The organism is Myxococcus sp. CA023, from assembly GCF_010998615.1.
In the GTDB taxonomy this organism is placed as follows: domain Bacteria; phylum Myxococcota; class Myxococcia; order Myxococcales; family Myxococcaceae; genus Myxococcus.
This window is the reverse complement of sequence record NZ_JAAEAH010000048.1, coordinates 1-57,671: the sequence shown is the minus strand read 5'-3', so window position 1 is coordinate 57,671 and position 57,671 is coordinate 1. Positions and strand designations below refer to the sequence as shown.

The window sequence follows — 57,671 nt, the reverse complement described above, 5'->3', positions numbered from 1 at the left end:
CCGCCGCCGCATCCAGGCGGGCCAGCCGCGCGTCGTCCACCTTCAGCAGCGTCAACGAGCAGCCGGGCATCTCCAGCGCGGAGAGGAACGTCCCGCTCCACGCGCGCTCCACGCGGATGCCGCCCTGACGCAGAACAGCCAATGCGTGCCGGGCGACGATGGCCAGCTCCATGGGCGGCGTGCCGCCCAGTCCGTTGACGAGCAGCACCACCCGGTCTCCCGAGCTGATGCGCCGGTCCTCGACGATGGTGGTGAGCAGCGTGTCCACCAGGTTGTCCGCCGTCTGCATCGGCACGCGCCGCACGCCCTGCTCGCCGTGGATGCCCAGGCCCAGCTCGATTTCGTCCTCCCCCAGCGTGAAGCCCGGCTTGCCCGCCGCGGGCACGGTGCAGGGCCCCAGGGCCACGCCCATGGTGCCCAGCGCCTCCGCCGTCGCGGTGACCTCGCGGAGGACGTCCTGGAGCGCCGCGCCCGCCGCGGCCGCCGCGCCCGCGACCTTGTGGACCAGCACCGTGCCAGCGATGCCCCGGCGCCGCGCGGGCTCCACCGTATCGTGCAGGGACACGTCGTCCGCAACCACCACCATCTCCACGGGGATGCCCTCGGTGCGCGCCAGCTCGGCGGCGAGCCCGAAGTTGAGCCGGTCCCCGGTGTAGTTCTTCACGACGAGCAGCGCGCCCGCGGGCCCCGCGACGGCGCGGATGGCGGCCAGCACGGCATCGGTGCTGGGTGAGGTGAAGACGTCACCGGCCACCGCCGCGTCCAGCATGCCCGCGCCCACGTAGCCCGCGTGCGCCGGCTCATGGCCGCTGCCGCCACCGGAGATGACAGCCACCTTGCGCGCGCGGACGTCGGAAGGCGTGTCGGCGCGGAGCACCACCGACTCCCCTTCCAGCAGCACCTGTCCGGGGGCGAGCGAGACCAACCCCTCCAGCATCTCCCGCACCACCGCGCGAGGGGCGTTGACCAGCTTCTTCATGAACGTGTCCTCTCTCAGACGCCGTCGAAGAAGTCGACCGCGCCCGTCTCCAGCGAATACTCGGCGCCGACGATGAGCATGCCTTCCTCGCGGCGCAGACGCTCCAGCAAGCGGCTGCCATGGCGGAGACTGTCGCAGGAGTTGCGGATGTTGGCGCGGACGGCTTCCTTCATCAGGAACTCCGGGTCCGCATTCGGCCCGGCGGCGCTCACCACCGTCATCACCGGCGCGCGGCAGCGCTCCACGATGTCGTGGATGTTGTCGGACACCGTGCCCTTGCCGTCACGCACGTAGTCCAGCGTGGCCTGGATGGCGCCGCAGTGCGAATGCCCCATCACCACCGCCAGGCGCGTGCCGAACTTCGCCGCCGCGAACTCCACGCTGCCCACCAGCGACGGCGCGACGACGTTGCCCGCCACGCGGATGACGAACAGGTCCCCCAACCCCTGGTCGAAGATGTACTCCGACGGCGCGCGCGAGTCCGAGCACGAGAGGATGATGGCGATGGGACTCTGCCCCGCCACCAGTGCCTGCCGGGCGGAACGGCCGAGCAGGTTGTCCATGCTGCGCGCGTTCAGGACGAACCGCTGATTGCCTTCCCGAAGGCGCGCGAGGGCATCCTGGGCGGAGATGGGTGGCGTCGAAGCGGTGGGCATGGTGCGGGTCCTTGAGGGTGGATGAAGCGGAAAGTTGGCAACCCAACGGAGCGCTATACATCAGCCGGGCGGCCAAGGGGCGAGCCGTCCTCCTGCTTCGACGCGAGAGTTCAGCCGTCAGACTCCCAGCTCGTCACGAATGTGCTTCACGATGTCCGCCGGCGGCGGCGTCACGTCCACGCTGAGCGCGCGCGAGGGCAGCTCCATGGCGGCCATCTGACTCTCCAGCAGGGACGCGGGCATGAAGTGCCCCTGGCGCTGCGACATCCGGCGGGCGAGCACCTCATGCGGCGCGTGCAGGAACACCCACCTCACGTGCGCGGGGTCCAGCTCCTCCAGCAGCGTGCGGTAGGCCTGCTTGAGGCCGGAAAACGCCATCACCACGTCCTCGCCCTGCGCCAGCGCCCGCGCCACTTCGTCGCGCAGCTTGCTCAGCCAGGGCGCGCGGTCCTCGTCCGTCAGCGGCGCGCCCGCGGCCATCTTCATCACGTTGGAGCGCGGGTGCAGGTCATCCGCGTCGATGAAGCGCCAGCCCAGCTCGGCTGCCAGGGTGCGGCCCACCGTCGTCTTCCCCGCTCCGGATACCCCCATGACGATGACGACCATTGACGCGACTCCTCCTGGTTCCAGGGCCCACTCCACATCGTGGGGTGCCCCACGGCCTCGCGCCACCCCTTCCGAGGCGGGATGCCCACCGCATCACGTCCTGAAACGTCGGCCCCAGGGGGTATGCTTCATCCCATCGCCGCTCCGGATGCGGCACGAAGGGTTGGTCATGGCGGACATCGCGGACGGGGAGCAGGTCTCGGTTCAGGGCTCGGGTTCCAAGCCCTACATCCTCAAGAACACCGGCGGTGTGTATTCGTGTTCATGCCCCGCCTGGCGCAACCAGTCGGTGGCCATCGAGCGGCGCACCTGCAAGCACCTGCGCCGCGTGCGCGGAGACGCCGCGGAGGACGCGCGCATCGGCGGTGACGCGTCCGGCGCTCCCGCGGTCCCCGCTCGTCCGACGAGGAGCACGTCGGCCAGCGACGACACCAAGGCCCCGCCCCTGCTGCTGGCCCAGTCGTGGGAGAACGACGTGGACCTCACCGGCTGGTGGATGAGCGAGAAGCTGGACGGCGTGCGCGCGTACTGGGACGGGAAGCAGTTCTGGTCGCGGCTGGGCAACGCGTTCCTCGCGCCGGAGTGGTTCACCGCGGGGCTGCCGGACTTCCCGCTCGACGGTGAGCTGTTCGGCGGGCGCAAGCGCTTCCAGCGCACGGTGAGCATCGTCCGCCGGCAGGACCGCAGCGACGATTGGAAGGAGCTGGCCTTCGTCGCCTTCGACGCGCCCGGCGTGGAAGGCACCTTCGAGGCGCGGCTGGAGCGCTGCCGGCAGTGGATGGAGGAGGCGAAGCCCGCGTATGCGCAGTGGCACGCCCACGCGCGCTGTGACGGCACGCCGCACCTGCGCGCGGAGCTGGCGCGCGTGGAGGCACTGGGTGGAGAAGGCCTCATGCTGCGCCAGCCCGGGTCGCGCTACGAGGCGGGCCGCTCCCACACGCTGCTCAAGGTGAAGAGCTTCAAGGACGACGAAGCGCGCGTGGTGGGACACGTGGCTGGCGCGGGCCGCCACAAGGGCCGCCTGGGCGCGTTGGAGGTGGAGCTGCGTAACGGCACGCGCTTCAGCGTGGGCACGGGCCTGTCGGACGCGGAGCGCGCAGCGCCGCCACCCGTGGGTGCCATCATCACCTTCCGCTACCAGGAGCTGTCCAACGACGGCGTGCCACGCTTCCCGTCGTACGTGGGTGTGCGCGTCGACGCCGCCCCCTTCACCGCGAGCTGAGGCCAGCCGTCCCACGGCAGGAGTCACCGGTCCGCTGGTCGACGGAGCGGCGCCACATTGCCACCTGACAGACGGTGCGTGCCCGGGGTGATGCGCGCCCGGGCGCCGCCCTGGTGTCTGCTTCAGGGAACCATGCACTGCGAGCTCTGTCTGACCGAGCATCCCTACGATGTGGCGTGTGGCGGCGAGCCCTGGACGCAGGTGTACCTGTCCACGGGTGACGCGGAAGCCCCTCCCGCGGACCTCACGGGCCAGACGTTGGGAAGTTACCGGCTGGTCCGCCGGCTGGGCGCGGGAGGGATGGGCACCGTCTACCTGGGCGAGCAGACGCGCATTGGCGCACGGGTGGCGGTGAAGGTGCTGCACCCCCACCTGGGCCGGGACGAAAGCCTGCGCGCGCGCTTCTACGCGGAGGCACGCACGGTCAACGTGGTGGGCCATCCGAACATCGTCCACATCTTCGACATCAACGAGGCGCCCGGCGGCATCCACTACTTCGTCATGGAGTACCTGGAAGGCGTTCCCATGTCGCACCTGCCCCGGCCCATGGTGCCCGCGGCGTTGGTGTCGCTGCTGGCGCAGGCGTGTGACGCGCTGGACGCGGCGCACCGGTGCGGCGTGGTGCACCGGGACTTGAAGCCGGACAACCTCTTCGTGGTGCGGCACGCGGGCGAGCCGCCGTCGCTGCGCGTGCTGGACTTCGGCGTGGCCAAGGCGCGCCGTCCCCACCCGGGTGAGGATGAAACAGCGGCGGGCATCGTCCTGGGCACGCCGGCGTACATGGCGCCCGAGCAGTCCGCGGGACAGCCGGTGGACGGACGCGCGGACATCTACGCGCTGGCGGTGACGGCCTATTACCTGTCCACGGGGCAGCTTCCCTTCGAGCGGGGGCAGATGGTGGAGCTGGCGCTGGGCACGGGCCCGGTGGGCGCGCCGCCGCCGCACCTGCTGGTGCCCGGGGTGCCGCCCGCATTGTCGGAGGTGCTGCTGCGCGCGCTGTCGCGCCGGTGCGAGGACCGCTACGCCACCGCGCTGGAGTTCAAGGAGGCCCTGCTGCTGGCCGCCGCCCAGCCGCTGGCGGACGCCCTGTCACCGCAGACGCCGCCGCCACGCAGCCACACGCCGGTGCCGTCCCTGGCGTGGCTGGACACGGAGGGCCCGGCGACGGAGCCCAACGCGCTCACCCCACCCCTGACGTGGGTAGCGCGGGTGCGGCGCCGCTCCGGCGCGGGCGACGTGGAGGTGCTGTGCACGGAGCTGAGCCGGGGCGGGCTCTTCATGTGCTGCGCGGACCCCTTCCCGCGCCTGTTCAACCGGCTGGAGTTCACCCTGCTGCTGGCCGGCGAACTGGTGGAGTGCGCGGGCGAGGTGGTGCGCCACGTGGACGCCGCCCAGGCGCAAACATGGGGCATGTTGTCCACGGGCGTGGGCGTGCAGTTCATCAACCCATCCGCCCGGCTGTGCGAGCTCATCCGCCGCGTGCAGCCCCACCGGCTGACCACGCCCACGTCCACGTTGATGCGCGCGGAGGTGGTGCTCTGACGCTGGCCGCGCGTCACTTCACCGTGAAGGTCCGTGAGGCACCGGAGTAGGGCCGCACGTTGCCGTCCCAGCCTGACTTCCAGTTGCCTTCGTGGACGAGTCGGTACGTGCCCGGCACCGTGTCGTCGGGGATGCCCCACGACACGGTGACGTGGGAGCACGCCAACGTGGGCACGCAGTTCTCGCGCCGCCACTGGTAGCGCGTGGCCGGGTCCGCGTCGGTGGCCACGTCCGTCCAGGTGCCGTCCGGCTCGCGCCGCTGCACGCGCAGGAAGGTACCCTCCAGGCGCAGGTCATTCTTGGGATGCCCCCCCCAGAAGATGGCGCTCGCCGTGTCGCCGCGCGAGTACGTGGGCCGCGCGTCGGTGACGACCTCGCCGAAGTCCACCCACAAGAGCTTGTCGTCGAACACCACGCCGGGTTGCAGGCTGAGCTGCTCCTTGCGCAAGTCCCTGGGCGTGGGCCCGGGAGGCACACCGGCGCCGTCCCGCAGCGATGTGGCCAGCAGGTGGAAGTTCTGCTGGAGGGCCGCGAGCGTCCACGGGCCGAAGTGCGTGGAAGCACCTTCGTAGTCCTGGCGCGCGTACTCTTCGCGGGTGGCCACGTAGCCCGAATAGGCATTGGACAGGCCCGCGATGACGACGTCCGTCACACCCGCGGGCGCCAGCGCTGTCTCCACGGTGTCGCGCAGGCGGCGTCCGGCCATGGTCGTCAGCTCGAAGGGCACCGCCACCAGCGCCAGGTTGCCGATGGTGACCAGTTGCAGGGGCAGCACCTCCGGCGTCCACGGGAAGGGCCGCATGCTGCCCATCTCCAGGACGATGGGCTTCTCCGCCTGACACGGCGTGGTGGCGAGCGAGCAACTGAACTGCCCCCAGGCATCCTGGCCGGCGCCGCAGGTGACGCCCTCCACGCCGACGCCCGGCCCATCCTCCGCCCCTGCCAGCATGGACACGCCGATGGCGGCCGGGCAGGTGGTTTGCGGCGCGCCATCCGCGAAGGCTGGCGCCACGTCCACCGCATCCATCTTCACGTAGACGTGTCGGTAGTCCACGCCGCCCGTGAGCGGTGTTTTCGCCTTCGCCCACAGCTTCGCGGCGAAGTCGTACTGCTTGCGGCCGGAGAGGTCCGTGTCCTCGAAGTCATTGGCACCGCCGCCGTGGGCGCCTCCCAGGATGTTGGGCGTCACGTCGCCCTCGTTCGCGTTGGCGAAGGCGGCGACGAACGTGTCCCCAGCCCCCTGCGCCTGCTCGGCGAGGTACGAGGCCAGGCCCTTGTTGTCGCCACTGATGAGCGTGTTGCCGTTGCCCATGGACGTGGCGTGCACCGCGAACCAGTTGATGAGCCCCATGTCGGTGCCATCCGCGCGGGTGAAGCGCAGCAGCGTCATCCGCGTGTCCACGTCGTGCGCGTAGCGGGCGCGCTCCTCGGCCGGGTTGAGCAGGTAGGCGTTGGGGGAGCGGTTGCGGCTGGCGCCGAACAACTCCCCCGACGACAGGCGCAGCGTGCCCTCGGCGAGCCGCTCATGCGCCCGGACGATGGAGGAGACGATGCCGGAGACGATGGCCTCGAAGTTCTGCGGCGAGAAGCCCAGCGTGGTGAGGTTGTAGAGGGTGTAGTGCGAATAGCCCCCGGGCCCGGAGTGGGTGTGGGTGGCGCTCAGCAGCACGTTGTCGTCGGTGTACAGGTCGCCATAACGCGCGCGCAGCCGCTCCACGACCTGCTGCTTCACCGCCTGGAACACCATGCCCAGGTCCGCGCTGACGAAGGCCACCCGCTTGCCGTTGCAGGGCGAGGCGATGACGAACGCGCGCGAGCGCAGCCGCTGGTGGATGCCGGTGGTCTGCTGCTCCAGCATGCCGTAGCCCATCATCCCCACCTCGGCGGCGGGGCCGGTGATGTCGGCGCTGCCCGCGCCCAGCAGGAAGTCCCGCGCGTCCTCGCACGCACCCGTCAGGCCGGACGCGGAGGACTCCGGATGAGGGGAGGTCCGCCAGGGCTGGCTGGCCGCCTGGGCGCCCGTCGCGAGCACGAGCGAAAGCGCCAGCAGATGCCGGACGAAGTGGGTGCGCATGGCCTGCCTCCAAGGCGCCAGGGGACATCCCCTGGGGTGGAAGTGGATAACGCTTCAGGGCGGGCGCGCAGTACCGGAAGAACGAGCCGTCGAGAGGGCTACAGTCCGCGCGAGGGCCGGAGGTGACACCGGCCGTCTCAGCGCTCACGCGCCCGGCCGGTTCGCCGGGGCCTTGGGCGGCGCGGCGCTGAGCGCCACGCGGAAGGTGGTGCCGGCCCCCACCGACGACTCCACGGAGATGTGGCCGCCCAGCGCCGTCACAATCGTGTCACAGATGGACAGCCCCAGGCCGGTGCCCAGACCGGAGGACTTGGTGGTGAAGAAGGGGTCGAAGATGCGGCGCAGGTGCTCCGGGGGGATGCCCTGGCCCGTGTCGCTCACCACCACCATCACCCGGCCGCCCACCTCCGCGCGGGTGGTGAGGCGGATTTCGTTCGCCTCCGAATCGCCCTCTTCGATGGCGTGCGCGGCGTTGATGAGGAGGTTGAGGAACACCTGGAACAGCTTGCCCTCGTTGCCACGGACGAGCGGCACCTCTCCGTAGTCCTTCACCAGCCGGGCGCGGGCGCGCACCACGCTGGCGGCCATCTGCGTCACGGATTCGAGCACCGCGTGGACGTCCACCGACTCTTCCTTGCCGTCCTCCACGCGGGAGAAGACGCGCAACTGGCGGACAATCTGGCGCATGCGCTCGGCGCCCTCGCGGGCGTCGTCGAGCACCTGCCGCAGCTCCACCATGTCCTCCGGGGAGAGCATCCGTGGACGCACGCCGCCCACGGCGCTGTGGAGGAAGTCCAGGTTGGACAGCACGTAGGCCAGGGGGTTGTTCAGCTCGTGGGCGATGCCGGCGGCCAGAAGGCCCATGGAGGCCATGCGGTCGGTCAGCATGAGCTGCGCCTGGGTGCGCTTGCGCTCGGTGAAGTCGCGCGCCACGGTGATGCGCGCGGGCGAGCCGTCCAGCACCACGGCCAGCGTCACCAGGTCCGCCACCACCACCTCGCCGTCGCTGCGCACCAGCGGCATCTCCACCACGCGCGCCGCGCTCTTGCCCTCCAGCGCCTGGCTCAAGTGGAGCTGCGCGGCCCCCCGGTCCTCGGGGCGGACCAGGTCCAGCATGTGGCGGCCCACCAACTCCGAGGCGTCGCGGAAGCCCAGGTACTGCACCAGCGCCGGATTGACGGAGAGCAGCACGCCGTCGCCCACGTGCACCAGCACCGGGTCCGGGAAGGCCTCGATGAGCAGGTGGACGCCGGCCTCGGTGCGCCGCAGCGTCGTCTCCGTGCGCATGCGCAGCGCGTTGGCCGTGCGCTGCTCCAGCGCCAGGGACAGCGCGCCCGCCGCACCCGACAGCAGGTTCACCTCGATGGGGCCCCAGGACTCGGGTTCGCGGCAGTTGTCGAAGCCGATGACGCCGAAGAGCTGCCCGTGGACGTGCATGGGCAGCAGCAGCACGGAGCGGACGCCCTGCGCCTCCAGCATGGGCGCCAGCAGCTCCGAGAAGTCGCGCGGCTGGCCCTGCACCGGCTCGCCGCGCTGCAGCTGTTCGGACTGGTGGGGCCGCAGGGCCTCATCGAAGGGCAGGCCGTGCATGTTGGGGTCCTCCAGGTTGGGAGGAACCCCGGGCTCGCACCACTCCGCGCGCTGCGACGCCAGCAGCGAGCCGTTCTCCGCGAAGTGCATCTCGAAGACGTAGACGCGGCTGGCGGCGGACACGTGGCCCAGCGGCTCGACCACTGCGCTGTACAGGTCGTCCGGCAGCTCGTGCCCCATCATCCGCCGCTGCACCTGCACCATGGCGTCCAGGTAGCGCTCGCGGGTGGTGACGGCCTCCTCCGCGGTGCGCCGCGACGTCACGTCCAGGAGCGTCCCCATCACCTCGCCCGGCACGGTGGCCAGGGCCCGGGCGGACAGCTCCACCCAGCGGACGCCATGGCCGCCGCCCGTGTCCACGCGCACTTCCTGGCGCGAAACGGGGGTGCCTGGCGTGTACGCCAGCAACGCCTGGGCACGCTCGCGGTCCTCCGGGTGGATGGCCTCCAGGAGCGCGCGGCCCCGCCACGCGGACACGGGCGTCCCGGTGAGCCGCTCCCAGGCACCACCCAGCACCGTGAGCCGCCCCTGCGCGTCGAGCTGGAACACCACCTCGTGCAGCAGCTCGGCCAGATGCTGGAAGCGCTCGGACTCCACCTGGCTCCCGGCGTGTGCCGCCTGCGACTTCATGGGAGGGAGCAGCTCACACGCCATGTCGGCGGGAACCGTCCCTGAAGCCTTCCCGGGAGCGTCCATGACCGCCGCGTCCCGTTGCTCGTCTGCCACGTGCTGGCCTCCCTAGCGCCTCATCGGAGAGGGGCCGGAGCCCTGACAGCACCTACGGCTGCCGGGAGCGAATCCAGACCCTGCGGTTCCCCTCCCGTGGCGACGTCGACCCGAAGCATATTGGGTCTCAATAACTGGAAGTCAATGAAGGCGGGAGAAGTTCACGCTCCGTCTTCGGGCTCCCATCCACCCGGAGCACCTGAGCGGGGCCGCTGCCGCCGGTCCCCTACGACGCGGGCCGGCACGCCCGCGACAATGGCCCACTCCGGCACATCCCGGGTGACAACGGCCCCCATGGCCACCACGGCGTGGTCCCCCACGGAGACGCCGTCCGTGATGCCGGCATTGGCCCCCACCCACACGTCCGCGCCGATGACGAGCCCCCGCGAGGTGACGGGTTGCTCGCGCACGGGCCGGTCCGGGGCAATGCCGTGGTCGAAGGCGTAGAGGGTCGCTCCGGTGGCGATGCGGGTGCCCTCGCCGATGCGGATGCCCGCGGCGCCGCCGTCCAGGCTCGCCCGGGCGTTGATGCTCACCCGGGGTCCGAGTGTCACGGGACCGTGGAGGAAGACATCCGCGGCGATGCTGCACCCGGGGCCGATGGAGACGGTGCGTCCGGGCTCGGCGAAGATGCGCGCCTCCGGGGCGATGAAGCACCCCTCCGCGATTTCCACCGTCTCCAGTTCGCGCAGCAGCGCCTGCACCTCGCGCTGCCAGGCATCCGCCCATTCACGGTGGCGGGGCTTGAGGACGAAGTAGAGCCACGGCATCCAGGAGAGCCGGCGCTTGTGCTGCTCACGGCGAAGCGCGTCCAGGTCCACGCCCCTTCCCTATCATGCTCCGGTGGCCAGCCGGGTGGGTTCCCAGGTGAAGCGGCAGCGCTCGCGCTCCCGGGCAATGGCCTCCCCGTCTCCGGCCGCGGGCTCCAAGCGCGACACCATGTCGCTCGCCTCCCATGCGTAGGGCTGACCGTTGAGCAAGACGTGGCCGTCCACCACCGACTGGGAGACCTCCAGGAGGGGCAGCTGCCCCAGGTCGCGCAGCAGCGCCTCGAAGCGCCCCTGCCGCGCCGGGTCGAGGAAACGGAAGCGCGAGCGCGCCAGCACCGCCAGGTGGAACCACATGGGACGGAAGGCCACGCCCGCCAGAACGAGGCGCCGGGCCATCACGAGCAGCATCTCCGCCGCCTCGCGCGCCAGGCCCAGGCCCGGTACGTCCTGGCCGGGGAGCCGCGAGCGCCCCTCTCTGAAGCGGGCGCGCGGGTGGCGCAGGCTGAGCCAGTTGACGAAGAGGAAGGGTTCCCCCGCCAGCACGCGGCGCTCCACGACGCAGTCCACCAGCAGGTGCTCCTGGCCCGCAGCGCAGCCGTGCACCTCCATCCGGTCCCCCTCTCCCACGGAGCCCACCTCCACGCGCAGCCGGCTGTAGCCGAGCCGCTCCACGTAGGAGAGGATTCCGTAGCGGAAGAAGGCGTACTCGAGCGCCTGCGCCGTGTAGTAGCCGAGGATGCGCGGCTGGCGCTGGCCGCCGCTCAGGCCGAGGGAGCCCTCCAGGTCCTCCTGGGTGATGGGCTCGTCCAGCGGCGTCGCGCCCTCGCGCGTCAGTGAGCGGGCGATGCGCTGATACCGCGCGCTCAGCGGGTCGTAGCGCGCCCTGATGCGGCGACGGCCCTGCCCCGCGAGGACGAGCACGGTGCCCGCGAACACCTTCCACGCGTCGCGGTGATAGCCCCCGCCTGGAAGCCAGACGCTGGGGATGCCACGCAGGGCGCGCGCCAGGGCCCGGTCCCTGCGACGGGCGCCGTCCAGGGACAGGCCCACGCGGCCGAAGCGGTCTCCCGCGAGCACGTCGCTGCCCGCGATGACGAAGGCCACGTCCGGCCGGGGCATGCGCTCCAGGAGTCCGTCGAGCAGGGCCAGGTACGTCCTGTCGTCCGTGTCCTCGGGGACGCGCGTCTCATCCACTTCGGGCGACAACGCGCCCCAGTCGCTGCCGGACAGCGAGCCAATCCAGGCCCGCTTCTGTCCCGCCAGACACTCCGCCGTGCCATCCGGCGGGTGGGCATCCAGGTCGAGCACCACGGCCTGTCCGTCGAAGCCATCCGCGTGGAGGGCGGCGAGCGCTATCGCGATATCATTCACCGCGCAGAAACCGCCGCCGCGCGCCGGACCAGCGTGGTGGAAGCCGCCCGCCATGTTCACCACCGGGCCCTTGCGCGCCACCGCGAGCCGCGCCGCGCCCAGCGTGCCGCCGCACACCCGCCGCAGGTTGGACAGCAGCGCGTCCACCGGCACGTCGGCGGGGTCGGTGGCGAAGATGCGCGCCAGCGTCTCCGGCTGGCCGAGCGACTCCAGGTAGGCGGCGTCATGCACGCGCGACAGTTCGGCGAGGCTCACCGGCTGCGGGTGGTGCACGTCCTGGGAACGCAGCGCGCGGGCCTCCAGGAGGTACCAGGTGGTGAAGTCCACGCCGCGCGGCTCGATGCCCGCGGAGGACTCGATGCCGGTGAGGGGCAGCCGGTAGGACTCGTCGTAGAAGGCGGGCACCGGCGCGCCGCCCCAGCTCCATCGCGACAGCCAGTCCCGCAGGCTCATGGGCCTATGTCTCTCACAGCGCCAAATCTGGGACCAGGGTCCAACAGGACGCCCAGGCACCACGACACTGAGGAGCTTCGCGCAGTGAACGGCGCCATGGGGTGGACGGCATGACGCGGCACGCCGCGCGTCACTCCACCGGACGCCGGGCCTCCGCGCGCAGCGCAGGGCTCCGCCGGCGGAGCGTCCGCGCACAGACCGCCATGAGCAGCGCCCACGCCAGTCCGGCCACCCAGCCGCCCAACACGTCCGTGGGGTAATGCACGCCCAGGTAGACGCGCGTCAGACCCACGAGGAACGACAGCAGCAGCGCCACGGAGAGGACGTAGAGCTTGAGTCGCTTGCGCTCGGCGAGCTGAGCCAGGAGTGCGCCCAGCGTGAGGTACACGGTGGCCGACAGCATGGCGTGCCCACTGGGGAAGCTCTGGCTGACCACCTCGGTGAGGTGCGGCACCACGGACGGCCGAGGCCGGGCGAAGAACTGCTTCAGCAAGACATTGAGGCCCGCGCCACCCAGCGTCGCGCCCAGCACGAGCAGCAGCGTCCGGTAGCGCCTCACCAGCAAGAGGAAGCCACACACCGCCATGGTGGCGAGCGTCAGCACGGGAACGCCGCCCAGCGCCGTCACGTCCTCCGCCGCGCGCCGCAGCCACCAGGGCCCGCGAGGCTGCGCCGGGTCCTCGGGATTGCGCAGCGCCAACAGCATGCGTTCATCGAGCTGTTGCGTCTCGCCCTCGGCCACCTCATCCGACAGGGCGATGAAGCTCAGACAGCAGACCAGCAACAGCAACAGCAACCCCAATGGCCGCGTCACCGCCACGTCCCATCCCGACATCCACTGCCAGAGCCTCCGCCACATGGCGGTGACTGTATGCACTCCGGCATCCGGCAGGACGTCTCCCGCGCGGAACGTTGGCTATCCGGGAAGACGGATGCGGTCGCTGCCCGCGCTGCCGAAGGCCGCGCCGAGGACGCAGAAGAAGTGCAGAACGAAGCCCGGGATGAAGAAGAACCAGTAGCCGGCCCCCACCATCAAGAACCACAGGACGGCGCGCAGGAACTGGCCTTTGTAGAGCTGTCCCAGGCCGGGAATGACCAAGGACAGCACCCCGGCGATGAGGAAGTTGAAGCGGCGCTCACGGATGATGTCGGCCATGGCAGTCTCCAGTCCTGACCCCCATATAAAGGAGGGGCCGGGGCCGCGAAAGCCCTGGAGTGAACGGCTGGACGCTCGGGCAACGAGCGGCACGGCCTCCCCGCGCCGGGCTGCTATCACAGGGCCCCAAGGAGGCACTTCCATGGCCATTTCCACCATCGACCCGGCGACCGGCAAGACGCTGCGCACCTTCACGCCCCTCTCCGCCGAGGAACTGGAGGCGAAGCTTCAAACCGCCGCCGACACGTTCCGCGCCTACCGCGAGACGACCTTCGCCGACCGCGTCACCTGGCTGCGGCGCGCGGCCGACCTGCTGGAGGCCGAGGCCGACCGCTACGGCCGCATCATGACGCAGGAGATGGGCAAGCCCTTCGACGCCGCCAAGGCCGAGGCGAAGAAGTGCGCCACGGCCTGCCGCTACTACGTGGACAAGGGCGAATCCCTTCTGCGCGACAGGCTCGTCGACATGGGCACCGGACGCGCCTTCGTGCGCTACCAGCCCCTGGGGCCCGTGCTGGCCATCATGCCGTGGAACTTCCCCTTCTGGCAGGTGGTCCGCTTCGCCGCGCCCGCGCTGATGGCGGGGAACGTGGGCCTGCTCAAGCACGCCCACAACGTGCCCCAGTGCGCACTGGCCCTGGAGGAGCTCTTCCTTCAGGCGGGCTTCCCACGCGGCGCCTTCCAGGCGCTGCTCATCGAGACAGCCGACGTCAATCGCGTCATCGAGGACCGCCGCGTGCGCGCGGTGACGCTTACCGGCAGCGAGGGCGCGGGCCGAGCCGTGGGCGCCGCCGCGGGCAAGGCCATCAAGAAGGTGGTGCTGGAGCTGGGCGGCAGTGACCCGTTCATCGTCATGCCCAGCGCGGACATGGAGAAGGCGGTGGAGACGGCGGTGTCCGCGCGCCTCATCAACAACGGCCAGTCCTGCATCGCCGCCAAGCGCTTCATCGTCGCCGACGCCATCTACCCCGAGTTCGAGCGTCGCTTCGTGGAGCGGATGAAGCGCGTCACGGTGGGCGACCCCATGGATGCGAAGACGGACCTGGGTCCCCTGGCGACGCGCGGCATCCTCGACGGGCTCCATGCCCAGGTGGAGGCGAGCGTGAAGGCCGGCGCGCGGCTGCTCCTGGGCGGCAAGCCCCTCGAGGGTCCGGGGAACTTCTACCCGGCCACCGTCCTGGCCGAGCCCCCGCCCCAAGCCCCCGCCTTCCACGACGAGCTCTTCGGCCCCGTGGCCACGCTGCTGCGCGCGCGTGATGTGGACCACGCCCTGGAGCTGGCCAACGCGACCCCGTTCGGCCTGGGCGCCAGCGTGTGGACGCAAGACGAAGCCGAGCAGCGGCGTTTCATCGACGGCATCGAAGCGGGCATGGTGTTCGTCAACGCGCTGGTGGCGTCGGACGCCCGGCTTCCGTTTGGCGGAGTGAAGCACTCCGGCCACGGGCGCGAGCTGGCGGACGTGGGCATCCACGAGTTCGTCAACATCAAGTCCGTCCGCATCGCGGCGTCGGAGGACACGGCGCAGCAGCCTCCGCCTCGCGCCGCCATCAGCGAGTAGCCTGAGACGCAGTGCGTCCATCGGCATGATATGCACGCATTGCATGGAGATCTTCAGAATCGCGGATACGGTCGAATTGAATAACGCCTGGCTCGTCGGCCTGAGCGTGACATTGATGCTGCTCGCGCTCTGGGCCCTTCTCGTGGGCTCCAGCGCGCTGCTGTACCGGGGCATCCGGCTGGTGGGGCTGAAGGCGCTGGAGCAGGCGGCCGACGCCCTTCGCAAGCGCGCCCGGCTGAGCGCCGCCCTCCTGTCCTTGGTGGTGGTGGTCGCCGGCATCGCGGTGCTGGGCTTCGCCCTGTGGGCGGAGAAGGACCTGGCCCCCCACTTCAATGCCTTGCTTGCGGGGGTGACGGCGGAAGGGCTGGCGGACCTGGGGCGCGGCGCGGGACTGCTGGTGCTGTTGATGGCGGCCTTCCTGGTGCTGGATCGAGCGGCCCGCCAGCTCCTGGTGCGAATCGAACGCAGGTTGAATGAATGGCAACTGCCCCCGGAACACAGGGCACATGCCCAGAAGGCGATGGAGCAGGGGCCCGGCTTCATCAAGCTGGTGCTGGCCTACTTCGTGGTGGGCCTGGCGCTCACCTCGCTGCAACTCCCAACCGTGTTCGACTGGCTCATTGGCACCATCCTCTTCGTGCTGATGTCCATCAGCGGCGGGCGCCTGGCGGTGTCGCTGCTGCACCTGATGTCAGGGCGGCTGGTCGGGACCTGGGCGGCGAAGAACACGGCCACGAAGTACGAGGAGTACTTCATGGCGCTCGGCCGGCTGCTACCGGTGGGGCAGAAGAGCCTGGAGGCCATCGTCTACATCTCGGTGGCGACCCTCATCATCCGCCGGTTCCAGGGCCTGGAGCTCTTTGCTCCGTACGGGCCGGTGCTCATCCGCGTCATCGCCCTGTTCTTCGCCGCCAGCGTCGTCGTGGAGTTCGTCCGGCTGCTCATCGCCCGGGCATTCAAGGTGGACGGCCCCGACCTGGATGATGCGACCCGGCGGCGCAACACCTTCGTCGCCCTCATCCAGAGCACCTCCAAATACCTGGTCTACTTCCTGGTGGGGATGATGGTGCTCAGCGACATTGGCGTGGACCCCACCCCCATCCTCGCGGGCGCCGGCATCGTCGGCCTCACCGTGGGCCTGGGCTCGCAGGCCATCGTTACGGACATGGTCAACGGCGTCTTCCTGCTCTTCGAAGACCAGATATTGAACGGCGACTACATCCGCATCAACGATACAGAGGGCGTGGTGGAGGAGATAACGCCTCGCATCACCCGCATTCGCGACCGCTTCGGGCGCCTTCACATCCTCCGCAATGGCGAGGTCAAGAATGTCATCAACTACAGCCGCGGCTGGACGCTGGCCATTGTGGACATGGCCGTGGCCTACGAAAGCGACCTGAAGAAGGTGATGGATGTGATTCGCCAGGTGTGCGAGCAGGTGCCCATGCTGTCGCAGGGGAAGGTGTCCGAAATCCCCAAGCTTCTGGGTATCGAGAGCATGGACGAGAGCTGGATGACCATGCGCATCGAAGCCAAGGTGCAGCCAGGGACACACTTCGACGTGAAGCGGCTTCTCAACCGGCTGCTGATCGAGGCCTTCACCGCCAATGGCCTGGAATTCCCCTACCCCAAGGGGGTGGAATACGAGGGGGGCCCGTTGCTTCCCGCCACCTCCGAGGCACCGCAGGAGGAGCCCCAGGCGCTCGCGGCCTCACACCGGTAACGATAGAGGTGCCTCCCCAGGATTCGAGTTGCTTCGTCTTCAGCTGCAATCCCTCTCACCCCATGGAGTCCGTCCCATGAAGAAGGCTTTCCTCATCGCCCTGTCCCTATCCCTGCCCGCGTTCGCCTCGTCCGACTTCGATTCGGAGGACCTGTCGGTGGACGTGGCCCCGGAGGAGCTCGTGAGCCAGGAGGCCGCCGACGCCAGCCGGCCGCCGCTGCTCCAGTTCTGCTGGAACCTCCACTACACGTCGTGCCCCGGCCCGGGCACGACGCAGCAGTGTACGGATGGCATCTGGTCCGACTACGTCTGCACCTGCCGCCCCCTGGGCACGCGCAACGTCTGGGACTGCCCCGAGGTCCGCTGAGCGCCGGGGGCGAGGGCGGCCGTCCCACCGCGAACCGCGTCCCACGTGGGCGCGCCGGACAGCACACCGGCGTGACCCACGCTCCAGGCCTCTACCGCGTCCGCGTCCGGCCACCACCGCCGGGCGCGGCGTGGACCTCCTCCAGCGCCTGCGTCACCGCTTCCACTTCCTCACCGAGCTGCTCCACGCTCTGCCGCAGCCCCAGCCCGGCGATGTCCTCGCCCGCGGTGTCCGCCGAGCGCACCCGAAGCACCTGCGCGTAGAGGCTCTCCAGGGTGTAGTAGAGACGCATGTGCTCCGCCTCGAGCCGCGCCGCCGCGGTGGCCAACTCCGCGCGCTGACGCCGCTGCGCCTCCAGCGCGGCCAGCGCTCCGGCCAGCCGCTCCCGCACCACCGCGTCCTCTTCCGAAGCCACCCGCGCGGCCAGCGCGTCCCGCTCGGCGTCCAGCCGCTGGGCCTCAGCCGGTGGCGCCAGCGCCCGCAGCTCCCGCTCACGACGCACCAGTGCATGGCAGCCCTGTCGCAGGGCCTCCACCGTGCGCTCCGGCGCATGCACCAGTTCGCGCAGCACCGCGGGCCCCTCGCGCAGGGCCTCCATCAGCCGGGCGCAGAGGGCATCCACCTTCGCCACCCGGGCGTCCGCCTCCCCCTCCGAGTCACCCACGGGCTCCCGCTCCGGCGCTCCAGCGTCGCGCGCGCGGCCCTCGTCACGCCGGGGACGCTCCAGGTGCTTCAACGAAGCCAGGAAGAAGCCCAGGGCCACGAAGACCAGCCACCACAGCCGGCGGGGCTGCGCCAGGGCAATGAGCACGCACGTTATCGACGCGGTGACGTAGGCGGCGCCCCGCGCGGGGTTGCGAGAGCGGTTGGAAAGCACCTCCCGTTCGGCGCGGCGGGCGGCGCGCTTCGCCTCCCGCCGCCACTGCTTCTCCCACTTCCGGCGAATCTTCCGGGGCGGCATCTGCCCGGTGCGGCGCACCCAGGCCTCCACCGCCGCGTCCTCACGCGCACGGCCCTCCGAAAGCGCGTCCTCCAATCTGAGCAGGCGTTCATGTTTGAGACGGGAAGGTGGGGAAATCGGAGGTTGGGAACGTCCGCGAGGCACGGGGTGACGATAACGACGACACGTCCCCGCTGGGAGGGGACGCGCGCCATTCGTCGCCTGCTGCATATGCAGGGTGCAACAAACGGAAATGCTCAACCGTTTGCATTCGTCCTGGGAAACTCCGTAGAGAATGTGCGCTGGCGGGGGGGCGAAAAAGGGGGCAGGTGCCGTGGAGTTACCGGAGGAGAAGGGGGCGAGCGCCGGGTGGGAACCCGAGACCATCCGCGCCCTGCGAGGTGAGCAGAGCCGCGCGGCGTTTGCCCGCCTGCTGGGCGTCACCCCTCTCACCGTCTACCGCTGGGAGCTGCCGAGCGAAGCCCCCCAGGCCCGCCGTCCGCGAGGCCGCGTGGCCTTGGCGCTCCGTCAGCTCGCCACGCGAGGCGGGGCCCCCACGCCCGTCGTCTCTGCGTCCCGGCGGCAGGAGCTGCATCCCGAGGAGCTGGCTCGCATCCTCCCCAGCGTCACCCACCTGACGCGGGCCGAGTGGCGAGCCGCCGAAGAGGAGCTGCTGTCACTGCTGGCCTCGGGACTGCTGCGCACCCCGGGCGCGCGGGCCATGGCCGCGGTGGGACTGGCCTATCTCCAGCGCTGGGGCCGCGAGGACAGCCGGGGCGCCTTCACCACGCTGCTGCCCCACCTGGCGTTCGCGGACGCCGGCATCTTTCCCGAAGAGGTGGAGCTGCGCGTGCTCGCCATGGCGGCCAACCTCTACGCGTCACCGGACGGGAAGCTGTTCGACGCGAACAAGTCCGCTGCATACGTGGCGCGCGCGGAGGCGCTGCTGGCCAACCACGACGACCCGGAGGTGCGCTGCCAGTTGCGCATGGCCGAGGTCGCCTGCGGCTTCTACCTGGGCGAGGCGGAGCGCATCACCCACGGGTCCGGACGGCTGGAGGATGCGCTCGTGAGGGTGAAGGACCCGGCCCTGCGACTGCTCGCGGAGGACGCCTGCGCCCACGAGGCGGCCCTGCGCGGCGAGGCCACCCTGGCCACGCGCCGCTTCCGCGAGGTGGCGCAGGGCGCGGCGCGGATGGGTTACGCCTTCCTGGAGGCGCGCAACCTGGCCTTCCTGGCCCAGCGCCGGCTGGACGAGGCCTGCGAGCCAGCCGAGGCGCTCCAGATGGTGCGCCGCGCGCGGGAGGCCGCGTATGGCGGGCGCATGGTCCGCGGCTTCTCCTTCATCTTCGCCGCGCGCGCGGAGGCCGAGGCCCTGCTGCGGCTGGCGCGCTTCGCGGAAGCCGAGGCCGTGCTGGATGAAGCGGACGCGGTGGTGGAGGAGCTGCGCTGGACGCCGCTGTACCTGACGGTGACGCGCGCGCGGCTGTACCTGCTCAGTGGCCGGTACCCGGGCCTGCGCAAGCTGTCGCGGCACCTGACGGCCTACGACGGCACCATCCAGCGGGCACTCACCGGGGCCTATGCCCAGTTCGCGGAGTCGCTGGCCGACCTCGCCGAGGGCAACGCGCATCGCGCGGCGGAGGGCTTCGCCGCGGCCGGACAGCGCACCATGGAGTTGGGCGGCTGGCCCTACCTGCGCCGCGAATGCCTGCTGTACGAGACGTATGCGCGCGTCTACGCATGCCAGCGAGACGAGGGCCTGGTGCTGCTACGGCGGGCGCGCGCCTTCCTGGAGCGCATGCCGTCCGCGTGGCACTCCGCCCTTCTCCACCGCTTCGAGGCCTTGCTGCACGTCCTGGACGGGCGCACCGCCGAAGCCCGGTCGCTGCTCGAGGCCGCGCTGGGCACCTTCAGCCTCACCGGCGACCTGTGCATGGCCGTCTACACGCGCCACCTGCTGGCGCTGCTGGCGCGGATGGAGGGCGACCCCGCCGCCGGCGAGCTGCTGGCCGCCAGCGAGGCGGAGCTGCGCCGCGTGGGCATGGTGGTGCACCCGCAGCACTTCGCGCACTACGTCGCCCGCGAGCCCCACGCCACCGCCCGCGAAGCCGAGGGCGCTCCCCGCCTGGGCGCGGAGGCCCTGGTGGTGCCCTTCGAGCGGCTGTCGGTGCGCGGCATGGGCGCACCCCTCATCCAGCGCGAGCTGCTGGCCGTGGTGGAGGGGCTCTTCCCCCACGGCGCGCCCCGGCTGGAGGAGCTGGACTCGCAGGGCCGGGCCACGCCGCTGGGCGGCGACGCCTCCGTGCCCGCCACCGAGGCCGTGGAGTTCGGGGACGGCTGTGGCCGGCGGCTCCGCCTGGGCGTCGCGGGTCACCTGCCCCCAGACGGCCGCGCGCTGCTGACGGCGCTGTCCCGGCTGGGCGGCTTCGCGCTGGAGGTCGCCACCCTGCGAGGCTTCGCCCAGGTGGACGTGCCCGCGCTCGCCAGTGAGGACACGGACGTGCGGGACGCGGACGTGCCGGGCTTCATCGCCGCCTCGTCCGCCATGCGACGGCTGCGCTCGGAGCTGGCGAGCCTGTCCTCCAGCCGCGCCACCGTCATCGTCACCGGCGAGTCCGGCTCCGGCAAGGAGGTGGTGGCGCGGGCGCTGCACGCCTTGTCCGCGCGCTCGCAGCGGCCGTACGTGGCCTTCAACTGCGCCGCGGTGCCCCGAGACCTCTTCGAAGGGCAGCTCTTCGGCTACCGGCGCGGCGCGTACACCGGCGCGGCCACGGACCACCCCGGCGTCATCCGCGCCGCGCACGGCGGCACCCTCTTCCTGGACGAGATTGGCGAGCTCCCCCTGGAGGTGCAGCCCAAGCTGCTGCGCTTCCTGGAGAATGGCGAAGTCTTCCCGCTGGGGGAGATGCGGCCGGTGGAGGTGGACGTCCGGGTGGTGGCGGCCACGCACCGGGATTTGGGCCAGCTGGTGCGGGAGGGCCGCTTCCGCGAGGACCTCTACTACCGCCTCCAGGTGGTGCCGGTGCGCGTGCCCCCGCTGCGCGAGCGGCGCGAGGACGTGGTGGCGCTGGCCCGGCACTTCGTCCGGCAGCTCACGCCCGAGGGCATGGAGCCGCCGCAACTGGGGCCAGATGCCATCGCCGCGCTGATGTCACACCCGTGGCCCGGCAACGTGCGCGAGCTGCGGAACGTGATTGAGCGGTCGATGGCCTACGGGCCGTTCCCCGCGGTGCTGGGCGCGGAGCAGATGCGCATCGCGGGCTGAAGCCAGAGGAGTGGCCTCAGCCCGCGATGCGCTCCACCCTGTTTCCCCACACCCCTGTGGGAAGCGACTCCAGAGATGCGTGCGTCCACGTCTCTGGAAGAACACACCCACGGGTCGGAGAGGGGGGAAACTCCAACCCGGGGTGCCGAGGCCACCGAAGCGGCCTCATGCGAAAGATGTGTGTCTCCAGCGCCCACCGCGGCACCGGATGCACTGTGGGAGGTGTTAAGCACCCGGCGTGCCAGTGCCTGGGAGGGTGATTGACTCAAATGGAAATCATCCGCGCGCCCGGACAGGGGGTGGGCATATCCAATGGATGCAGGGCAGCATCCATCTGAATCATTCCGGATACACTGGATGACCAGCCGGCCCGGCAGCCGAGCAGCCGCGCTGATGGCCAGGGTGAGCGCCCAAGAGACGTGTGGGACAGCGGTGGCGGTGGAAGTGGGTTAAGGGGGAGCGTGATGACCCACGCTGCCTCGTCCCGCCGGTTCCAGGCCTTCAGCCTGGGGGTGCTTGCCTTCACGCTGGTCGTGATTCTGTGGGGCGCGTTCGTGCGCGCCACGGGCTCGGGTGCCGGCTGCGGAGACCACTGGCCGGTGTGCAACGGCGAGGTCATCCCCCGGGCCCCCAGCGTCCAGACGCTCATCGAATACACGCACCGGCTGACGAGCGGCCTGGCGATGATTCTGGCGGTGGCGCTCTACGTCTGGGCCCGGAAGGGGCACGCCAAGGGCCACCCGGCGCGGAGCGCGGCGGCCTGGGCCCTGTTCTTCATGATGACGGAGGCGCTCGTCGGCGCGGGCATCGTGCTGCTGAAGTACGTGGCGGACAACGCCTCCGTGGGCCGGGCCCTGTGGATGGGCGTGCACCTGGTGAACACCTTCCTGCTGGTGGGCGCGCAGACGCTGGTCATCTGGTTCTCCCGGGGACGCGCCCCCCTGAGCCTGCGGGGACAGGGGCTGCCGGGCGCGCTGCTGGGCCTGAGCATCCTGGGGCTGCTGGTGCTGGGCGTGAGTGGCGCCATCGCTGCGTTGGGGGACACGCTGTTCCCGTCCACCTCGCTGGTGGAGGGTTTGCGCCAGGATATTTCGGAGACGGCACACATCCTCATCAAGCTGCGGGTGCTGCACCCGCTGCTGGCGGTGAGCGTGGGCGCGTTCCTGGTGCTGGCATCGCGGTGGGTGGCGCGGGTGCGGCCGTCGGAGGACGTGCGACGCGCGGCGTCCGCCATCACCGTGCTCTACGCGGTGCAGCTGGGCGCGGGCGTCACCAACCTGCTGCTGCTGGCGCCGGTGTGGATGCAGTTGGTGCACCTGCTGCTGGCGGACTTCGTGTGGATGGCGGTCGTGGTGTTGTGCGCGGCGGGCCTGGCCGCGGATGCGCCCAAGGTCGTGACGGAAGCCTCGCCCGCCTCGAGCGCCGAGCCCGTCTGACGGCGTTCGCCGTTATCGGACGCAAGGGCGGAGGGCGGCGCCCCGCCCCGAAGTACTCATCCAGGGTGATACGCGCAGGGTGACGAACCCGATACATGCGGCAGTCATGTCTAATCGGAACACCCATCTTTCCCTTGCGTACGCGCTCGCGGCACTTGCACTGGGATGCTCCAACAGCGCCACTGGCATCTCCAGCCGTCGCGACATGGACCCTCAAGACGCGTACGCTCAAGCCGCCTGTCTGGACAGCGCGACATGTTGCATTCAGCGATTCGGCCCGGATGCGTGTGGCCTCTCCGCCACCGAGGCCGCTGTGCTCATGGCGGGCTCCCAGGTCGCGGCGGAGGCCGACGCGCCAGACGTCGATGACGCCCACAACACCAACCTGCCCGAGTGGAAGCGCCGCTGCATCGCGACCTACGCCGAGTGCAAGGACGACGACTGGCAGGGCTCCTGCTACGCCTGCTTCCGCTACTGCGAGGGCCAGCAGGAATGGCCCATCAACAAGTGCCGCCCCCGCCGGGGCAAGAGGTAACAGGGCATGGCGGATGAACTTGAGTGGGAGCCCGTACGAGCCCTCGCGCGGCGCGTGCGAGACGGTGAACGCCTGACGCTCACAGCGGACGTGAGGGAAATGCTGGAACGCACCGCGCCGGAGGTAGGCATCGGCAAAGCCGACGCGGCAGCAGCCCTTGCCACGGCCGAAAAGGCCGAGGCCCTTCTGCTGGAATGCGCGCGCCGCATCAAGGAAGGCTCCGACCGCATTGTCGACGCGCTCTACCGCGCCAAGCGCCACCGGAAGGCCGGGGACTTCGATAGCGCCCGCCAGGAAATGCGGGAGGTGCTCGCCGTTGAAGTGGTGCCGCTCTATCGCGAAATCGCAGAGGGTCAGCTCGAAGACATGGCAGAGGAGCCGTAACAACGCCAAGAGCAACGACGGGTCGTGTCCCTATAAGTGTGTAGATGTTGAGCCGGGATATGGGGAAGCTCCTCGGTAAAGCAAACCGAGACAGCCTCCTATAACCGCGGTGGTCGGTGGAGCGCAGTGGGGCCCGACAGGCCCTACATGGATTGACCATGACCATCGAGTCCTTGCTGACGGAAATTTCGCGTGCGCACTTCCCACATCCCCCTGCGACAGCGGCGAGGATTGCGGCCTTCGAGGCGCGGATGGGCTGGCGCCTGGACGACGACCTGCGCGCCTTCTACCTGCACTGCGACGGAGCGGAACTGTTCAAGAGGCAGCCTGACGCGAACTACAGCATCCTCTCGTTGGAGGGGATCGCAGCAGCGACTCCCAGATTGCGCCAGCGTGCACGGGGAGCGAGTGAGACCGCGTCTTTGTATCCACTTGTGGACTGCCAGGACTCCGACTTCGTCCTCGTGAACGTGGCGAACACTGGCGGCCCGTACCCGCTATTCGATGCCTATCACGAGACGTACCCCCGTGAAGTTCGGAAGATCGCTGACTCATTCAGCGACTTTCTCGAGCGTGCCCTCGCGAGCGGCAACCGATTCTTCTGGCTCGACGAGCAAGACTAACGCGTCGAACGCACCGCCGTGCCCAGCCGAAGCCCCCGAGGCACCACCACACGCTCCACGGCGTCGAACAGGCCACTGGCGAGCAGTGCCAGCGCGGCTGCGGGAACCGCGCCCTCCAGGATGAGCCGCACATCATCCAACCGGATGCCCGTAAGAATCGGCTGACCGTAGCCCCCTGCCCCTACCAGCGCGCCCAGTGTGGCGGTGCCCACGTTGATGACCGCGGCCGTCTGGATTCCCGCGAGGATGGACGGCGCCGCCATGGGCAATTCGATGCGCCACAGCCGCGCCCGTGCGGGCAGTCCCAGCGCCTCCGCGGACTCGCGAACCTCGGGTGGGATTCCGGCCAACCCCGCCGCCGTGTTCCGCACGATGGGCAGCAGGCTGTAGAGGAACAGCGCGGCAATCGCCGGACGTGAACCGATTCCCAGCAGCGGAATCATCACCACCAGCAGCGCCAGCGACGGCACCGTCTGGATGACCCCTGTCAGCCCCAGCACGCCCCGCCCCAGCCGAGGCCGCCGCGCGGCCAACACACCCAAGGGCACCGCGAGCGCCATCGCCGCCAGCAGCGACACCCCCACCAGGAACAGGTGCTCACGCGTCCGCTTCCACACGCGCGCGGCCAATCCGTCCCCACGCACTTCCGAAGTGACACCCAGCGCCGTGGCCAGGAAGTCCGAGGCCACACGGCCCTCCGACACGCGCTCCAGCCGGGCCCGCGCGTTGAGCTTCACCATGTCCTCCTCGGACACGCGGCCTTCCAGACGAAGCATCGCGGCCAGGGCCTCGGGCGCCCGTGCCTCCAGGTCGTCGCGATACAGCAGCACGGCGTCATATGCGGGGAAGTGGTGCAGGTCGTCCTCCAGCACGCGCAACCCGTAGGCCTGAATCTCCGCATCGGTGGAGTACAGGTCCGTAAGCTGGAGCGACCCGCTCTCCATGCCCCGGTACGCCAGGTCATGGTCCAGCCCGCGCACGTCCCGCTGCGGCAACCGGTAGCTGTCCCGCAAGGCAGGCCAGCCGTCCGCGCGGTCCATGAACTCGTTGCTGAAACCGAAGCGCAGCGAAGGATGGGCACGCAAATCAGAGATGCGGCGGATGCCCAGCCGCGCGGCCTCCGCTTCCTTCATGCCCAGCGCATACGTGTTGTTGAAACCCAGCGGCTCGCTCATCCGAAGCCCTGACTCAGCCAGGGCCTCACGCAGCGCCGCGTCATCCGGCAGGTGGCGCCCGGACAGCAACTCTTGTCGCAGCGTGCCCGTGTACTCGGGATACACGTCGAGCTCGCCCCGGCGCAGCGCCTCCCAGAGCACAGTGGTACCGCCTAGCTCCCGCCGGTGCGTGACACGCGCACCGGTGCTCCGCGCGAGCTGCGCCGCCGCTTCACCCAAGATGACGGACTCGGTGAACTTCTTGGAGCCCACGCGCACCTCAGGCGCGCCGTCCCCAGACGCGGGCGCCCCGCCACACGCCCCCACGAGCAGCAACACCAGGAGCCACACCCTCACGCCTCGCCTCCCGGCCCACCGCCAGGCAGCGGCCGCTGCGCCTGGATGAACCGGGTGACGAAGTCATCCGCGGGCCGCGCCTCCAAATCCGCGAGCCGTCCCTGCTGCACCACGCGTCCCTCTCGCATGAGCAGGATGCTGTCCCCCAGGAAGCCCGCCTCCGCCAGGTCATGTGTCACCAGCACCACCGTCTTGCGCAGCCGGGCGAAGATGCCGCGCAGGTCACCTTGCAGCTCGTGACGGACCAGGGGGTCCAGCGCGCCCAGGGGCTCGTCCAGCAGCAACACGTCCGGGTCCAGCATCAACGCGCGCATCAGCGCCACCCGCTGACGCTGGCCACCGGAGAGCTGCGAGGGATAGCGCGCCAGCGCGTCCGTGGGAAAGCGCGTCAACTCCACCAGCGCATCCAGCCGCTCGCGCGTCTTCGCCGCGGGCCAGCGCAGGTGGCTCGCCATGAGGGTGACATTCTCCTCGCCCGTGAGATGCGGAAAGAGGCCGCCACCCTGGAGCGCGTACCCCACGCGACGGCGCACCGCGAGCAGCGCATCCCCTCCCGTGGGCAGCGGCTTGCCATCGAAGAGGACGCGTCCGGTGTCACACGCCAGCAACCCATTGAGCAGCCGGAGCAGCGTGGACTTGCCACAGCCGCTCGGCCCCAGCAGCACCGTGGTGCGTCCTGCCGGCAGGCTCAAGCTGAGCGGATGCAAGGCCTGCGTGGCCCCGTAGCATTTGGAGACGTCCTGAAGCTCGTACACGAGGTGTCGTCCTTCGCGGCATCAAGGCAGGGTGAACGCGCCGTTGCAGACGGCGGGATACGGCGGCTCGGAGGCCCGGTGGCTGCACGCGGCGAAGAGCGCCCGGTCCTCCCACGTCACGGCCGCGGCCCACACGAGCAGCGGCCCCTCGGGAGAGGGCACCGTGAAGCGCGCGCATCGCGTGTCCAGACGCTCCAGCCGGCAGGGCACCTCTTCGACGGGCCCCGCTCCCGGCAGCGCGTCCACCAACTCCGCCACGCTCTGGGAGCGCCAGTGCTCCGTCACCTGGGCTTGGGCCGGTTCGTAGAGGCTCCACGACAGCGATGCCCCCTCGCAGCGAATGCGTCCCGCGCGCGCCGTGGACGCGGCGAGCTGACATCCGTCCGGCACTGCCAAGGCCCGCCATGGCAGGCGCGGGGGAATGAGCAGCGCCTCGCGTCCCAGCGTCTCGCCCTCGGGGCTGCCATTCGAGGCAAGGGACTCGAGCAACTCCAGGCAGCGCGCCAACAGGGGCCGCACCGGAGCCTGGACCACGCACCCGAGCTGCCGCACCCGCCCCAGCGTCCCGGTGACAGCAGATGCATACCCGGCGGCGCGACACTCCTCCGCCTCGCACGCTTCGACACGGACCGAGGGCCACGGATTTCCCGCCAGCGGCAGCGCTTCCTCCACCACCGTGGCACCGGGCCCCAACCGTTCGGTGATTCGAGCCTGGGCCTCGGCCAGGGCCAACTCGGGCGACATGTCCTCCCGCTCGGTCAGCCACACCGTCACGCCCTCGCAGCGGTACAGCCGCGAGTCGGCCCGGTCCGGCACCGGCGTGCACCCCTCGAACAAGGCGCGGGCTTCGGGAAGGAAGGGACCCACGGGCGTCGCGCCCTCGGGGGCCACGGGCGACACACGAAGCGTGGGCGCGGCGCACGAGCACAGGGCCCCGGCCAGGTACACCCACAGCAGCCTCGCGGCGGTCCTCATGCCGCCGGAGTTAGGCGCCCCCTCTTCGTCACGTCAACCCGGCAGGCCGCGCGAATGGATGGCGCGTTCACTCGAATGACTCTTTCAGCCCTTGAGCCCGCTGCAGATGACGGTCCGCGAGGTTGCCCGTCCTGTCGAGCATGAGGGTGAACGCCCCATCGTTCTTGTACGTCGCCTGTGCCTGCTTCACGAGCCGCAGGCCGTCCTCCTGGTCCTTGATGACGCGCTTCAGGAAGGCCTCGTCGAAGTCCTGGCCCTGCGCCTTGCGGAGCACGTCCAGGTGCTGCTGGGCATACGCCACGGCCTGCTCCAGGCGGGCGTCCGCGCGCTGCATGGGCAGACTCGGCCCCGGGATGAGGCCCCCGTCCTTGCTCCCCGAACCGCCAATCCCCGCGGTGACCCGGGGCTGCGTGAGGTCCGCCACCACCATGTCCATGGACGGCGAGCTTCCCCACGCCTTCAATTCCTGCAGGTGCCGGCGGTGGTCCTCCACCAGCCGCAACGCGAACTGCCGCACCTGCGGGTTGGCCGACTTCTCCAACGCCAGGTTGCCCGCCGCGATGTTCTTCGCGTCGAAGAGGGCGAGCTGTCCCAGGAGCAGGTCTCGCTCAGACAAGACGTCCCGCGTCTGCCCCGCCTGGGGCGCCTCCGCCCGGGCGGCGAGCCCCACCAGGGGGCCCGTGCCCCACAGGGCCGCAAGGACCGCCACGCCGCCTGCTCTGCCAAGCCTTCCAGTCATGTCCACCTCCCGACGAAGCGATGTCCGAAGGTGGGTGCCGCGTGGCGCCCACGGCAAACATGGCCTGCCCGGCGGGGCCTCCCCATGGGGCCCCGTGAACACGAGACTCAGTCCTGGCGCTTGGCCGCTACCACGACGTTGGCGCCAGCGGGCCCGGACAGCGGCACCACGCCGAGCGTCACGGCGGAGTGCCTGTCGGACGGGCGGCCCCGCACTGCTACGCTGGGCGCCATGGCGAGGATTCTCATGGCGGCCCACCCCACGGCGGGACACACCAACGCGCTGCGGGCCATTGGCGGGCGCCTGCGTGAGCTCGGCCACGACCTGGCCATCGCAACGGTCGTGGCGCCGGCGCGCTTTCCCGGCCTGATGCCAGAGCCGCTGCGCTTCGCCTCCCAGCTTCCGGAAGCCCTGCGCCAGGACGGACTCAGGCTGGTGCCACTGCGCCCTTCTCCGGCTGCGCTCTGGTACGGCGCGCGCATCACCCGGGCCCGGGGACTCGACGAGCTGGGGTGGGCGCTCCGGCTGTTCACCACCGGCATGGAGGGGCATGCGCGGCGCATCGCCGAGGAAATCGAAGCCTCTGGGACTGACGTCGTGCTGGCGGACTACCTCATGCCCGCGGCCCTGCTCGCGGCCCGGAGGACCCGGCGCCCCTATGTGGCGCTGTATCACTCCGCCCTTCCCTTCCCCGTGGAGGGCGCGGCGCCTTTTGGGAGTGGGCTCGAGGACGACGCCCCCCGCGATGCCGCATGGACCCAGGCCGAGCAACGGGGGCTCGCGCTGCTGCGCTGGTTCGATGCGCGTGTCGCCCGTGCCGCGAAGCGCCTGCGCGTCCCATTGAAGACGAACGGACTGCTCGCGGCGCCCATCTCCGACGACCTCAACCTGATGGCGACGACTCCGGCGCTGGAGCCCGGCCTCGAGCCGCTGCCCGGCCCGGTGGAGATGACCGGCCCGTGCCTGCCCCGGCCCGCGCCCGCGAACTTGGACGACCCCGCGCTCACCGCCATCCTGCCCGGCCGCACGCACGTCTACGTGTCACTGGGCACGGTGTTCAACGACCAGCCGCACGTCTTCCACGCCATCCTGGACGGGCTGGCGCGGCACGACGTGGACGTGGTGGTCAGCGCGGGCGCCAGCTTCGAACGGCTCCAGGCCCGCGCGGGCCCACGCACGAAGGTGTTCCGCCGCGTTCCCCAGGTGCCCCTGCTCCAGAAGGTGGACCTGGTGGTGACGCACGGTGGGAACAACACCGTGCAGGAATCGCTCGCGGCCGGACGCCCCATGGTCGTCGTGCCCTTCGGCGGCGACCAGCTCGCGAACGCGCGGCGCGTGGAGCGGCTTGGCGTGGGCCGCGCCGTGCTGCCCTCCGCGCTGGGCGCCAACGCCATCGCCCACGCGTTCACCCAGGTGTCCCAGCCAGAAGTGGCCACCAAGGCCCGCGCCCTGGCCGCGACGCTGGAGGGCGTGGACGGCACCGAGCGCGCGGCCCAGGCAGTGCTGCGGCTCCTCCCGACATGACACGGGGCGGAGCGTCCCCCTCCGCGCGCTCCGCCCCGCATCCGTCCCCCGCTCGCCTCAGGGCGTGCAGGCGCCGTGCGTCACGCTGGTGCACGGGTCGCTGGCGCCACACCGCGTCCAGCGCGCGCAGCGAAGCGCGTTGTAGTCCTCGAACGCCTGCACGCTCGTGGTGCGCCGGCCCTGGCTCTGCGACTCCAGGCACAGCTCGTAGTCGGTGATGGGCGTGTTGGGGATTTCATAGACGGTCTCATCCGCCGCCAGCATCCCGCTGGCACTGGCACACTGCAGCGCGTTCGCGGGCGAGCTCGCGCGGACCTCCACCACGCGCCGGGCGCACAGGTTCGTGTCCTGGATGCCCACCGTATACACAGTGCCATTCGGGTCGCAGGTGTGCGCCGCCACGGACTGGCAGCTCCCGCTGACACACACGGCGTTCGCGCGGCAGAACTGGCTGTTCCCCGACGAGACGCAGCACGCCTCGCCCACTTCGCCGCAGTTGCGGCAGCGCTCACCCGCGGCCTCCATCACACACGTCAACGTGCCACTGCAGGACGTGGTGCCCGTGGTGACGCAGCAAGCGCCGCCTTCGTTGCCACACGGCTCACACGTGCCGCTGCGGCAGACCAGCCCCGCGTTGCAGCTGGCGGAGTCCGTCCTACAGGCACAGCCGTTGGTTCCATACTGGCTTGGGGAACACGACGATGAGCTGCTCTGGCAACCGCCGCAGCCCGCCAGGAGGGCCATGAACACCATCATCAGCCCCCGAAGAAGGGGAAGGTTCGATTTCACGAGGAAGGTCCTTGTTTGTGGAAGAGTGGAAGTCGCGCTGGCCGGAATGCGGCTCACGGGCTCAGCACCAGGTGGACGCGCTGGCCCTGTCCATCCAGGGCCTGCACCAGCACGCTGAAGTCGTCGGCGAGCGCGAGCGCCCTCAGGACGCGGTAGCCGGCCTTCTTCAGCTCCTCCGGCAGCACCTCATCCAGCTGCGTGGCCGTCTTCCCGTCGGGCGAGGCGAGGAAGGGCACCTGCGTCTTGCCGTCCTCGGCGGTGGCGGTACCCAGCACCCAGCCTCCGTCGTTGATGGCCACGGCCTTCGCGGACACGGCGCCCTTGGGCATCGGCAGCCACCGGGCCTCCTCCTGCTGCGACCAGATGAAAGGACGGGGGCGCTTGTCCGAATCGAGCGCGGTGCCCACGAACACTCCCACGTCGTTCAGCGCGGTGACCTCGGACTCGTTGTCCAGCAGCACCTTCACGTCCTTGCCGTAGACGCGCGCGGCGCGGAGCCCCTTCTCCGTCTCCAGCGTCACCGCCACCTCCCCCAGCGCGTTGAAGAGGACGCGGCTCGGAAGCAGCTCGGACAGGCCGGGGTGCCTGGCGGGCCCCACCTCGTCCACGCGGTAGATGTTCTTCTCGTCCTTCGGGTCACGCACCAGCAGCGTGCCGTGTGCGTTGGCCGTCACGGCCTCCCAGCCTTCCAGCCACTGCTCCGCGCCCGCCTTCACGTCCTCCGAACGGAGCAGGAACGCGTTGGGGCCCTTGGAGGTATATGCCGTGCCGAAGATGTCCCCCGTCGAGTTGACGCCCGTCACGCGCACCTGCTCCGCGCCGAGCACCTCGTTCAGCCAGTACATCTCGCCCTTGCCCGTCAGCAGGACGTCCGACTCCGCCTCCTTGTACCGGGCAATCACCGCCCCACCATTGAGCAGGTGCGCGGGGGCGTAGAGCGAATCGATGAGGTACCAGCGCACGAAGGGGAAGACATGCACCAGGCACGGGCGCACGCCCACCTTCACGCTCTTCCGGACGCCGCCCGAGGCGCCGTAGACGACGGTGGGCCCCGTCCAGTAGGGCGGCAGGCGCAGCGTGAAGCGCGCGGAGCGCTGGCCCTCGGGGACGCGCACGGGCAGCACGCCCACGCTCGCGTCCACGCTCATCAGGTCCACCAGGATGCCGCCGGTGGGCGCGGGGCTGCTGAGCACCACGTCGCCGGACAGCTCGCTGGGCCCCGAGGACGGGCAACGGCTGCTGGGGGCGACGACCGCCATCGACGACAGCCGGGGGCGCGGGACGCCGCCATACGCGACGAACTGCTTCACCTGGACGTCCTCCGTGAAGTCGATGTCGAAGATGAAGGTCTTGTAGCCGCTCACCTTCGCGCTGGAGCCAGGCGCAAGGGTCAGCTCCACGTTGTGGGGGCAAGCGGCGCTGTCACAGAAGGGGTCATCCGAGCCACGCACCTGCCGGGCGTAGGCCTTCAGCGTCCCCCGCACACGCGTCACGTAGGTGGAGTCCCCCAGGTTGTAGCGGCTGGGCAAGGTGTCATCGAAGGTCCAGGTGATGACGTTCCCGGAGCGCGAGCCATACATGTGCAGCACCAGGTCCGAGTTGAGACCGAACTGCCGCGCCGGCACGTTGAGGTTCAGCGTGTTCGCCGCCTTCGGCAGCAGCCAGTAGCCGGTGGCGTAGTCATTGCCTTTCACGCGGATGCGCGCGGCGTTGAGCCGGATGTTCGTGCCGCGCCACACGTCGTCCACGACGTCCGCGTGGGCGGCCTGCGCCAGGAAGAAGCCAAGCAGGGCCAGGGGCAACAGCCCGTTGAGACTGCGTTTCATGAGGACCTCGACTGCGGTGGGTGGGTTGAAGCGAAGGGGCTCAGCCGCCGCGGCTCGCCGAGGCCTGGGCCATCAGCGCCATGACGCGGGCCCGGGTGGCGGGCTGCTGGCCGGGACGGACCGAGAGGGCCTGGAGCATCCGGAGGACGGCGGCGCTGTCGTCCATGCGGGGGGTGAGGACGTTGAGCAGCGCGGCCTCGGCACCCGGCGCCAGTTGCCCCGCCACGACCCAGCCACTCAGGCGCTCCAGCTCGGGTGCGCCCAGGGTGCGGGCATTCAGCGCGTCCAGCAGCGCGCCTTGCACGGCGCGCGCTGGCTCGGACATCAGCGCGTCCAGCAACATGCGCGTGGCGGCCTCCTGGGGCGCGGTGCGCAGGGCCCCCGCGGCGGCGGAGCGCACCTCGGGCGCCTCGTCACGCAAGTGGGGTGACGCCAGGTCCATGACGCGCTCCGTGCCGCTGTTGCCCAGCGCGCGCAGGGAGTGCTCCAGCGACTCGGCGTTGTCCGCGCGTGCCAGGGCGTCCTCCAGCGGGCGCAGGAACTCGGCCACCTCGGGGCTGCCCGCTGGCAGGTGGGAGACGACGGCGCCCAGGGCGTAGGCGGACGCGCGCTCGGCGCCGACGTCACCGGCGGTCCGGGCCTCCGTGTTCATCCGCGCCAGCAGCCGGCCCGTCTCGGGCTCCGGCTCGCGGAGGAAGCCCGCGCGCTGCACCATCAGCCCATGCGCGCCGGCATGCTCGCGGGCCTCCGTGGAGACAATCAGCTCGCGCAGCGTGGCCTGGGCCTCGGCGTGCCCCGCGCCGGCCAGCAGGTCGAGCATCAGCTCGCGCATCGCGGGAGACTTGCCCTTCTGGAGGAACAGCTGCCCCAGCTCACCGGCCCGGTGGGGCTCCAGCTTGAGCGCGGCGATGGCCCGCCGCGCGAAGGTGCCCAGCTCGGGGATGGCGCCGGGGTCGGTGGCGGACGCCAGCACCTGGAGCGCCGCGTCCACCGTCATGCCGTCGGCCTGGCTGGTCGTCAGCGCCAGCTCCTCGTCGCCCTCGAAAGCCACCTGCGACGGCGCGCGGACAATGGACTTGTCCTCCGTGGCCGGCGGCAGCGGCTTCTGCTGACGCGTGGAGAACGCGAGGCGCAGGCGGACGCGTCGCGACATCAACGGGCGGCCATCGGTGTGCGTGGCATCCAGGATTTCGTCGTGGGACACCCCGGCCAGGAAGCCCTCCGGGTCCCGGTCGAAGTGCGTGAGGGAGCTCAGCGTCTGGCGGAAGGACGGCGCCGTGGCGGCGGCGCGCAGGGACTGGTAGCGCGCGCGGCGGCGCGTCAGGCGCGCGTCCTCTCCGTCGAACTGGAAGCGCGCCTCCACCTCGCCCGTCTGCGTGGACTCGACGGCGCTCCACTCGGCGGCGTCGCGCAGCTCCGTGGGGAACAACTCCGCCGCCAGCGTCTGCGCGACCTGGCGGAACAGGGGCGGCTCCGCGTCGGAGAACCGGACGGCCACGAGCGCGCCCCGGGCGTCCAACTCCAGCCACGCGGAAGCCGTCTGGGGCAGGTGCGCCTGCACGGCCGCGGCGTCGGGGAAGAGCGCCTGGCCGGAGAGCGTCGCGTCGTGCCGGTCCAGTCGCTTCACCGCCAGCCGCACGCGCGCGCCATTCGCGCGGACCTCCAGGGCCTGGAGCGTCAGCTCACCCTCCAGGCTCAGCGTGCCGTCCATCGTCTGTGGCGCCTCCCCCTGCTGCGGAACGGGGAGCGCCACGCGCTGCAGGTCGTTCCAGACGAAGTGGTACGTGCGCTCCTCCCCCACGGTCCACCGGTAGAGCGGCAGCCGGGAGGCGCTCACGGGCGCGGCGGCCACCACGGCTTCCGGCGCGGCGTGGTGGAAGTAGGACCAGACGGGCACCGCGCCCACGAACAGCAGGGTGGTGGTCAGCGCGGCCGTGCGGACGGCGAGCCTCGAGCGACGCATGAAGGACTCCAGACAGATGAAGGAGAAGGAGCGCCGCGGCGGCGGATGGGCACACCGCGGCGGCGAGGGGCCCCCGGCTCGCGTCAGGCACGAGCCAGGGGGTGAGACGGACTAGTAGACGCGGACCAGCGGCAACGACTTGGACTCGTTGTAGATGTTCCAGGTGTTGCCGAAGCCGCTCCAGCTCACGATGGTCGTCTCGCCCTTCAGGAAGAGCAGCTCACCGAAGAGCTTGATGCTGCCGTCCAGGAAGCGCAGCTCGATGTCGAGCTTCGACGACGCCCGCAGGAACAGCGTGTTCGGGTTCGTCGGGTGCGAGGGCGAGCTCAGGTAGAGGCCGATGTCACCGTAGAGCGGCACGTTGACGCGGGTGATGACCAGATCGCCCCTCACGCCCACCTGGAGGCCCGGAATCCCGATGCCCACGGACGCGAAGCCCTTGACCGAGGCGAACGGGGTGATGGTCCCGTACAGGTCCACGCCCAGCAGGTCTTCGGTGCAGTTGCGGGTGACGGCGCCGCCAATGTTCATCTTCACGCCCGCCTCCGCGGACAGGCCGCCCTGCACGGTGACGGGGACGAACACGACGACGAAGGTCGTGGAGGCCTTCGCGACGTCACTGTCGAAGAAGGGCTTGCCCTCATAGAAGGTGAAGCGCAGCGGGTAGTGCTTGTCGTGGCTGTAGAGGGATGTGCCCAGCACGCGCGCATCCAGTTTGAGGCGGATGCCATTGCCTTCCGTTCCAGCCTCGCCGCTCACGTGCGCCATCTCGTGCCGGGTGGGACCGAACACGTTCGCGTAGGCGTTGAACTCGCCGTAGAGCCGCACGTCGCTGTCACACCAGGCGCCCAGGGCCTTGTTGCGCAGGCCCGAGCCCGGCTGGACGTACTCCCAGCCGGCCACGTAGTCGTAGCCACCACCGAAGGTGTCGCCACCCGCGTAGCCGCTGTCGCTGGACTCCCCCCCGTGCCGCACCGCGCCCGTGGACGGGTTCGTTGGCGTGTTCAGCCCGTGGATGTGGGCGCCGTAGATGGCGATGTACTGCGCCAGCAACGACGAGGAGAGCGTGTAGTCCTTCCGGTCCAGGCCCTTCACATCGAGCTTGTCCGCGTTGCGCACGAAGCTCTCCGGACCGAAGTCGTTGCCGGTCAGGAAGAGGCACGCCTGCAGGTCGGCCTCGCGGCGCGGGGCCATGGCGGCCTCCAGCATCGTCTTGTAGCGGCGGGGGCTCCAGTCACACACCGTGGGGCCCTGGGTGTCGAGGCAGCCGTCCTTCTGCGCCTTGACCAGCGACTCCTCGATGGCCTGGTCCAACCCGTACAGCCGCTCTGCGGTCAGCTTGTCCAGCTCCACCGTCTGGTGGTCGCGCGAGCGGAGGACCTTCGAGGCCTGCGCCCACTCCGCGTAGACGGCGTCGCGCTGACGCAGCAGCGCGGTGAAGGACTCCTGCTCCACCTGGTAGTGATTGAGCACGTCATCCGCGATGTGGCTGAACTGCTCGGCCTCCTTCTGGTGCCAATCGTCCGACGGAGCGACCCAATTGCGCGCCTCCACGTTGTTGGCCAGCTTCGCCGCCTCGGACTTGAAGACGTAGCCGTCGGTGCCCTTCGGGTAGCGGCCGGGCGTGAAGCGGAAGTACGCGTTCTTTGCCGCGCGCTGCCCGTCCCAGATGGGCGCCAGCTTCTCCTGGTCCCGGCTGTAGAGCACGCGGTGCGCGATGCCCTCCTTGCCGAAGGCGCCGTTGAAGAAGGCGCGGTAGTCGTCGCCGTACCGGCCCGCCTGCCGCTCGAAGCGGCTGAAGTCGAGGTACTTCTCGTCAACGAACTCCTGGCAGGACGTCACCTGGGTGCCGTCCTTCTCCCAGCTCCGAATCCGAGACAGGTAGGCCTGCTCCTCCTTCGTCAGGTTCTCCAGGCTCTTGCGGTAGAGAATCTGCCCCTTGAGCACCTGCCCCATGAGGCTCTGGTCCATGCCCTGGAAGCGCGTGTGCTTCGGAACGTGGGGCGCGTAGGCCACCGTGTCCACCCCGCCCCCCAGCTCCTCGGGCAGCAGCGCCACGCGCTTGGGAGCAGCCTCCCAACCGGCCTTCCACTCCGACTCCACGACCCCCTGGCAGTACGCGTCGTGGACGCCGCCGCAGCTGCTCGCGCGGTAGTCGGCGTCCACGCACTGCTGCGACGTGGGCTTGGGACAGTCCTGCGCGAAGCTCGCGGGCGCGGCCAGCACCGTCGCGGACAAGCCCGCCCAACGCAGCTGGCGGCGTAGCTGTTTCGTGTGTTTCCGCTGATTCATGTAACGCATCGTCCTTGTTGAGGGACCGGCTCCGGGCTCGGCCCGGCGGAGGCCCAGAGCACGGCGCGTGCCGGAGGCGCTCCACCCGCGCTCCAGAGGGAGGCCACGGGGAACGCGAGGACACGCGGGCAACAAGGGGATGCGAGGTGTTGTCTGCGAAGCTACGGGCGCGGGTGGCGGCAGGGCCACCCGCGCCCTCACGTCAAAGCGGTGCTACTGGATGGAGTAGGCCACCGTGCCGCTGCAGCTGCCGCTGGAGTAGCAGCCCACGCGCATCTGGTACGTGCCCGCCGCGGGCGCGGTGAAGGACACGTAGGACAGCAGGCTGCAGGAGTCGTCGTTGGCCGCCACCTGGGTGTTCGTCGCCGTGTTGAACAGGCGCAGGTAGGTGTCGCCCGTGCCCGCGGCCTGCGGCAGCGAGCAGGTGCCGAAGGACAGCGTCTGGCCAGCCGCCAGCGTCACGCTGACGTTGGTGGTGTTCTGCTGCGCGCTGTTGGTGTTGGTCACGTTGAAGGTGAAGGTCTTGACCGGCGGGGGCGGAGGCGGCTCGGTGGTGCCGCACAGGCGCATGCTGCCCGCGACGGCGCAGTACGCGTCGATGGCGGGACGCACGTAGGTGATGGACTCGCCACCGCAGCCCGTGTCGGTGCACTGGTTCACGACGTTGCAGCTGCCCTGGCTGACGTAGTCCGTCACGCCCCGGACCAGGATGCCGGCCACGGTGACGCCGTTGTTCTCATACACGCCCGAGCCCGAGTTGCCACCGAAGGTGTCGGTGTTGGCGACGAAGTAGTCCAGCGTGCCGGCGCGGGCGTCTCGCACCCAGCCACCGTCGTCAATCTTGAACGGGATGCCGCTGCCGGAACCAATCACGGACACGCTCGTGTTCAGCGGCAGGGCGGTGTTGCCCGGACGGATGGGCGCCGGCTCGAAGCGCGGCGTGGCCGGACGGTCCAGCCGGACGACGGCGAAGTCCAGGTTGCGGCCGTTCACCGTGCTCTGCTGACGCGCGACGATGGACTGGCAGGAGAAGATGTCGGCCGTGGTCACCGTCTGCAGTGCCGTCGCCGACGTGCGGTAGAAGTTGAAGACGAAGCGCGTGTTGGCGCAGGCGGACGCGCTGGTGATGCAGTGCCCCGCGGTGAGCACCAGGTCATCATCGATGAGCGTACCCGAGCAGAAGGCCGGCGTCGGGTCATTCAGGAAGCGCTGCGTGGAGCAGAGGTTGTAGGCGCTCTGCAGCGTGCTGCCATTGAAGGTGACGTTGTTGGGATTGGAGGCGTTGAAGTCCGACGGACTCATCAGCGCCACGGTGGACTTCTCGGCCCGGGTCCGCAGCGCGGACGCCGGATAGGCATAGACGTCCGTGCGGTGGTCCGTGCCATAGACAACGGGATTCTCCTGCGAACCCATCTCGGGGGACTTCTCACCGGAGGGCTCTCCTTCGGGCGCCGGGCCGCAGGCCGCGACAGAGAGGGTACACAACAGCGCGCCGAACAGCTTTCTGCGAGAGGCGGTACGGGTGATGCGCATGGGCGACCACTCCTAACGATGACGGCCCGCCGGAAAGGACGGGCGAAACCACTCTACGCCCGGCCCTGACGTGATTTCACGTTATTCATTGTTAAACATGGAAAACAGATAGATATATCGAATTTTTCTCATCCATCTTCACTGTCCATATGCCTCCTCGAGTATCGCGTCGCTGCGCGAACCCGCGGCCTTGGCGGCTTCGACATCCAAACCCTCGCCATGGCCTCGGCCACGGCCCTCGAACATCAGTGATTCGCCATTGAATGACGCGGTGCGCGGGCACGACGGCAGCTTCAAACCGGAGCGCAGCAAGTCACACGGCACCGAGCGCGCGGTGTCGAACGTCGCGTCGCCATCCGTCTCCGCGCGCAGGTAGTGCACCCGCCCCGCCTCGAAGCGCAGCGACACCAGCCCGCGCCCCAACAGGCGCTCCACCTCCGCGCGGGGCCGCGCCTGCCGCCAGGGCTCCTCCCCGCCCTGGGAGAAGGTCAGCCACTTGCGCCACTTCAGCGGCGCCAGTCCCAGGGCCTTCGCATCCTCGGACCGCACGCGCACGGTGCCGCGGAAGGCCTGACAGTGCGTGGTGTCACAGACGGGGCGCCCCGGGTGACGGCTGTGACCGTATTGCTCGTTGTGGGCAACCACCCGCGCCAGCGCCACGCGAGCCTCGCCCGTCAGCGTCACGTCTTCGGCGGACACCACGCCCGCCGCGTATTGCAGGCGCGTGGTGCGGAAGACGAAGTCGGAGCCGCGCCGCGCCTTCATGGCGCTGGGGGTGGTGGGAACGCCCGGCGGCGGCCGGTACGGCGGAGGCTCGGAGGTGATGAAGACGCCCGCGTAGTCACGGCCCTCTTCCGGGCCACCGGGAAAGCGCACGCGCCAGGGCGCGCCCAGACACACGGCCGCGCCACGCTGGGTGAGGGATGCCAGTGGTGCCCAGGTCTCCGCGCCCGCGCGCGGCACACCCTCCACCAGTGCGAAGCCCGCGCCGGAGCACCGCGCCTCCACGTCCCCCGGTGGAAGCAGCCCCAGCACCTGCACGCGCGCGGCCTCCAGGCCAGCCTGCTTGCGCGCGCGCGCCAGCGCCTTGGGCACTTCGTCCGCGAACTGGCGGGGCATCGCGCCGGGCCGCACCACCACCGCCACCAAATCTGGGTCCACGGCGGCAATCCAACCGAACTGGGGCCGGCTCGCCGCGTCGCGCACGGTGCCCGTCTTGGTCGCCACGCCCACCAGTGACTTCGACGCGGGCAACTCCGCCAGCGTGCCGCGCGCGGCATTGTCCGCCAGCAGCGCCACCACATCCGGCCGGGCCTCCGCCAGCAGCCGGTACGCCTGCGCCACGCCCCAGGGCGACACGGCCAGCGTGGAGCGAAGCCCCGTCGCCTCCGCCATGTCCTCCGGCAGGCCCGTCAGTCCCACCGAGGCCAGCACCGGTCCCCACCCGCCGAAGGCCCGGGGCGCCGAGCCCCGCGCCTCCCAGTCCAGGAAGTAGCCGTTGCACGAACGCAGCAGCGCGGTGCGCGCGTCCACCTTCGCCGGCAACTCCGCGCCGCAGGCCCACTCTGGCACGCCCGGGCGTGGCGGCAGCGTCGGGTGCGCCACGCCCGCCGCGTACAGGAAGGGCTTGAGCACCGAGCCGTACGGCAGCGCGCGCCGCACGTCGCCCTCCGAAAGCAACACCTCTCCCGAATGGCGGCTCACCACCACCGTCGCGGGCCGGGCCTCGCGCACGCCCACTCCCGCCAGTTCGTCGATGGACAGCGGCGACGCCCAGCGCGCGCCGTCCTGGCACTGCCGAAGCCTGCGCGACAGCGCCGGGGGAAAGCCCGTGGACTCGTTCAGCAACCGCGCCAGCGCGCGCCGGGCCCGGGGCGTGTCCACCTCCGGCGCCACGGCCAGCTCCGACGCCGCACGGGACAACGACAGGTAGGGCCCCTCCTTCCACGAGGGCAGCTCGCCACTCACCGCGACGGCGAAGGCTTCGTGAAAGAGGCGGTCCTCGCTGGACTGGGGGCACGCCCACCACAAGAGCTGGTGTGCCAGCTCGTGCCGGAGCGCCAGCCGCAGCCGCTCATCCAGCACGCCCGGCGTGTTCTGCCGCAGCTCCACCAGCCCCGGGCGCCCCTGGCCGTTGCGCTGGGGCGTCAGCGCCGCGCCCCTCTGGAGGACGATGGAAGCCAGGGGCTTCGCCGGCGCGCCTCCAGCCTCCTGAACGTAACGCGCCTCCAGCGCCGTCCAGGCGGCCTCGGCCTCGCGGCGCAGCCCGGCCTCGGGCGTCACGTCGCCGCGAGTGACGAAGGTGGGGGTGGCCGCGAGCAGCACGGCCACCGTGACAGCCAACCCCATGGACTACAGGTCGCCCAGGTGCTTCTTGGAGGGCACCACCTTCAGCGAGTCCGCGGCCGTCCGCCCGTGGATGCTGGCGGCGTACATGTCCTCGATGTGCGCGGGCGGCGCGGAGAAGGTGCCGGCGAACTGCGCGCGCAGCACGTAGCCCACGGTGCGCGGGCTGTCGCTCCACCACGCCGGCTCCTCGAAGAAGAACGTCGCGCGCTCCGGGTTGAGCACGCGGCGCTTGAGCGCCTCGGGCACCAGCGGCAGCGAGTGCGGCGGCCCACGGAAGGCCTTGTCCTCCTGGAGCGGCACGAAGCCGGCGGGCACCGCGTCCTCCACCACGTAGTAAGCCGAGCGCACGCGGTTGTCGCCGCGCGCGTCCATCGTCAGCTCCACGTAGACCTCCTCGCCCTGGGACACGGTGTCGCCCGCGCCCAGCCGCACCTTCCCGCCCTCGCGCAGCACGTAGTAGGCGCGTTGGATGGACATGCCCTCCGCCTTCGGCTGCACGGCGGACAGCGGGGTGCGCGTGGTGGCGCGCAGCGTGGCCACGCCGTCGAAGCCGCCCACGTCCACGGTGCGCGTGCCCGGCGCCAGCACCGCCACCAGGCCCAGACCGCGCGGGGCGAACTTCACCGGCGTCTTCACGCCCTTCACCTCGGGCGCCTTCATGCCCTGCATCGCCTTCGCGTCGCGCTCCAGCAGCCACAGCGAGTGCAGCAGCGTGGTGCTCCGGTCGAAGGTGGACAGGTCAGGCTCGGACAGCAGCTCCAGGATGCGGCGGCGCGCGCGGGTGATGTCCAACGTGCCGAACGAGGCCGCGTGCGCGGCGATGGCCGTCATACCCACGCGCCGCAGCGGGAAGCGGAAGAAGGCCTCCGACTGCTCCAGCGGCTGGCCCGGCGTGAGGGCGGCCAGCGTGGCGTAGCCCTGCGCGCTGCGCGCGACCAGCGCGTTGATTTGAGTCTGGAGCGCGGGCTCCTTGATGACGCCGGCCTTCTCCGCGGCCAGCACCGCCAGGGCCAGCGGGTACAGGTCCCCGCCATCCGCACCCTGCACCAACGCCCGCACGCGCGCGGCCTGCTTGGAGCCCTCCAGCCGCGCCAGCACGTAGGCGCGCGTGGCGTCGTACTCGGGCGGCAGGCCCTCCTGCGCCTCAAGCCAGCGAGCGCTCTCCATCAGGCGCGGGTCGGCGCGGTCCACCAGCCCCGCCTCGGCCGCGTAGGCCAGACCATCCAGCGCGATGAGCGTTTGCGGCAGGCTCGGCGTCTCATAGCCACCGAACCAGGTGAAGCCGCCGCCCTTCACCGACATGTCGAGGATGCGCGCGGTGCCCTGCACGGAGCGGCTGCGCGCCTCCGCCAGCAGCGCCTGCGTGTCCGTGTCCAGCTTCGCCAGCGCTCCCGCCTTCTGAAGTACCTGGTACACCGCCACGTTGGGCACGGTGGTGGACACCAACTGCTCCAGACAGCCGTAGGGGTACGTGAGCAGCTCGCGGACGTTGGACAGCGCCGCGTCGACGATGGACGGCTGGAGCACCAGCTCCACGCGCGCCAGCGTCGCTTCCTGAGGCGCGGGCACCTCCAGCGCGCCGCCGCCCCAGGCGCTCACCTTCACCTCGTCCTCCACCGCCGCCGGGTCCACGTCGAAGCGCTTGAGGTCCCTCAGCGAGTCCTTGCCGCCCGCCACATTCACGGTGAGCTGCGCGGCCCCGGTGGACGCGGCCTTCAGCGTCAGGGGCACCACCTGCTCACCGCCCTTCGCCAGCTCCACCTTGTGCTCGAACTGGTCCGCCTTCAGCGCGCCCAGCGACGCCAGCTTCACGTCCAGCAGCTGGCTGGCCGGCGACTTCTCCCCCGCCGACAGGCGCACCGAGGCGACCGCCTCGTCGCCTTCACGGAGGAACTGCGGCAGCGCGGCGTAGAGGTTGAGACCGCCGCGCGTGGCGAACTCGGAGGTGCCCTCGCCGAAGCGGCCGGAGGTGTCCGCCGCCACCGCCGTCACCACCCACAGCGTCTGGTTGGAGGGCAGCGTGAAGCGCACCGTGGCGCGGCCATCCCGGTCCGTCACCACCACCGGGTCCCAGTGCGCGGTGTCGCGCTCCAGGTCCTTCGTCTGGCGACTGGGCGGCTTGATGGAGGCGAAGGCGTGGTCCGGCAGCCCCGCCATCTTCCGCGCCAGCGCCTCGCCGTAGCCGTAGCCCTGGAACTCCGACGAGAAGAAGTTGGACACGTTGTTGCGCGCCGGCGGGTAGAAGAAGTCCAGCACCTTGGGCCGGAACTCGCTCTGGATGGCGTAGACGGCCTTGTCCACCACGCCCACGGACAGCTGCGCCACCACGCCGCGGCCCTCGTGGTCCACCACGCGCACGTCAATGCTCTGCTCGGTGAGCGGCGTGGCCTCCGCGCGGCGGGGCTGCAGCTCCACCGTGAGGGTGCGCTCGCGCGGAATCACCCGGAAGGCCACCGTGCGCTCCTCCCAGCGGCCCGTGGCCGTGGGGTACGCGACGGACGCATACACCGCGCTGCCGAAGCGCTTCTCCACGTTGAAGCTGTGCACCAGCGTGCGGCCCGTCAGCTCCACCACCTGCGTGTCGTAGAGCGAGGCGCCCGACAGCGTCACCCACACCGGGCCCGCGTCACGGCCGCCCGAGCCCCAGCTGTCCGGCATCAGCGCCACCAGCTTCGCGGTGTCTCCCGGCGCCAGCGTCCCGGAGAGCGAGGCCAGCGTCAGGTTGGGCACGCGCGCCACCGGCTCGTCCGCGCCGCCGATGACGAGCAGGGACTCCTCGCCCTGCCACGCCTCACCGTTCTTGTCCTTCACCACCACGCGCGCCAGCACGGTGCCCACGTCCGAGGTGGGGACCTTCTCACGGTGCGTGCCATCCGCCGCAGTGGAGAAGGAGCGCTTGCCCAGGCTCTTCTCCGAGCCATCCGCCGCGCGCCGCACGAACTCCACCTCGCCCTGCGTCACGCCGTAGGGCTTGCCCGACAGCGTGGTGGCGCGAATCGCCAGCGTCGCGTCGCCGCTCTTGGCCACGACCGCGTCGGAGTAACGCGCCAGGCCCAGCACCTCCACCTTCGACAGGAAGAAGGCGGACGTGGCGTTGGCGAAGGTCTCCTGGTCATCGCGCGCGCGCACGGTGAGCGAGTACCGGTACGGCAGCCGCTCCTCGCCAGCGGCCAGCGCCGGCACGGCCACCTCGATTTCAGCCTCGCCGTTAGCGTCGAAGCCGCTGGCGCTGGACCACGGGTCGTCATACGCACCGCGCGCCTCCACGGAGGAGTACAGCCGCTCCGGCACGCTCAGCTTGCCCTCCGTGCTGGAGGCGCTGCCGTACGTCACGTCGCTGCCCTGGCCGCCCTTGCCCGCGTCATCCACCCAGGCGGGCGCGTCCAGCAGACTGCGGTAGAGGAACACCTCGTACTTCGTGGCGTCGGGCGTGCCACCGGCATAGCGGCGGGCGCGCACCTTCGCGCGCAGCGTCTGGCCGGGCACCACCGTCTCCGACGCGGGCTCCATCTCCAGGTAGAATGTCGGCTTCACGTAGTCCTGCACGCGGGCCTCGCCCTGGTGCGGGTGCCCATCCACCTCCGCCTCCACGCGCAGCACGCCGGTGCCCAGGTCGTCCGGCACCTTCAGCGTGCCGTGGAAGGCGCCGAACTCGTCCACCGAGGCGCGCGTGGTGAGCGCGCGGCCCTCCTGCGAGACGAGCTTCACCTGCACCTGGCGCTTCTTCGGCGTGAAGAGGCGCGCCAGGAAGGTGTCCGGCTGGCGCACCACGCCGCGGAACTTCACCTCGTGGCCCGGCTTGTAGATGGGCCGGTCGCTGTAGATGAACACGTCCGGCGCCACCGCCAGCGCGGAGTAGAAGTCCGTGTCGACAATGGCCGTGTCCCCACCCGCCGTCGCCGTGGCGATGACGCGCGGCTCCGACACCTCCAGCGTCACCTCGCCCTTCGCGTTCGTCTTGCCGGCGGGGCCCTTGCCCTTGGGCAGGTACACCTGCACCTCGGCGCCCTCGCGCGGCTTCTGGTCCCGGCCCGCCACGCGCACCAGCACCTGGCCATCCGTCTGCTTGAGCTGCACCGTCAAATCACTGACGACCAGCACCACCTGTCCCTCCACGCGGCCCTGCACCAACTGGAGCACGTAGGTGCCCGCGGGCAGCGGCGCCAGCGTGACGCGGCGCTCCTGGAAGCCGCTGGGGCCACTGGCATTGAAGCCGGGGACGTTGAAGTCCCGCTCGGCGCCGCCCAGGTCCAGGTTCAGCCACTGGCTGCGCGTCACCGTGAAGCCGGGCGGCACGCCCACCAGGCGCTCCGGTCCCTCGGCCACCTTCGCCAGCGGCTCGCCCGAGCCCGACGCTTGCGGCGCACGGGGCAGCACCTCTCCCACCTCGTCGCGGAAGGCGGGGTTGAGCGTGTCGAGCAGGAACATGCCCGGCGTGCGGACCGCGTTGAAGCCACGGCTGAGCGCGCGGCCCGGATTCTTCAGCGTGGGCGGCGTCTGGTACGCGCGCCGCAAATCTCCCTGGGCGCGGATGAAGGCGTCCAGGTTCTCCGGCTTGAGGACGCGCAGCTCGACGGGGCCCTTGTCCTCGAAGGCGACGTCCACCGCCACCGGCTCCTGGGTGCCATAGGAGCGCGGGACGGTGATGTAGAGCGGCTTGGCCAGGGCCACGCCGGACAGCATGAGCGCGGACAGAGCCGCCAGTCGGATGAAGCACTTCATGACCCGAAACCTCCAGGAACCAGCGAATCGCCCTGCACGGTGCCGCGCAGGCCCAGGTACGGCAGCGACTCCAGGTCGCTCCGCGCCGCTTCGATTTCCGGGGGCGCCGCGCTCGGCATGGGCGCGTTGCGGCTGACCCGGAACTCGGACAGGTAACCATCCATGGTGAGCCCGCTGAGCAGCCGGCCCGTGTTCACCCCGAAAGCCACCGAAGTGGGCGCGCGCAGCCCCGCCACCACCGGGCCCGCGGCGTTGAGCATGTTGGGCTGCTGACCCGCGCACGCCTTGCGCAGGCGCTCCAGCTCCGCGTCGTTGGACGCCAGCACCACGTGGTTGCAGTGGGTGCCGCGCACCAGCCGGTTGTAGCCACCAGAGAACAGGCCCTCCAGCGCGGCCGCGTCGTCGGTGCGGCCCCACAGCACGGCCAGCTCCACGGGCAGCTTCGCATCACCGCGCGGCGTCCACACCAGCGCCACCTGACGCGTGCGCGTGGGGCCCTTGCCGCCGCCCTTCTCCCAGTACGCCTTGAGCGTCTCGGGGTCCAACGACTCCGGCAGCTTGAGCTGGAAGGCCAACAGCACCGGCGTGTCCTCCGGCACCAGCTTCAGCAGGTCGTCGGACAGGGGCGCGGCGTCCAGGCGCGCGGGGCCGTCCAGCAGCTCGCCCGCGATGCCCCGGCCCACCACCCGTCCCGCCTCCACGCCGAACTGGAGCCGCGTGCCCGGGGCCAGCCCCACCACGATCGACAAGAGCTGCACCTCGCGGCCGTAGGCCTCCGGGTCGTAACCCAGCTCCACGTCCACGCCGTCCTTCGCCTTCAGCTCCGGCAGCTCCGCGCACAGGCCGTGGAGCACCGCCACCGGGTGGCGCGCGAGCACCAGCCTGTCTTTGAGGCGGCCCGCCCACAGCGTCTGCTCCGCCACCAGCCAGCGCTTCATCTCGAAGGTGCCTTCCGAGCCGCCGCCCGGGCAGTGCGGCGCCGTCATGCCGCCGCGGCTGGCCACGCCGTCCAGCGCCTCGTACGCGGACGTCGCGGCGCGGCCCGGCTTGGGAAGGATGAAGGCCGGCGTGCTGGAGCGCGCGTCACCGGCGAACCACGTCACGCGGAAGGGCGCGTCCAACAACTGCCCCGCGAAGAGGTCCAGCACCGCGCCCTTGAAGCCCGCCTGGAGGTCCTCGCCGGTGGAGCCGAAGAAGGCGGCCCACGCACCGATGAAGCCCTGGCCCAGCGGCTTCTGGAGCTGGTCGCGCAGCCACACGTTGGCCGCCAGCGCATCCCGCACCTTGCCCGGGTGGTGCACGTCCACCCAGAGGGCGGAAGGCGCGGCCGTGCCGGGCACCTCCAGCGCCGTCATCGCGGGCGCGGGCATGCCTTCCACGCCGGCGCCCGCGCTGGGCGGGCCCTTGCGCTCGCCGCCGAGCAGGTTCGTGACAGTGCCACCGCCGTCGCCGGACTGCCCGCTGCGCCGGCCCAGGAAGAAGGCTCCGGCCACGGCGCCGCCCACGAGGACGGTAACCACGCCGATGAGCAGTGCCTTGGGCGGGCCACTCTTGGGAGACGTCATGACATCCACTCCTTGAAACGGAAGAAGCCGAGGAAGGAAGCGTTCTGCGGCACCGGGCGCCACTCCAGCGGCGCCTCGGTGGCCAGGTGGTGGAGGACGCCGGTGCGCACCGCGGCGCCCTTCTCCCCCGGGTGGTAGACGACGCGCGCGGGCGCGTGGGCCCGGTCCTCCGGGCGCACCACCAGCATCAGATGAAAGATGGGGCCCGCGTCCTGCTCCTGGCGGAAGGCGAGCACGTCGCCGGTGCGCAGCGACTCGCGGGTGGCGTCGTCACGGCCCAGGAACTGGAAGCTGTGCTGGAGCAGCACCTCCGCGTCCGCGAAATCGGACGGGCGGCCCCGGCCGTCACGCCACAGCGGCGTGGACAGGCGCTCCACAGCGACCTGCTTGTACGCGGAACGGAAGGCGAAGCGGATGAGGCCCGCGCAGTCCCGCTGGTCCGGATGCCACGCGGCGTCCTGCTTGCGGACCTGGGCCAGCGCCACGCGCGCCACCAACCGGCGGAGCAGCACGTCGCGCGTCTCGGGCGTCGTGGATGCCTCCGCGTCGTGTGACTTCGCGTCCGACGCCGCTTGCGCGGACGCATGGAGCAGCAGGAGCAGGGGAAGGACGCGGCGCATGGTCGTGGAGGCCCTGAACGACGGAGGCGTCAGTACTCGCCTTCGCCGCCGCCATCCCCATTGGACTGGAGCGCCTTGAGTGCCTCATCCAGGTTCTTCGGCCACGCGGCGTGCTTCGGACGCGGGTCCTGCGAGGGCACGAACACCTCGGCCTGCCCGTCCCCGAGCACGTTCACCCAGGCCAGCACGCGGGTGGTACCCGGCGTGGCCAGGGGGATGCGCACCATGCGGCGAATCTCGTTCGGCGTGCCTTCGAAGAGCGACAGGTTCAGTGTCGCCACGGTGTGGGCCTTGTCACCGCTGGGCCAGTAGTTGGTGGCCACCAGATACACGCCCTTGGGCGGCGCGCGGTGGATGTAGAGGTATGGGCCATACGCGGGCTGGTCGAAGTCACCGCCCTGCGAGTTGAGGAAGAAGGTGCCACCGGAGGGGCTCGCGGTGTCGGCCCAGTACACGTGCGCCATCTTCTGCACGTCCAGGGTGCCGTCCTTGGCGCTGGCGTCGGTGGGCTCGTACAGGTGCAGGTCGGTGTAGACGCCGTCGGTGTCGCTGGTGAGCACCACCTTGAAGGGCACCGGCGGAATCTGCGCGTAGCTGGTGGCCTGCGTGCGCGCGGTGCCGGCCTGGTTGGTGGCCATCACCGTGACGACGTTCTTCCCGCTGGCGGCGGGGAACTTGCGACTGAAGCGCCCGCGGTACGTGCGCATCAGGTAGCGGTCGCCGTTGATGGACACCACCACCGGGTCAATGGTGGTGTCGCTGACGGTGCCCTCGATGAGCATCATCCGGTCCACCGTCCAACCGCCCGACGGCGCGGACAGGGTGACGACCGGGAGCGTCTTGCCCTTGCCAATGGGCACGCCCTGTTGACGGGGATTGGCGGCGGGCGTCTGCGCCAGCAGCACGGCGAGGAGGACAGGCAGCATCACGCGTCCTTGATGAAAGGAGGTCCGCGAGCGTTCGCGGGCGGACAGACTGCGGCAGCAGTGCCCTCCTTTTCAAGTCGCTTGCCAGTCGCCTGGGCGGCCTCTCCCAGGCAAGGAGCGCCGGACCTGTGGGCGGCAAGCCACGCCTGGCTGCCTGCCCGTGTGGTGGCGGCCACACCTTCCCAACTTCCGAGAGGCGCCGCACGCGGTGGGAACCCAGACCCACCGCGTGTCGGCAATCCCTCAGGACGCCGTCGGGCTCTGCGCCTCGGCTGCTGCCGGCGCGGCCTGCGCTTCCTTCTTCTCCTCGTCCGCTTCCTCAGCCTTCTCTCCAGCGCCACTGCTGGCGCCCGTCGGCTTGCCCGCACCCGGGGCTCCCGGAGGAGGCGTCCGCTTGGCGGCGGTGGCGGCCTGACGAACCAGCTCGCGGGCCTTCTGCGCCACCTTCGGCGTGGGCGCGAGGATCATGAACATCAGACGCCCTTCCATCCGGGGCATCTGCTCCACGACGGCCACGTCCTTCAGGTCCTTGGCCACGTCATCGAGGATGGCCGTGCCCTGCTCCTTGTGCGTGATTTCACGCCCACGGAACTGGATGACGACCTTCGCCTTGTTCCCGTCCTCGATGAACCGGCGGGTATTGCGGACCTTGAACTCGTAGTCGTGCTCTTCCGTCTTCGGACGGAGCTTCACTTCCTTGAGCAGGACCGTGACCTGGGCACGCTTCGCTTCCGAGGCCTTCTTCTTCTCCTCGTACTTGAACTTGCCGTAGTCCATGATCTTGCAGACCGGAGGACTGGCCATGGGGCTGATTTCAACGAGGTCCAGCCCCTCGGTCCGGGCGCGGTCCAGGGCCGCCTCGAGAGGCATGACCCCGAGCTGGCTACCGTCAGACCCGACGACGCGGACCTCACGGGCACGGATGCGACGATTGGTTCTCTGGTCGCGGCTCCCGCCGCGGCTGCTTCTCTGTTCGCGAATGATGGTGACTCTCCTCCGAATTGGGTTTCAGGCCTGCCCACCCAAAGGTGTGGCAGGCAGGTCCGCGACAACAAGGGACCGTACACACATGTGAAGCGCCCCGCCCTGCTTGGGACCCACGCCTGGCAGTGTAACCCGCGGGCGCAGGAGTACATCCCAGTGCCCGCTCGCCCGGCAGGAAGGGGAGCCCTGGGTGAACTTTCCTCTTTGGGAGACGGTAACGCCAGAGATAACGCCCGACCCGTCCACCTGCCGTGGAACCATGCCCCCAATGTACCCCCCAGGGGCCACCTGAGGGTGACACCCCTGCTCGACCCGGGGGGCTGGGAATTGCCGGGTGGGAGACAAACGGGTGTGGACGGAACGTTCCTTCCAGCCCGGACCCGGAGTCACGGCAGGAGGCCCACGCCCCGCTCTGCCCACTCGCTTCCCGGGGGGCGGTGCGCAGGTCGTCCACTGGGGGGGCGGCGCTCACACGGAACGCGGCGGATGTGCGAAACCCGGGGGATGAAGCGTCACGCCCCGGCCACGGAACGCAATCGCGAGCCCCTGCTCGCTGTCCTCCGCGAAGTCCTCCCCACCTCCGGCAGGGTGCTGGAGGTGGCCAGCGGCACCGGCCAACACGCGGCCTGGTTCGCCCGAGCCCTCCCCCACCTCGTCTGGCAGCCCACCGACGTGGACGCGGAGTCGCTGGAGAGCATCGAGGCGTGGCGCACCGAGGAAGGCCCGCCCAACCTGCTGCCGCCGCGCCGGCTCGACGCGGGCGCGGAGTCCTGGCCGGAGACGGCCACGGACGTCATCCTCAACGTGAACATGATTCACATCGCCCCCTGGACGGCCTGCCAGGGCTTGATGCGGGGCGCGGGCCGGGTGCTGCCTCCCGGCGGGCTGCTCGTCCTGTATGGCCCCTACTTCGTCGAGGGCCGTGACACGGCCCCCAGCAACCTGGAGTTCGACGCCTCCCTCCGCGCCAGGAACCCGGCGTGGGGCGTGAGGTCGCTGGAGGCCGTCACCGCCGAGGCCGCCCTGCATGGCCTGGAGCGCGAGCGCGTGGTGGACATGCCCAGCAACAACCTCACCGTGGTCTTCCGCAAACCCCGTCCTCCGGTGTCCCCGCCCTGAAGGCCGCCCGACACCGCGCCGGCTGAGTGCGGACCGCCGCACACGCCCGCGGCCCAGAAACCCTTCACGCCCGACACGCACGCCACTACCCCATCCCGTGGCGAGACGTGGGCGGGAAAGGGGGGCACACCATGCCGGACGCACCAGCGAAGGCCCGCTCGCCAGAGGATGTTCTGTTCGCCTCGGCCTTCCGTGGCCACGAGACGGGGGCCCGGAGCCGTCAACGCACGCTGATGCTGGTCCTGGCCGCCATCGGTCTGCACGCCGCGGCGCTCATCGGCGCGGCCTCTTTCTGGCACGGCACACCGCGACGGCTCGAAGGCGAAACCACCCGGGGAGAAGTCCTCGTGCTCCGCCTGACCGCCATGCCACCTTCGGCCCCCGTGGGGGATGTCACCGGGACAGCCCCCGCGCCCCTTCGGCCCCGGACCGCGCGCAGGCCTCGCCCCTCGCGCGCCTCCGTACCGCCGCGCACCGCCGCGGCACCGCGCGCCTCCGAACTCGCGGAGCCGCTGTCCGTCGGGCGCCCCGCCGGCATCCCAGCCCATGACCGTGACAGCCTGGCGGGCCGCGCCGTGGCGGGCATCACCCAGCGCGCCCTGGGGCCCGGCTTCCCGGGGTTGCTCGTGGAGCCGCCGCCCGCCACGGCCCCCGACAACCGCGAGGACGCGGCCCGGCGCTACTTCGAACAGATGTTCCGCGACCGCTTCGAGGACGTTCCCTACCCCCACGAGGCGCGGATGGCGGGCATCGAAGGGTCCTTGGTGCTGCGCATCTCCGTGGGAGTGCAGGGCCAGTTGGTGGCCCTGGGGGTGCTGGGCCCCTGCCCCCACCCCCTCCTGTGCGAAGCCGCGCAGGAGGCGGTGCGGCATGCCGCGCCCTTTCCACCGCCACCGCCGGCGCTCGGCGACTGGGTCACCGTCGAGCTACCCTTCAACTACCACCTGGAATGAGCGCGCGTTCGAAGCCGCGCTAGCCGGCGCGCATCCACCCTTCGCGCTCCAGCAGTCCGGCCACGCGGGCGGCCAGCTCGTCGCGGATGCGGTGGACCAGGACGTCCGACTTGTCCTTGGGGTCTTCCAGCGGCCAGTCCTCGCGCTGGAGCCCCGGCACCTGGGGACAGGCCTCGCCACATCCCAGGGTGATGAGCCATTGCGCGTCCTGGGTCAGGTCGTCCGTGAGCAGGCGGGGCTTCACGTCGTGCAGGTCGATGCCGATGTCCCGCATGGCCGCGAGCACTTCGGGATGCACCTTGTCGCCAGGCTGCGTCCCCGCGGAGACGGCGCGCGCCTTCTGGGGGTCTACCATCACATTGAAGAACGCCTCCGCCATCAGCGAGCGGCCAGCGTTGCGTACACAGGCGAAGATGACCTTGTTCATCAGACGTCCAACTCCATTCCTCAAAGGTTCACGCGCCCCTCCCCGCGCGAAGTGACTTTCGACATGTTCAATGGCTTGCATATCTCACGGAGGGCTGGCCGCAAAGGGAGAGGCCGGGCGGACGGAAGGCCACACGCGCCTACCTTTGGCGGGCGCAATCCATTGCGCATGTGAAAAACGCCTGTAACTGCAACGCAGCGCACAACCAGGGTGCGCACGCCCGCGCGGAGGCAGGCATGCATCGGTTGACTCCGCCATGCAGAGCGTGCCGTCATGGATGTGGATTGTCTTCTGGGCCGGGGTGCTGGTGTTGCTCGCGGAGGACTCCGTGCCCCCTCTACAACTCCAACGCCTTCGCCATCCTGGGGCTGCGCGCGCGGCGGAGGGAGGCACGCGCGGCGGCGGCGTCCCGGCCCGGCGCCCCCGTGGAACGGGAGGCCTGAGCCGGGAACGCCTCTGACACGGCGGAACGGCTACTCCAGGCCCGCGGCCTGACCGTCGGCGCCGGCACCGCCCAGCACGAAGCCGTCGAAGGCCACGTTGGCCATCAGCTCCACGCGATCCTTGTGCTTCTTCAGCAGCTCCACGTTGGCGGCGGCCGCCTTCTTGGATGCCTCGGACAGCGGCTGCTCCTCGTTCGCGCCGGGCTCCTCAATCGCGTCCAGCGTCTCCTGGAGCTGCGCCCGGGCCTCCTCCAACTGCGCGCGCTCCTCGTCGGCGAGCGAGTCGTCCGCCAGCCGCTTGTCGACCTCGGCCAGCTGCGTCACCATCATCTTCCGGCCCTGCTCCGCCGCGGCGCCAATCTGCTCCAGGCTGTCGGCCACCATGGAGGCGTAGACGGTGGTGGTGATGCTCTGGAACTCGGCGGGCGACATGCCCTGCGCCTTGAGGCCGGCGATGTACGCCTTGCGCACGTCCGCCATCAGCCCCATGAACAGGCCCGCGGCGTCCACGGCCGCGTTGAAGCCCGGCTTCTCGTCACCGTCGCCCTCGTGCTGGGCCTCGAACTCCTTGGACTTCACCTCGAAGGCCTTGAAGGCCGGCAGCGCCGACTCGCGCACCGTCAGGTAGGCCAGCAACCGCTGCTCGTCCAACGGCAGCACCTGCCCCTCCGGGGGCGCCTTGAATGGATTGCTGGCGTTGAGCTGTGTCAGCTCCTGCTCCTGAGCCTGCATCGCCTGCATGGCTTCGATGCTGCCGCCAAACTTGTTCTTGGCCCAGATGCCACCCGCCAGCATCAAGCCGATGCCCGCCAGGATGAAGACACCGCAGCCGATGCCCAGTCCGATGAGGACCTTCTTCATGAAACCCTCCAGGGAAGACGTGTCACCACGGACCCAGTGCTAGCCGGGCTGGGCCCCCTGGAGCAAGCGTCACGGTGTCACGGAGCGTCAACGTCCGGGCGAGCAGGCGGCATGGGCTGGCGGGGCAGGCGGGCCTGGAACGCGGTTCCCTCCTGCGCTGTGGAGTGGACGCGGACCACGCCGCCGTGGGCATCCACGATGTGCTTCACGATGAAGAGGCCCAGCCCCAGTCCGCCCCGGGCGCCCTTGCGCTCCGGGCGCTTCATCGGCTCGAACATGCGGGCCCGGAGCTCCGGCTCAATGGGCCCACCCGCGTTGTGGACGGTCAGCAGCACGTCGTCGCGCAGTCCATGCGTGCGGATGCGCACCGGACAGTGCTCCGGGCTGTAGCTGAGCGCGTTGTTGACCAGGTTGGTGATGACCTGGGCCAGCCGGTCCGCGTCCCACAGCCCGTAACCGTCTCCCCGACACTCCAGCTTCAGCGTCCGCTCCGGGCGGGTGAGCCGGACCTCCTCCACCACTTGCCGAGTCAGCTCGTGCAGGTCCAGCCACCGGGGCTCCATGGGAATGCCACCACCCAGCCGGGCCTGCGTGAAGTCGAGCAAATCCCTCAACATGCGCGTGGCGCGCTCTGCGCTGGAGAGGATGCGGCCCAGGCCCTTGCGGAGCCGTTCATCCAGGCCTTCCCGCCGCATCAGCGCGGTGGCGGACATGCTGATGGCGGCGAGGGGGTTGCGCAGGTCATGGCTGACGATGCCGATGAGGAGCTGCTCGAACTCCGCGCGCCGCTTCGCCTCCAGCTCCGTGGCCCGCCGCTCGGTGATGTCCTGCATGGCGCCCACCATGCGCACCGCGTGGCCCTCGGCGTCCCGGACCACCTGCCCCCGGTCGGCGACCACGGCCCAGGTGCCATCCCCGCGCAGGAAGCGGTACTCGTCCGCCCAATGGCTCGCGCCCTGGTCGATGACGGCCTGCATGTCCCGGATAATCCGCTCGCGGTCCTCCGGATGGATGTGCTCCGTCCACCACGCGATGTCCCGCGGCGGGGCGCGCGAGGCCAGCCGGAACTGGGCGGCGGCCAGCTCACTCCACTCGACGGTCCCCGCGTCCAGGTCCCAGTCGTAGATGACGTCGCTGGTCGCCAGCGTGGCCAGCCGGTAGCGCGTCTCCGACTGGCGCAGCACCTCCTCGGCGCGCCGCCGCTCGCTGATGTCCAGCGACACGCCCGCCACGCTCATCACGCTGCCGTCGGGCCCGATGACGGGGGAGACGCCCGTCATGAAACAGGAGCCCGCCATCTCCACCTCCAGGGTGAAGGACTGGCCCTCCTGGGCGCGCAGCGTGGCGGCCACGAGGTCCGGCCGGTCGCGGTACACGTCGAACGCGGAGCGTCCCACGTAGGCGCCTCGCTCCAGCCCCAGCGCGCTCAGCCGCTCGCCCTCGAAGAGGGTGATGATGCCCTGTGCGTCCGTGGCCCAGAGGATGACGGGCAACTGGGTGACGATGCGGCGCAGGTGCTCGCGGGCCTCGTCCCGCTCGCGCTCCAGGCGCTTCGCCTCGGTGCAGTCGGTGGAGAAGCCACACACGCCAACGACACGCCCCTGCGCGTCCGGCAGGGGGAACTTGAGGCTCTGGAAGACGTGCAGCCCGTCGAGAAGCGGCACGTGCTCATCGATGGTGAGCTGCTGGCCGGAGTCCAGCACCTGCCGATCATTGCCGGTAAAGGTGCTGGCGACCTCCTCGGAGAACAGGTCGAAGTCGGTGCGCCCCATCACATCGCGCCGGAGCTTGCCGGAGGCCCTCTCGAAACCGTGGTTCACGTAGAGGTACCGGCCCGCCGTGTCCTTGGCGTAGATGAGCGTCGGCGCGTGGTCGAGCAGCCCGTGCAGCCAGGCCCCCGTCGCCCGCGCGGTGCGCTCGTCCTCCAGGGAGGACTGGCCCACCGCCTCCGCCAGCCCCGCGTCGAGCACCTGGGCCAGCGCGCGCAGCCCCGCGAGCTCGGGGACCCAGCCCACGGATTCCAGGCTCTCGAGGATGACCTCGCGCAGCGCGCCATACTCGAGCACCAGCGAGCTGATACCGAAGCCCGCCAGGTAGCGCTCACGTCCATACTCACGGCCCAGGGTGCGGGCCTCCGCCAGCCGCGCCGCCATGGAGGGGATTCGGAGCAGCGCCCCGAGCCGCCCCACGAGCTTGTGGAGGGCCCCCGCATCCGCAATCGCCAGGGGTGCGAGCGCCCCGAGCGCGGCGCCCACCCCCGCCATCAGGCGCCGGGTGATGTCCTCCCGCAGGACATCCAAGACGTCCGGCAACGAGAGCGTCGGCGTGACGCTTGGACTCATGCGCGCGCCTTCATGGTCGATGATTGCCCTGGCATGTCCTCACCAGCCCCCCAACCAGGAACGCCCGCCCTCTCCATGCGGGCCGCGCGTGGCTGTTATCATTGGGATACATCCCATCCCCCGGCGGGACTGCCCGTCTCCGAGTCGGGCTCGGATGATGCCTCGCGGGAGAGACAGCCACGGCGGTGCCTCGTCCGTCAGGTGGCTCACCGCTGACAGGGGACGGGCGCGCAGGCCCCCCAGACACCGCGCCTCGCCAACCGGGCCTGCGCCTCCAGTGCCTGGAACTCCGCGCGTCTCGAACGGCCCGCGGGAGGAACGTGGAGCACGCAGGCATGGCCTCTCTCCACCAACAGCGTGTTCACCTCGCGCCCCTCCACGGACACGTAGGCGAGGAGCCGGCCGAAGCGGTCCTCGCACGCCTCGCCATAGGTCAGCGCTACCCGCCTGCCCTCGACGAGTCCCCGGTTGAAGGCATGTGCCTCCGGACCGAAGCAGTCACCGCCCGCGCTCGTGCGCTCCGGTGCATCCGCGAGCAGGTAGCGAACACGCTCGCCGCTCTCCAGGACGACCGTGTCCCCATCCAGGACCTCCGCCACCCGTCCTGAAGCGGGGCCGCAAGAGCCTTCCGCGTCACCTCCACCACAGGCCGCCAGCAAACAGGCCAACGCACATTTCATCAAAGCGCGCATGCGCGGTTCACCCCTCCCGGCGTGCCCCGGTCTCCCTGGCCATAACGGGCCGACTCGGGTGTGGGACAGAAGCTCCCGGGCCAGTCATTGCGTTGAGGGTCATTGCGCCCGGGGTCGAGCTGTGAGGACACACCTGGGATGGCCGCGCCGGTCCACGACACCGCGTCGAGCACGCGCCCTTCCACCGAGAGCTCGAGCTTCCGGCTGCCCGTTGTATTCGCCAGGTTGAAGTTGAAGGTGCCGAGCACCGCGGGCAGCCCGCCATTGCGGGACGCGTCCTCACTGCGCGCCAGGACGGCGCGGCCTCCTGCCTTCACGGCCAGACACAGCGCCGAGTCGAACGTCGAGCGGCCTCCGCTCTCGTTGGAGAGCGACACACCATTAAGGTCCACGTCGCGCAGCGCGAGCACCTCGACCCACTCCCCCATGGCGTCCGCTACCGCCTGTGGGTCCGCCATGAATTCGGTGAGGACGAGCGAGCCCCCATCGGGCCCCCTGCGGGCGCGAGTCCTTCCGGTGGTCCGGTCAATACATCCGTCCTCGAGCGTCCCGGCATCCACGCCGCCATCGGAGGTTCCACCGTCGCCAACGCCGCCCGGCGTGCCCCCGTCTCCCTCACAGACACGATTCCCACGACCAGGCGTCCCCAGGTTGCCGCGCGAGCCATAGGCGGCCGTGGCTGCGCACCATGCGGAGGGCGCGTCATTCTGGGCGGCATCCGCGAGCGGTGCGGACACCTGCGTGGCCACGCCATCCACCGCCAGACCGTAATCGACCGCGTCGACCACCACGCCCCCGGCCTTCACCTGCAACCGGCCGCCCGCATTGCGCAGGTCCATGTTGAACGTCGCCACGGGCGGAGGAAGCCCACCGTTGAGGGTGGCATCCGTGCGACGGGCCAGCACCGCGTACTCCCCCGTCGCGAGCGACAGGCACCCCTCCGCCTTCACCGTCGCCTCACCCGCCTCGGCGACCAGCGTCACCCCGTTGAGGTCCACGGGGGCCGTGGCTCGCAGCTCCACCCACTCACCCAAAGTGTCGTCGCCCCGCGGATTGGCCATGAACTCAGTGATGACCAGGTCTCCAGGCGCCGGAAGCAGGACAGGTCTCACGGCATCCGCGCCCGCGGGCCTGCACGTCGCCACCACGCCCGCGTCCTCGGGGACACCCGCGTCACCCACGGGGCCACAGGGTGCGTTCGCGGCGCCAGGACTCCCCTGGAACGTCCCGCCGGCACCGGCGTCGGGCGAATCACACCAGCGAGCCAGGTCGTCGTTCCCCGCCATGTCCGGCACCAGGCGGCCGTCGTAGATGCGCGACACCCCGCTCTTCGCGGGCGCAGAGAGCTGGACCTCGTCCAGGACCCGCTCACCGCACCGGATGCCCAGCCGTCCTCCCGAGTTCCCCAACGCCCCCAGCCCGTCGCCATAGGCGTGGTCCACGTGCGCGGGCACCGGCCCGTCGCGCACGTCGCCCAGCACCAGGTAGTCTCCCGCCGCCACCGTCATCTCCTCGAGGACGGCATAGGCCGTCTCCTGCGAGCCATCCGAGCGGGACGCGTAAAGCGTCAGCCCGTACAGGTCCACGGGGCCGCGCGTAGGGTTGTGCAGCTCCACGTACTCCTGGCCCGTGTCCGTCCCCACCGGGTCGTTGAGGTACTCGGTGATGGCGACATCACCGGGCAACAGCCTCGCGCACGCCGCGTCCGCGTCTTCGTCCAGGGGCGTGCCACCACACGCCCACGCGCCCGCCAACCCCAGCAACCAGCCCCACCCCAAGTAC

Annotated in this window: 43 protein-coding genes (1 of these 43 running past the window's edge); 13 read left to right on the top strand and 30 right to left on the bottom strand. The window is 70.6% G+C overall.

What is annotated here, in order from left to right; all coding sequences use genetic code 11:
• From F8M74_RS21555 to F8M74_RS21545, 3 genes are all read right to left on the bottom strand, one after another.
• A protein-coding gene (locus tag F8M74_RS21555; RefSeq protein ID WP_141253825.1) for a dihydroxyacetone kinase family protein crosses the window boundary here: on the bottom strand, positions 1–979 show its 5' portion. It extends 722 nt beyond the left edge of the window; the window shows 979 of its 1,701 coding nt (coding positions 1–979); it begins with the start codon at positions 977–979; its stop codon lies off the left edge, out of view.
• A gap of 14 nt (positions 980–993) precedes the next feature.
• Positions 994–1,635, bottom strand: a complete 642-nt coding sequence (locus F8M74_RS21550; protein ID WP_141253824.1) for a carbonic anhydrase — start codon at positions 1,633–1,635, stop codon at positions 994–996.
• 117 nt (positions 1,636–1,752) lie between these two features.
• Complete coding sequence (locus F8M74_RS21545) at positions 1,753–2,241, bottom strand: gluconokinase (RefSeq protein ID WP_141253823.1); 489 nt, start codon at positions 2,239–2,241, stop codon at positions 1,753–1,755.
• Positions 2,242–2,410: 169 nt separating this feature from the next.
• Between F8M74_RS21545 and F8M74_RS21540 the strand changes: the two genes are divergently transcribed.
• Together F8M74_RS21540 and F8M74_RS21535 are read left to right on the top strand one after the other, a co-directional pair.
• A complete protein-coding gene (locus tag F8M74_RS21540) occupies positions 2,411–3,463 on the top strand; it encodes a DNA ligase (RefSeq protein ID WP_171410080.1) in 1,053 nt (350 codons plus the stop codon).
• Between the two features lie 132 nt (positions 3,464–3,595).
• Complete coding sequence (locus F8M74_RS21535; protein WP_141253821.1) at positions 3,596–5,005, top strand: serine/threonine-protein kinase; 1,410 nt, start codon at positions 3,596–3,598, stop codon at positions 5,003–5,005.
• 13 nt (positions 5,006–5,018) lie between these two features.
• Here F8M74_RS21535 and F8M74_RS21530 read toward each other — a convergent pair whose 3' ends face one another.
• The 6 genes from F8M74_RS21530 to F8M74_RS21505 form a co-directional block, all read right to left on the bottom strand.
• On the bottom strand, positions 5,019–7,079 hold the full coding sequence (locus F8M74_RS21530) for a neutral/alkaline ceramidase (protein ID WP_141253820.1): 2,061 nt from the start codon (positions 7,077–7,079) through the stop codon (positions 5,019–5,021).
• Between the two features lie 144 nt (positions 7,080–7,223).
• On the bottom strand, positions 7,224–9,395 hold the full coding sequence (locus tag F8M74_RS21525; RefSeq protein WP_141253819.1) for an ATP-binding protein: 2,172 nt from the start codon (positions 9,393–9,395) through the stop codon (positions 7,224–7,226).
• Positions 9,396–9,556: 161 nt separating this feature from the next.
• On the bottom strand, positions 9,557–10,216 hold the full coding sequence (locus F8M74_RS21520) for an acyltransferase (RefSeq protein ID WP_141253818.1): 660 nt from the start codon (positions 10,214–10,216) through the stop codon (positions 9,557–9,559).
• A 12-nt stretch (positions 10,217–10,228) separates the two neighbouring features.
• Positions 10,229–11,989 (bottom strand): histone deacetylase, encoded by a 1,761-nt coding sequence (locus F8M74_RS21515; protein WP_141253817.1) that lies wholly within the window; start codon positions 11,987–11,989, stop codon positions 10,229–10,231.
• Positions 11,990–12,119: 130 nt separating this feature from the next.
• Positions 12,120–12,824, bottom strand: a complete 705-nt coding sequence (locus tag F8M74_RS21510) for a phosphatase PAP2 family protein (protein ID WP_141253816.1) — start codon at positions 12,822–12,824, stop codon at positions 12,120–12,122.
• Between the two features lie 81 nt (positions 12,825–12,905).
• A complete protein-coding gene (locus tag F8M74_RS21505; RefSeq protein WP_020478281.1) occupies positions 12,906–13,145 on the bottom strand; it encodes a hypothetical protein in 240 nt (79 codons plus the stop codon).
• Positions 13,146–13,287: 142 nt separating this feature from the next.
• On the opposite strand from F8M74_RS21505, the gene F8M74_RS21500 reads away from it, so the two are divergent.
• The 3 genes from F8M74_RS21500 to F8M74_RS21490 all read left to right on the top strand — a co-directional run bounded on the left by F8M74_RS21500 (position 13,288) and on the right by F8M74_RS21490 (position 16,793).
• Positions 13,288–14,703, top strand: coding sequence for an NAD-dependent succinate-semialdehyde dehydrogenase (locus F8M74_RS21500; protein ID WP_141253815.1), 1,416 nt, complete (start codon positions 13,288–13,290; stop codon positions 14,701–14,703).
• A gap of 43 nt (positions 14,704–14,746) precedes the next feature.
• A complete protein-coding gene (locus tag F8M74_RS21495; protein ID WP_228559880.1) occupies positions 14,747–16,426 on the top strand; it encodes a mechanosensitive ion channel family protein in 1,680 nt (559 codons plus the stop codon).
• Positions 16,427–16,502: 76 nt separating this feature from the next.
• Complete coding sequence (locus F8M74_RS21490; RefSeq protein ID WP_228559882.1) at positions 16,503–16,793, top strand: hypothetical protein; 291 nt, start codon at positions 16,503–16,505, stop codon at positions 16,791–16,793.
• 91 nt (positions 16,794–16,884) lie between these two features.
• On the opposite strand, the gene F8M74_RS21485 is transcribed toward F8M74_RS21490, so the two are convergent.
• A complete protein-coding gene (locus F8M74_RS21485) occupies positions 16,885–17,970 on the bottom strand; it encodes a hypothetical protein (protein WP_141253843.1) in 1,086 nt (361 codons plus the stop codon).
• A 97-nt stretch (positions 17,971–18,067) separates the two neighbouring features.
• On the opposite strand from F8M74_RS21485, the gene F8M74_RS21480 reads away from it, so the two are divergent.
• The 5 genes from F8M74_RS21480 to F8M74_RS21460 all read left to right on the top strand — a co-directional run bounded on the left by F8M74_RS21480 (position 18,068) and on the right by F8M74_RS21460 (position 23,979).
• Complete coding sequence (locus F8M74_RS21480) at positions 18,068–21,001, top strand: sigma-54 dependent transcriptional regulator (RefSeq protein ID WP_141253813.1); 2,934 nt, start codon at positions 18,068–18,070, stop codon at positions 20,999–21,001.
• A gap of 464 nt (positions 21,002–21,465) precedes the next feature.
• Positions 21,466–22,437 (top strand): COX15/CtaA family protein, encoded by a 972-nt coding sequence (locus F8M74_RS21475; protein ID WP_141253812.1) that lies wholly within the window; start codon positions 21,466–21,468, stop codon positions 22,435–22,437.
• A gap of 319 nt (positions 22,438–22,756) precedes the next feature.
• Complete coding sequence (locus F8M74_RS37965) at positions 22,757–22,972, top strand: hypothetical protein (RefSeq protein ID WP_228559886.1); 216 nt, start codon at positions 22,757–22,759, stop codon at positions 22,970–22,972.
• Positions 22,973–22,978: 6 nt separating this feature from the next.
• Positions 22,979–23,356, top strand: coding sequence for a DUF2379 family protein (locus F8M74_RS21465; protein WP_141253810.1), 378 nt, complete (start codon positions 22,979–22,981; stop codon positions 23,354–23,356).
• Between the two features lie 158 nt (positions 23,357–23,514).
• Positions 23,515–23,979, top strand: a complete 465-nt coding sequence (locus F8M74_RS21460; RefSeq protein ID WP_216619644.1) for an SMI1/KNR4 family protein — start codon at positions 23,515–23,517, stop codon at positions 23,977–23,979.
• On the opposite strand, the gene F8M74_RS21455 is transcribed toward F8M74_RS21460, so the two are convergent.
• The 4 genes from F8M74_RS21455 to F8M74_RS21440 form a co-directional block, all read right to left on the bottom strand.
• Positions 23,976–25,490: a glycine betaine ABC transporter substrate-binding protein gene (locus F8M74_RS21455; protein ID WP_141253808.1), complete on the bottom strand. Its 1,515-nt coding sequence runs from the start codon at positions 25,488–25,490 to the stop codon at positions 23,976–23,978. The two genes, F8M74_RS21460 and F8M74_RS21455, sit on opposite strands and share 4 nt — an antisense overlap.
• Complete coding sequence (locus tag F8M74_RS21450) at positions 25,487–26,245, bottom strand: ATP-binding cassette domain-containing protein (protein ID WP_141253807.1); 759 nt, start codon at positions 26,243–26,245, stop codon at positions 25,487–25,489. Before F8M74_RS21450 ends, F8M74_RS21455 begins: the two co-directional genes overlap by 4 nt.
• A gap of 21 nt (positions 26,246–26,266) precedes the next feature.
• A complete protein-coding gene (locus tag F8M74_RS21445; protein WP_171410081.1) occupies positions 26,267–27,220 on the bottom strand; it encodes a hypothetical protein in 954 nt (317 codons plus the stop codon).
• Positions 27,221–27,287: 67 nt separating this feature from the next.
• Entirely contained in the window at positions 27,288–27,959 is a 672-nt protein-coding gene (locus tag F8M74_RS21440; protein WP_228559888.1) for a DUF4142 domain-containing protein, read from the bottom strand.
• A gap of 120 nt (positions 27,960–28,079) precedes the next feature.
• Here F8M74_RS21440 and F8M74_RS21435 point away from each other — a divergent pair, with 120 nt between their 5' ends.
• Positions 28,080–29,483, top strand: a complete 1,404-nt coding sequence (locus F8M74_RS21435; protein ID WP_228559890.1) for a glycosyltransferase — start codon at positions 28,080–28,082, stop codon at positions 29,481–29,483.
• A gap of 57 nt (positions 29,484–29,540) precedes the next feature.
• On the opposite strand, the gene F8M74_RS21430 is transcribed toward F8M74_RS21435, so the two are convergent.
• From F8M74_RS21430 to infC, 11 genes are all read right to left on the bottom strand, one after another.
• Positions 29,541–30,272 (bottom strand): hypothetical protein, encoded by a 732-nt coding sequence (locus F8M74_RS21430; RefSeq protein ID WP_228559892.1) that lies wholly within the window; start codon positions 30,270–30,272, stop codon positions 29,541–29,543.
• Positions 30,273–30,325: 53 nt separating this feature from the next.
• The gene (locus tag F8M74_RS21425) at positions 30,326–32,098 is read right to left on the bottom strand and encodes a hypothetical protein (protein ID WP_141253804.1); all 1,773 of its coding nucleotides are present in this window, start codon (positions 32,096–32,098) and stop codon (positions 30,326–30,328) included.
• A gap of 40 nt (positions 32,099–32,138) precedes the next feature.
• Positions 32,139–34,061, bottom strand: coding sequence for a HEAT repeat domain-containing protein (locus tag F8M74_RS21420; RefSeq protein ID WP_141253803.1), 1,923 nt, complete (start codon positions 34,059–34,061; stop codon positions 32,139–32,141).
• A 111-nt stretch (positions 34,062–34,172) separates the two neighbouring features.
• Positions 34,173–36,353 carry a hypothetical protein gene (locus tag F8M74_RS21415; protein WP_228559894.1) on the bottom strand — a complete coding sequence of 727 codons (2,181 nt, stop codon included), beginning with the start codon at positions 36,351–36,353 and terminating at the stop codon, positions 34,173–34,175.
• 213 nt (positions 36,354–36,566) lie between these two features.
• Complete coding sequence (locus F8M74_RS21410) at positions 36,567–37,886, bottom strand: trypsin-like serine protease (RefSeq protein ID WP_141253801.1); 1,320 nt, start codon at positions 37,884–37,886, stop codon at positions 36,567–36,569.
• Between the two features lie 138 nt (positions 37,887–38,024).
• Positions 38,025–40,235 (bottom strand): SpoIID/LytB domain-containing protein, encoded by a 2,211-nt coding sequence (locus tag F8M74_RS21405; protein WP_141253800.1) that lies wholly within the window; start codon positions 40,233–40,235, stop codon positions 38,025–38,027.
• A 3-nt stretch (positions 40,236–40,238) separates the two neighbouring features.
• Positions 40,239–44,957 carry an MG2 domain-containing protein gene (locus F8M74_RS21400; protein ID WP_141253799.1) on the bottom strand — a complete coding sequence of 1,573 codons (4,719 nt, stop codon included), beginning with the start codon at positions 44,955–44,957 and terminating at the stop codon, positions 40,239–40,241.
• Positions 44,954–46,522, bottom strand: a complete 1,569-nt coding sequence (locus F8M74_RS21395) for a hypothetical protein (RefSeq protein ID WP_216619645.1) — start codon at positions 46,520–46,522, stop codon at positions 44,954–44,956. The genes F8M74_RS21400 and F8M74_RS21395 overlap by 4 nt, the downstream gene beginning before the upstream one ends.
• Positions 46,519–47,142, bottom strand: coding sequence for a DUF1175 family protein (locus tag F8M74_RS21390; protein ID WP_141253797.1), 624 nt, complete (start codon positions 47,140–47,142; stop codon positions 46,519–46,521). Before F8M74_RS21390 ends, F8M74_RS21395 begins: the two co-directional genes overlap by 4 nt.
• A 29-nt stretch (positions 47,143–47,171) precedes the next feature.
• Entirely contained in the window at positions 47,172–48,068 is an 897-nt protein-coding gene (locus F8M74_RS21385) for a DUF2135 domain-containing protein (protein WP_141253796.1), read from the bottom strand.
• Between the two features lie 243 nt (positions 48,069–48,311).
• A complete protein-coding gene (gene infC, locus F8M74_RS21380) occupies positions 48,312–49,052 on the bottom strand; it encodes a translation initiation factor IF-3 (RefSeq protein WP_141253795.1) in 741 nt (246 codons plus the stop codon).
• A gap of 504 nt (positions 49,053–49,556) precedes the next feature.
• Between infC and F8M74_RS21375 the strand changes: the two genes are divergently transcribed.
• Both F8M74_RS21375 and F8M74_RS21370 read left to right on the top strand, forming a co-directional pair.
• Positions 49,557–50,171, top strand: coding sequence for a DUF938 domain-containing protein (locus F8M74_RS21375; protein ID WP_141253794.1), 615 nt, complete (start codon positions 49,557–49,559; stop codon positions 50,169–50,171).
• Positions 50,172–50,302: 131 nt separating this feature from the next.
• Positions 50,303–51,124, top strand: a complete 822-nt coding sequence (locus F8M74_RS21370; RefSeq protein ID WP_141253793.1) for a TonB family protein — start codon at positions 50,303–50,305, stop codon at positions 51,122–51,124.
• A gap of 19 nt (positions 51,125–51,143) precedes the next feature.
• Here F8M74_RS21370 and F8M74_RS21365 read toward each other — a convergent pair whose 3' ends face one another.
• The 5 genes from F8M74_RS21365 to F8M74_RS21345 form a co-directional block, all read right to left on the bottom strand.
• Positions 51,144–51,551: a low molecular weight phosphatase family protein gene (locus tag F8M74_RS21365; RefSeq protein ID WP_011550706.1), complete on the bottom strand. Its 408-nt coding sequence runs from the start codon at positions 51,549–51,551 to the stop codon at positions 51,144–51,146.
• 473 nt (positions 51,552–52,024) lie between these two features.
• A complete protein-coding gene (locus tag F8M74_RS21360; RefSeq protein WP_141253791.1) occupies positions 52,025–52,855 on the bottom strand; it encodes a hypothetical protein in 831 nt (276 codons plus the stop codon).
• Positions 52,856–52,932: 77 nt separating this feature from the next.
• Positions 52,933–55,197 (bottom strand): PAS domain-containing sensor histidine kinase, encoded by a 2,265-nt coding sequence (locus F8M74_RS21355; protein WP_141253790.1) that lies wholly within the window; start codon positions 55,195–55,197, stop codon positions 52,933–52,935.
• A gap of 206 nt (positions 55,198–55,403) precedes the next feature.
• On the bottom strand, positions 55,404–55,796 hold the full coding sequence (locus F8M74_RS21350) for a thermonuclease family protein (RefSeq protein ID WP_304610496.1): 393 nt from the start codon (positions 55,794–55,796) through the stop codon (positions 55,404–55,406).
• A gap of 80 nt (positions 55,797–55,876) precedes the next feature.
• Positions 55,877–57,671, bottom strand: a 1,795-nt coding sequence (locus F8M74_RS21345; RefSeq protein WP_239004936.1) for a lamin tail domain-containing protein, incomplete at its 5' end; no start/stop codon positions are given.

What these genes read in the sequence shown, in the direction of transcription:
- F8M74_RS21550 (WP_141253824.1), bottom strand. Translation starts at nt 1,635, where the DNA reads ATGCCCACCGCTTCGACGCCACCCATCTCCGCCCAGGATGCCCTCGCG.
- F8M74_RS21545 (WP_141253823.1), bottom strand. Translation starts at nt 2,241, where the DNA reads ATGGTCGTCATCGTCATGGGGGTATCCGGAGCGGGGAAGACGACGGTG.
- F8M74_RS21540 (WP_171410080.1), top strand. Translation starts at nt 2,411, where the DNA reads ATGGCGGACATCGCGGACGGGGAGCAGGTCTCGGTTCAGGGCTCGGGT.
- F8M74_RS21535 (WP_141253821.1), top strand. Translation starts at nt 3,596, where the DNA reads ATGCACTGCGAGCTCTGTCTGACCGAGCATCCCTACGATGTGGCGTGT.
- F8M74_RS21530 (WP_141253820.1), bottom strand. Translation starts at nt 7,079, where the DNA reads ATGCGCACCCACTTCGTCCGGCATCTGCTGGCGCTTTCGCTCGTGCTC.
- F8M74_RS21515 (WP_141253817.1), bottom strand. Translation starts at nt 11,989, where the DNA reads ATGAGCCTGCGGGACTGGCTGTCGCGATGGAGCTGGGGCGGCGCGCCG.
- F8M74_RS21510 (WP_141253816.1), bottom strand. Translation starts at nt 12,824, where the DNA reads ATGTCGGGATGGGACGTGGCGGTGACGCGGCCATTGGGGTTGCTGTTG.
- F8M74_RS21505 (WP_020478281.1), bottom strand. Translation starts at nt 13,145, where the DNA reads ATGGCCGACATCATCCGTGAGCGCCGCTTCAACTTCCTCATCGCCGGG.
- F8M74_RS21500 (WP_141253815.1), top strand. Translation starts at nt 13,288, where the DNA reads ATGGCCATTTCCACCATCGACCCGGCGACCGGCAAGACGCTGCGCACC.
- F8M74_RS21495 (WP_228559880.1), top strand. Translation starts at nt 14,747, where the DNA reads ATGGAGATCTTCAGAATCGCGGATACGGTCGAATTGAATAACGCCTGG.
- F8M74_RS21490 (WP_228559882.1), top strand. Translation starts at nt 16,503, where the DNA reads ATGAAGAAGGCTTTCCTCATCGCCCTGTCCCTATCCCTGCCCGCGTTC.
- F8M74_RS21475 (WP_141253812.1), top strand. Translation starts at nt 21,466, where the DNA reads ATGACCCACGCTGCCTCGTCCCGCCGGTTCCAGGCCTTCAGCCTGGGG.
- F8M74_RS37965 (WP_228559886.1), top strand. Translation starts at nt 22,757, where the DNA reads ATGGCGGGCTCCCAGGTCGCGGCGGAGGCCGACGCGCCAGACGTCGAT.
- F8M74_RS21465 (WP_141253810.1), top strand. Translation starts at nt 22,979, where the DNA reads ATGGCGGATGAACTTGAGTGGGAGCCCGTACGAGCCCTCGCGCGGCGC.
- F8M74_RS21460 (WP_216619644.1), top strand. Translation starts at nt 23,515, where the DNA reads ATGACCATCGAGTCCTTGCTGACGGAAATTTCGCGTGCGCACTTCCCA.
- F8M74_RS21445 (WP_171410081.1), bottom strand. Translation starts at nt 27,220, where the DNA reads ATGAGGACCGCCGCGAGGCTGCTGTGGGTGTACCTGGCCGGGGCCCTG.
- F8M74_RS21440 (WP_228559888.1), bottom strand. Translation starts at nt 27,959, where the DNA reads ATGACTGGAAGGCTTGGCAGAGCAGGCGGCGTGGCGGTCCTTGCGGCC.
- F8M74_RS21425 (WP_141253804.1), bottom strand. Translation starts at nt 32,098, where the DNA reads ATGAAACGCAGTCTCAACGGGCTGTTGCCCCTGGCCCTGCTTGGCTTC.
- F8M74_RS21420 (WP_141253803.1), bottom strand. Translation starts at nt 34,061, where the DNA reads ATGCGTCGCTCGAGGCTCGCCGTCCGCACGGCCGCGCTGACCACCACC.
- F8M74_RS21415 (WP_228559894.1), bottom strand. Translation starts at nt 36,353, where the DNA reads ATGAATCAGCGGAAACACACGAAACAGCTACGCCGCCAGCTGCGTTGG.
- F8M74_RS21410 (WP_141253801.1), bottom strand. Translation starts at nt 37,886, where the DNA reads ATGCGCATCACCCGTACCGCCTCTCGCAGAAAGCTGTTCGGCGCGCTG.
- F8M74_RS21405 (WP_141253800.1), bottom strand. Translation starts at nt 40,235, where the DNA reads ATGGGGTTGGCTGTCACGGTGGCCGTGCTGCTCGCGGCCACCCCCACC.
- F8M74_RS21400 (WP_141253799.1), bottom strand. Translation starts at nt 44,957, where the DNA reads ATGAAGTGCTTCATCCGACTGGCGGCTCTGTCCGCGCTCATGCTGTCC.
- F8M74_RS21395 (WP_216619645.1), bottom strand. Translation starts at nt 46,522, where the DNA reads ATGACGTCTCCCAAGAGTGGCCCGCCCAAGGCACTGCTCATCGGCGTG.
- F8M74_RS21390 (WP_141253797.1), bottom strand. Translation starts at nt 47,142, where the DNA reads ATGCGCCGCGTCCTTCCCCTGCTCCTGCTGCTCCATGCGTCCGCGCAA.
- F8M74_RS21385 (WP_141253796.1), bottom strand. Translation starts at nt 48,068, where the DNA reads ATGCTGCCTGTCCTCCTCGCCGTGCTGCTGGCGCAGACGCCCGCCGCC.
- F8M74_RS21375 (WP_141253794.1), top strand. Translation starts at nt 49,557, where the DNA reads ATGAAGCGTCACGCCCCGGCCACGGAACGCAATCGCGAGCCCCTGCTC.
- F8M74_RS21370 (WP_141253793.1), top strand. Translation starts at nt 50,303, where the DNA reads ATGCCGGACGCACCAGCGAAGGCCCGCTCGCCAGAGGATGTTCTGTTC.
- F8M74_RS21365 (WP_011550706.1), bottom strand. Translation starts at nt 51,551, where the DNA reads ATGAACAAGGTCATCTTCGCCTGTGTACGCAACGCTGGCCGCTCGCTG.
- F8M74_RS21360 (WP_141253791.1), bottom strand. Translation starts at nt 52,855, where the DNA reads ATGAAGAAGGTCCTCATCGGACTGGGCATCGGCTGCGGTGTCTTCATC.
- F8M74_RS21355 (WP_141253790.1), bottom strand. Translation starts at nt 55,197, where the DNA reads ATGAGTCCAAGCGTCACGCCGACGCTCTCGTTGCCGGACGTCTTGGAT.